This is a genomic window from Micromonospora sp. CPCC 206171 (assembly GCF_036906755.1).
In the GTDB taxonomy this organism is placed as follows: domain Bacteria; phylum Actinomycetota; class Actinomycetes; order Mycobacteriales; family Micromonosporaceae; genus Micromonospora; species Micromonospora purpureochromogenes.
In genome coordinates this window covers 1-54,586 of record NZ_JBAKHT010000011.1, presented here as the reverse complement: position 1 = coordinate 54,586, position 54,586 = coordinate 1, and the positions used below count along the sequence as shown (strand labels likewise).

At 74.5% G+C, this 54,586-nt stretch carries 59 protein-coding genes (1 of these 59 cut by a window edge); 36 read left to right on the top strand and 23 right to left on the bottom strand.

From position 1 onward, the window contains the following. Positions 1–431: the 3' portion of a mechanosensitive ion channel family protein gene (locus V6U89_RS15190; RefSeq protein WP_334571680.1), read on the top strand. 445 nt of this gene lie to the left of the window's left edge; only the last 431 of its 876 coding nucleotides appear in the window; its start codon lies beyond the left edge, outside the window; its stop codon occupies positions 429–431. A gap of 68 nt (positions 432–499) precedes the next feature. On the opposite strand, the gene V6U89_RS15185 is transcribed toward V6U89_RS15190, so the two are convergent. Beyond that, entirely contained in the window at positions 500–868 is a 369-nt protein-coding gene (locus tag V6U89_RS15185) for a DUF6401 family natural product biosynthesis protein (RefSeq protein ID WP_334571679.1), read from the bottom strand. Between the two features lie 166 nt (positions 869–1,034). Between V6U89_RS15185 and V6U89_RS15180 the strand changes: the two genes are divergently transcribed. Further along, positions 1,035–1,496 (top strand): hypothetical protein, encoded by a 462-nt coding sequence (locus V6U89_RS15180; RefSeq protein WP_334571678.1) that lies wholly within the window; start codon positions 1,035–1,037, stop codon positions 1,494–1,496. A gap of 64 nt (positions 1,497–1,560) precedes the next feature. Here the strand turns inward: V6U89_RS15180 and V6U89_RS15175 are convergent, their stop codons facing one another. Next, positions 1,561–1,773 carry a hypothetical protein gene (locus V6U89_RS15175; protein ID WP_334571677.1) on the bottom strand — a complete coding sequence of 71 codons (213 nt, stop codon included), beginning with the start codon at positions 1,771–1,773 and terminating at the stop codon, positions 1,561–1,563. Between the two features lie 162 nt (positions 1,774–1,935). Here V6U89_RS15175 and V6U89_RS15170 point away from each other — a divergent pair, with 162 nt between their 5' ends. Continuing rightward, positions 1,936–3,150, top strand: a complete 1,215-nt coding sequence (locus tag V6U89_RS15170; protein WP_334571676.1) for an MFS transporter — start codon at positions 1,936–1,938, stop codon at positions 3,148–3,150. Positions 3,151–3,198: 48 nt separating this feature from the next. On the opposite strand, the gene V6U89_RS15165 is transcribed toward V6U89_RS15170, so the two are convergent. The 4 genes from V6U89_RS15165 to V6U89_RS15150 form a co-directional block, all read right to left on the bottom strand. After that, positions 3,199–3,459 (bottom strand): hypothetical protein, encoded by a 261-nt coding sequence (locus tag V6U89_RS15165; protein WP_334571873.1) that lies wholly within the window; start codon positions 3,457–3,459, stop codon positions 3,199–3,201. A gap of 115 nt (positions 3,460–3,574) precedes the next feature. Then, on the bottom strand, positions 3,575–4,036 hold the full coding sequence (locus tag V6U89_RS15160) for an SRPBCC family protein (protein ID WP_334571675.1): 462 nt from the start codon (positions 4,034–4,036) through the stop codon (positions 3,575–3,577). A 52-nt stretch (positions 4,037–4,088) separates the two neighbouring features. Then, positions 4,089–4,505, bottom strand: coding sequence for a DUF2795 domain-containing protein (locus V6U89_RS15155; RefSeq protein WP_154938983.1), 417 nt, complete (start codon positions 4,503–4,505; stop codon positions 4,089–4,091). Positions 4,506–4,563: 58 nt separating this feature from the next. Next, a complete protein-coding gene (locus V6U89_RS15150) occupies positions 4,564–5,547 on the bottom strand; it encodes a YihY/virulence factor BrkB family protein (RefSeq protein ID WP_334571674.1) in 984 nt (327 codons plus the stop codon). A 146-nt stretch (positions 5,548–5,693) separates the two neighbouring features. Between V6U89_RS15150 and V6U89_RS15145 the strand changes: the two genes are divergently transcribed. Beyond that, positions 5,694–6,116, top strand: a complete 423-nt coding sequence (locus V6U89_RS15145; RefSeq protein WP_334571672.1) for a ChaB family protein — start codon at positions 5,694–5,696, stop codon at positions 6,114–6,116. A gap of 60 nt (positions 6,117–6,176) precedes the next feature. Here the strand turns inward: V6U89_RS15145 and V6U89_RS15140 are convergent, their stop codons facing one another. Next, complete coding sequence (locus tag V6U89_RS15140) at positions 6,177–7,610, bottom strand: aldehyde dehydrogenase family protein (protein WP_334571671.1); 1,434 nt, start codon at positions 7,608–7,610, stop codon at positions 6,177–6,179. Between the two features lie 72 nt (positions 7,611–7,682). Here V6U89_RS15140 and V6U89_RS15135 point away from each other — a divergent pair, with 72 nt between their 5' ends. Continuing rightward, the gene (locus V6U89_RS15135; RefSeq protein ID WP_334571670.1) at positions 7,683–9,287 is read left to right on the top strand and encodes a phytoene desaturase family protein; all 1,605 of its coding nucleotides are present in this window, start codon (positions 7,683–7,685) and stop codon (positions 9,285–9,287) included. Between the two features lie 126 nt (positions 9,288–9,413). On the opposite strand, the gene V6U89_RS15130 is transcribed toward V6U89_RS15135, so the two are convergent. Next, on the bottom strand, positions 9,414–10,181 hold the full coding sequence (locus tag V6U89_RS15130) for a polyprenol monophosphomannose synthase (RefSeq protein ID WP_334571669.1): 768 nt from the start codon (positions 10,179–10,181) through the stop codon (positions 9,414–9,416). An 82-nt stretch (positions 10,182–10,263) separates the two neighbouring features. Beyond that, positions 10,264–10,704 (bottom strand): SRPBCC family protein, encoded by a 441-nt coding sequence (locus V6U89_RS15125; RefSeq protein ID WP_334571668.1) that lies wholly within the window; start codon positions 10,702–10,704, stop codon positions 10,264–10,266. 192 nt (positions 10,705–10,896) lie between these two features. Between V6U89_RS15125 and V6U89_RS15120 the strand changes: the two genes are divergently transcribed. Genes V6U89_RS15120 through V6U89_RS15085 form a run of 8 tightly spaced genes read left to right on the top strand, consistent with a single transcriptional unit; the run spans position 10,897 to position 19,585 of the window. Further along, positions 10,897–12,612: an HAD-IIIA family hydrolase gene (locus V6U89_RS15120; RefSeq protein WP_334571667.1), complete on the top strand. Its 1,716-nt coding sequence runs from the start codon at positions 10,897–10,899 to the stop codon at positions 12,610–12,612. Next, positions 12,609–13,583, top strand: a complete 975-nt coding sequence (locus V6U89_RS15115; protein ID WP_334571666.1) for a glycosyltransferase — start codon at positions 12,609–12,611, stop codon at positions 13,581–13,583. Before V6U89_RS15120 ends, V6U89_RS15115 begins: the two co-directional genes overlap by 4 nt. After that, positions 13,568–14,785, top strand: coding sequence for a glycosyltransferase (locus tag V6U89_RS15110; RefSeq protein ID WP_334571665.1), 1,218 nt, complete (start codon positions 13,568–13,570; stop codon positions 14,783–14,785). The genes V6U89_RS15115 and V6U89_RS15110 overlap by 16 nt, the downstream gene beginning before the upstream one ends. Further along, positions 14,785–15,477 carry a D-sedoheptulose-7-phosphate isomerase gene (locus V6U89_RS15105; protein WP_334571664.1) on the top strand — a complete coding sequence of 231 codons (693 nt, stop codon included), beginning with the start codon at positions 14,785–14,787 and terminating at the stop codon, positions 15,475–15,477. The genes V6U89_RS15110 and V6U89_RS15105 overlap by 1 nt, the downstream gene beginning before the upstream one ends. 11 nt (positions 15,478–15,488) lie before the next feature. Then, the gene (locus V6U89_RS15100) at positions 15,489–16,985 is read left to right on the top strand and encodes a PfkB family carbohydrate kinase (RefSeq protein WP_334571663.1); all 1,497 of its coding nucleotides are present in this window, start codon (positions 15,489–15,491) and stop codon (positions 16,983–16,985) included. Then, entirely contained in the window at positions 16,982–17,680 is a 699-nt protein-coding gene (locus tag V6U89_RS15095; protein WP_334571661.1) for an SDR family oxidoreductase, read from the top strand. Before V6U89_RS15100 ends, V6U89_RS15095 begins: the two co-directional genes overlap by 4 nt. After that, entirely contained in the window at positions 17,677–18,618 is a 942-nt protein-coding gene (locus tag V6U89_RS15090) for a glycosyltransferase family 9 protein (protein WP_334571660.1), read from the top strand. Before V6U89_RS15095 ends, V6U89_RS15090 begins: the two co-directional genes overlap by 4 nt. After that, positions 18,602–19,585 carry a DNA topoisomerase IB gene (locus V6U89_RS15085; protein WP_334571659.1) on the top strand — a complete coding sequence of 328 codons (984 nt, stop codon included), beginning with the start codon at positions 18,602–18,604 and terminating at the stop codon, positions 19,583–19,585. The genes V6U89_RS15090 and V6U89_RS15085 overlap by 17 nt, the downstream gene beginning before the upstream one ends. A gap of 198 nt (positions 19,586–19,783) precedes the next feature. Here V6U89_RS15085 and V6U89_RS15080 read toward each other — a convergent pair whose 3' ends face one another. The 5 genes from V6U89_RS15080 to V6U89_RS15060 form a co-directional block, all read right to left on the bottom strand. Next, positions 19,784–20,818 carry a helix-turn-helix domain-containing protein gene (locus V6U89_RS15080; RefSeq protein ID WP_334571658.1) on the bottom strand — a complete coding sequence of 345 codons (1,035 nt, stop codon included), beginning with the start codon at positions 20,816–20,818 and terminating at the stop codon, positions 19,784–19,786. Between the two features lie 124 nt (positions 20,819–20,942). Continuing rightward, positions 20,943–21,446 (bottom strand): hypothetical protein, encoded by a 504-nt coding sequence (locus tag V6U89_RS15075; protein ID WP_334571657.1) that lies wholly within the window; start codon positions 21,444–21,446, stop codon positions 20,943–20,945. A gap of 50 nt (positions 21,447–21,496) precedes the next feature. Continuing rightward, positions 21,497–23,128: a RecQ family ATP-dependent DNA helicase gene (locus V6U89_RS15070; RefSeq protein WP_334571656.1), complete on the bottom strand. Its 1,632-nt coding sequence runs from the start codon at positions 23,126–23,128 to the stop codon at positions 21,497–21,499. A 280-nt stretch (positions 23,129–23,408) separates the two neighbouring features. Next, positions 23,409–24,359: a TIGR03557 family F420-dependent LLM class oxidoreductase gene (locus V6U89_RS15065; RefSeq protein ID WP_334571654.1), complete on the bottom strand. Its 951-nt coding sequence runs from the start codon at positions 24,357–24,359 to the stop codon at positions 23,409–23,411. A 78-nt stretch (positions 24,360–24,437) separates the two neighbouring features. Further along, the gene (locus V6U89_RS15060; RefSeq protein WP_255541416.1) at positions 24,438–24,563 is read right to left on the bottom strand and encodes a hypothetical protein; all 126 of its coding nucleotides are present in this window, start codon (positions 24,561–24,563) and stop codon (positions 24,438–24,440) included. Positions 24,564–24,704: 141 nt separating this feature from the next. On the opposite strand from V6U89_RS15060, the gene V6U89_RS15055 reads away from it, so the two are divergent. Then, the gene (locus V6U89_RS15055; protein ID WP_334571652.1) at positions 24,705–26,189 is read left to right on the top strand and encodes a glycoside hydrolase family 3 protein; all 1,485 of its coding nucleotides are present in this window, start codon (positions 24,705–24,707) and stop codon (positions 26,187–26,189) included. Positions 26,190–26,250: 61 nt separating this feature from the next. Here the strand turns inward: V6U89_RS15055 and V6U89_RS15050 are convergent, their stop codons facing one another. Both V6U89_RS15050 and V6U89_RS15045 read right to left on the bottom strand, forming a co-directional pair. Next, positions 26,251–26,538: a GNAT family N-acetyltransferase gene (locus tag V6U89_RS15050; protein ID WP_179804228.1), complete on the bottom strand. Its 288-nt coding sequence runs from the start codon at positions 26,536–26,538 to the stop codon at positions 26,251–26,253. Further along, positions 26,535–27,761, bottom strand: a complete 1,227-nt coding sequence (locus V6U89_RS15045) for a cysteine desulfurase-like protein (protein WP_334571650.1) — start codon at positions 27,759–27,761, stop codon at positions 26,535–26,537. The genes V6U89_RS15050 and V6U89_RS15045 overlap by 4 nt, the downstream gene beginning before the upstream one ends. A gap of 84 nt (positions 27,762–27,845) precedes the next feature. Between V6U89_RS15045 and V6U89_RS15040 the strand changes: the two genes are divergently transcribed. The 7 genes from V6U89_RS15040 to V6U89_RS15010 all read left to right on the top strand — a co-directional run bounded on the left by V6U89_RS15040 (position 27,846) and on the right by V6U89_RS15010 (position 32,081). Continuing rightward, complete coding sequence (locus tag V6U89_RS15040) at positions 27,846–28,211, top strand: hypothetical protein (protein WP_334571649.1); 366 nt, start codon at positions 27,846–27,848, stop codon at positions 28,209–28,211. Between the two features lie 62 nt (positions 28,212–28,273). Continuing rightward, complete coding sequence (locus tag V6U89_RS15035; RefSeq protein WP_334571648.1) at positions 28,274–29,095, top strand: DUF1206 domain-containing protein; 822 nt, start codon at positions 28,274–28,276, stop codon at positions 29,093–29,095. A 68-nt stretch (positions 29,096–29,163) separates the two neighbouring features. Continuing rightward, a complete protein-coding gene (locus V6U89_RS15030) occupies positions 29,164–30,360 on the top strand; it encodes a mechanosensitive ion channel family protein (protein WP_334571647.1) in 1,197 nt (398 codons plus the stop codon). A 185-nt stretch (positions 30,361–30,545) separates the two neighbouring features. Then, complete coding sequence (locus V6U89_RS15025; RefSeq protein WP_334571645.1) at positions 30,546–30,980, top strand: phage holin family protein; 435 nt, start codon at positions 30,546–30,548, stop codon at positions 30,978–30,980. Next, positions 30,977–31,318: a DUF3618 domain-containing protein gene (locus V6U89_RS15020; RefSeq protein WP_334571644.1), complete on the top strand. Its 342-nt coding sequence runs from the start codon at positions 30,977–30,979 to the stop codon at positions 31,316–31,318. The genes V6U89_RS15025 and V6U89_RS15020 overlap by 4 nt, the downstream gene beginning before the upstream one ends. Continuing rightward, on the top strand, positions 31,315–31,587 hold the full coding sequence (locus V6U89_RS15015; RefSeq protein WP_154938246.1) for a DUF4235 domain-containing protein: 273 nt from the start codon (positions 31,315–31,317) through the stop codon (positions 31,585–31,587). Before V6U89_RS15020 ends, V6U89_RS15015 begins: the two co-directional genes overlap by 4 nt. A 290-nt stretch (positions 31,588–31,877) precedes the next feature. Beyond that, positions 31,878–32,081 (top strand): cold-shock protein, encoded by a 204-nt coding sequence (locus V6U89_RS15010; protein WP_007075740.1) that lies wholly within the window; start codon positions 31,878–31,880, stop codon positions 32,079–32,081. Between the two features lie 148 nt (positions 32,082–32,229). Here V6U89_RS15010 and V6U89_RS15005 read toward each other — a convergent pair whose 3' ends face one another. Together V6U89_RS15005 and V6U89_RS15000 are read right to left on the bottom strand one after the other, a co-directional pair. Next, positions 32,230–32,424, bottom strand: coding sequence for a hypothetical protein (locus V6U89_RS15005; protein WP_334571643.1), 195 nt, complete (start codon positions 32,422–32,424; stop codon positions 32,230–32,232). Positions 32,425–32,512: 88 nt separating this feature from the next. Then, the gene (locus V6U89_RS15000) at positions 32,513–33,496 is read right to left on the bottom strand and encodes an aldo/keto reductase (protein WP_334571642.1); all 984 of its coding nucleotides are present in this window, start codon (positions 33,494–33,496) and stop codon (positions 32,513–32,515) included. Between the two features lie 85 nt (positions 33,497–33,581). Between V6U89_RS15000 and V6U89_RS14995 the strand changes: the two genes are divergently transcribed. Further along, positions 33,582–34,376, top strand: a complete 795-nt coding sequence (locus V6U89_RS14995) for a trans-aconitate 2-methyltransferase (RefSeq protein ID WP_334571640.1) — start codon at positions 33,582–33,584, stop codon at positions 34,374–34,376. Beyond that, entirely contained in the window at positions 34,373–35,398 is a 1,026-nt protein-coding gene (locus V6U89_RS14990; RefSeq protein WP_334571639.1) for an adenosine deaminase, read from the top strand. Before V6U89_RS14995 ends, V6U89_RS14990 begins: the two co-directional genes overlap by 4 nt. Positions 35,399–35,672: 274 nt before the next feature. On the opposite strand, the gene V6U89_RS14985 is transcribed toward V6U89_RS14990, so the two are convergent. Both V6U89_RS14985 and V6U89_RS14980 read right to left on the bottom strand, forming a co-directional pair. Beyond that, positions 35,673–37,076 (bottom strand): HAMP domain-containing sensor histidine kinase, encoded by a 1,404-nt coding sequence (locus V6U89_RS14985; RefSeq protein WP_334571638.1) that lies wholly within the window; start codon positions 37,074–37,076, stop codon positions 35,673–35,675. 29 nt (positions 37,077–37,105) lie between these two features. Continuing rightward, a complete protein-coding gene (locus V6U89_RS14980; protein WP_088962822.1) occupies positions 37,106–37,795 on the bottom strand; it encodes a response regulator transcription factor in 690 nt (229 codons plus the stop codon). A 73-nt stretch (positions 37,796–37,868) separates the two neighbouring features. On the opposite strand from V6U89_RS14980, the gene V6U89_RS14975 reads away from it, so the two are divergent. Continuing rightward, positions 37,869–38,789: an ADP-ribosylglycohydrolase family protein gene (locus V6U89_RS14975; protein ID WP_334571636.1), complete on the top strand. Its 921-nt coding sequence runs from the start codon at positions 37,869–37,871 to the stop codon at positions 38,787–38,789. 2 nt (positions 38,790–38,791) lie between these two features. Here the strand turns inward: V6U89_RS14975 and V6U89_RS14970 are convergent, their stop codons facing one another. Further along, on the bottom strand, positions 38,792–39,649 hold the full coding sequence (locus V6U89_RS14970) for a DUF1775 domain-containing protein (RefSeq protein WP_334571635.1): 858 nt from the start codon (positions 39,647–39,649) through the stop codon (positions 38,792–38,794). Between the two features lie 211 nt (positions 39,650–39,860). Here V6U89_RS14970 and thrS point away from each other — a divergent pair, with 211 nt between their 5' ends. The 3 genes from thrS (at position 39,861) to V6U89_RS14955 (ending at position 43,289) form a co-directional block, all read left to right on the top strand. Next, positions 39,861–41,867, top strand: coding sequence for a threonine--tRNA ligase (gene thrS, locus V6U89_RS14965; RefSeq protein ID WP_334571634.1), 2,007 nt, complete (start codon positions 39,861–39,863; stop codon positions 41,865–41,867). Between the two features lie 173 nt (positions 41,868–42,040). Continuing rightward, the gene (locus tag V6U89_RS14960; protein ID WP_442933928.1) at positions 42,041–42,607 is read left to right on the top strand and encodes an HIT family protein; all 567 of its coding nucleotides are present in this window, start codon (positions 42,041–42,043) and stop codon (positions 42,605–42,607) included. Between the two features lie 49 nt (positions 42,608–42,656). Then, on the top strand, positions 42,657–43,289 hold the full coding sequence (locus V6U89_RS14955; protein ID WP_334571633.1) for a CG0192-related protein: 633 nt from the start codon (positions 42,657–42,659) through the stop codon (positions 43,287–43,289). 159 nt (positions 43,290–43,448) lie between these two features. Here V6U89_RS14955 and V6U89_RS14950 read toward each other — a convergent pair whose 3' ends face one another. After that, positions 43,449–43,958, bottom strand: coding sequence for a hypothetical protein (locus tag V6U89_RS14950; protein WP_334571632.1), 510 nt, complete (start codon positions 43,956–43,958; stop codon positions 43,449–43,451). A gap of 67 nt (positions 43,959–44,025) precedes the next feature. Here V6U89_RS14950 and V6U89_RS14945 point away from each other — a divergent pair, with 67 nt between their 5' ends. Continuing rightward, positions 44,026–45,084 (top strand): aldo/keto reductase, encoded by a 1,059-nt coding sequence (locus tag V6U89_RS14945; RefSeq protein ID WP_334571631.1) that lies wholly within the window; start codon positions 44,026–44,028, stop codon positions 45,082–45,084. 279 nt (positions 45,085–45,363) lie between these two features. Here the strand turns inward: V6U89_RS14945 and V6U89_RS14940 are convergent, their stop codons facing one another. Continuing rightward, a complete protein-coding gene (locus V6U89_RS14940; protein WP_334571630.1) occupies positions 45,364–47,526 on the bottom strand; it encodes an elongation factor G-like protein EF-G2 in 2,163 nt (720 codons plus the stop codon). A gap of 253 nt (positions 47,527–47,779) precedes the next feature. On the opposite strand from V6U89_RS14940, the gene pgsA reads away from it, so the two are divergent. The 8 genes from pgsA (at position 47,780) to V6U89_RS14900 (ending at position 54,450) form a co-directional block, all read left to right on the top strand. Further along, positions 47,780–48,400 (top strand): phosphatidylinositol phosphate synthase, encoded by a 621-nt coding sequence (gene pgsA / locus V6U89_RS14935; RefSeq protein ID WP_334571629.1) that lies wholly within the window; start codon positions 47,780–47,782, stop codon positions 48,398–48,400. After that, positions 48,397–49,335: a phosphatidylinositol mannoside acyltransferase gene (locus V6U89_RS14930; protein WP_334571628.1), complete on the top strand. Its 939-nt coding sequence runs from the start codon at positions 48,397–48,399 to the stop codon at positions 49,333–49,335. Before pgsA ends, V6U89_RS14930 begins: the two co-directional genes overlap by 4 nt. Before the next feature lie 16 nt (positions 49,336–49,351). Beyond that, positions 49,352–50,521 carry a glycosyltransferase family 4 protein gene (locus V6U89_RS14925; protein WP_334571627.1) on the top strand — a complete coding sequence of 390 codons (1,170 nt, stop codon included), beginning with the start codon at positions 49,352–49,354 and terminating at the stop codon, positions 50,519–50,521. 17 nt (positions 50,522–50,538) lie between these two features. After that, positions 50,539–51,033: a hypothetical protein gene (locus V6U89_RS14920; protein WP_211364372.1), complete on the top strand. Its 495-nt coding sequence runs from the start codon at positions 50,539–50,541 to the stop codon at positions 51,031–51,033. Between the two features lie 186 nt (positions 51,034–51,219). Further along, positions 51,220–52,137 carry a pyridoxal 5'-phosphate synthase lyase subunit PdxS gene (pdxS, locus tag V6U89_RS14915; protein ID WP_334571625.1) on the top strand — a complete coding sequence of 306 codons (918 nt, stop codon included), beginning with the start codon at positions 51,220–51,222 and terminating at the stop codon, positions 52,135–52,137. A 38-nt stretch (positions 52,138–52,175) separates the two neighbouring features. Further along, on the top strand, positions 52,176–52,781 hold the full coding sequence (pdxT, locus tag V6U89_RS14910) for a pyridoxal 5'-phosphate synthase glutaminase subunit PdxT (RefSeq protein ID WP_334571623.1): 606 nt from the start codon (positions 52,176–52,178) through the stop codon (positions 52,779–52,781). 296 nt (positions 52,782–53,077) lie between these two features. Continuing rightward, on the top strand, positions 53,078–53,830 hold the full coding sequence (locus tag V6U89_RS14905; RefSeq protein WP_088962808.1) for a YebC/PmpR family DNA-binding transcriptional regulator: 753 nt from the start codon (positions 53,078–53,080) through the stop codon (positions 53,828–53,830). A 5-nt stretch (positions 53,831–53,835) separates the two neighbouring features. Then, positions 53,836–54,450, top strand: a complete 615-nt coding sequence (locus tag V6U89_RS14900; protein WP_334571621.1) for a DUF402 domain-containing protein — start codon at positions 53,836–53,838, stop codon at positions 54,448–54,450. Positions 54,451–54,586 lie beyond the last annotated feature (136 nt).

Here is a 54,586-nt window from a genome sequence, read left to right as displayed (position 1 = left end):
GCGGCCTCTCGTACGGCCGGATCCTCGGCGACCTGACGGCGGTCTTCATCCTGGCGCTCGGCATCATCGCCGCGCTGAACCAGGTGGGCGTCGCCACCACGGTGACCACGCCGGTGCTGATCGCGGTGCTCGCCACGGTGGCCGGCATCCTGATCGTCGGCGTCGGCGGTGGTCTGGTGAAGCCGATGCAGAGCCGCTGGGACCGCTGGCTGGACCGGATGGCCGAGGAGTCGCGAGCCATCCAGGTGCACCGCCAGGCCCAGACGGCCGGGCGGGGCGACATGAACCGGCAGATGGCCGACCGGGGCGGCGAGCGCGTCGCACCCATGGCGAGCGCCGAGGAGGCCAGGGCGGCGGCCGGGGGCCGGGGGACGTACCAGTCCGGCAACGTGGGCGAGGAGACCCAGCAGTTCCGCCGTCCGGGGACCTGAGTCGGCGGCGTACCGGTGGAGGGGGTCCGTGCGTGGCGCGGACGCCCCTCCGTCGTGTCCGGAGCGGGTCAGGCCGCTTCGAGGTGGCGCGGGTCGAGCGTGCGGGCCAGCGCGCAGACCGCCAGCAGGCGGATGCGCAGCCAGTCCGGCTCGGTCCAGTCCACGGCGCCGGTGGGCGGGGTCAGGCCGTGCTCCAGCGCGGCCGCCCGGAGCCCGTCGGCGTACCCGACCAGCGCCGCCGGGGTCAGCGGGCGCCGGTCCCCGTCGAGGCTGTCGCGTACCGCGGCCGCGTGCTGGTCGACCATCGCGAGCAGGCCGGGGTTGGCGGCCGCCGCGGCGAGGCCGGAGGCGCCGACCGAGGCGCTGAGCAGGGCGAGGGCGGACCGCGCAGCGTTCGCGGCGGTCCGGGTCGCGACCTGGGAGTACGGCAGACGCATGGGGACCGAGGTTAGTCACCCGGCGGCCCGGGTGGCCTCGGCCGCTCGGTCGGTCCCGGGTCCTCTTCCGGTCGGCCGCCCTCCTCCGCCGGGATTGACCCGGCGCAGGGCGGGCAGAAGGAGAAACGCGCGCGAACGGGCGCAGCCGGCACCTTGGGGGGACGGAATGGGACAGCACGACGACGGCCCGGACCGGCAGCACCGCCGGCCGGACGGGGTGACCGACGAGACGGTGGCCGCGCTGGGCAAGCTCAGCGAGGCGCTGGAGACGGTGGAGCGGGCGCGCGGGCACCTCTACTCGCTGCACCAGTTGATCGGGCACGCCGACCTGATGCTCGACGACGCGGTCGCGCAGTTGCGGGCCGCCGGCCACGAGGACCTCGCGGAGCGGGTCCGCACCGAGCTGCTCGGCCGCAACGTGATCGCCGGTCGGTGGACGTTCCAGATCGTCGAGGACTTCGACGACAACTACTACGCGGTCTTCCGCGAGCTGGACCGCGCCGCCCGGGACCAGCTGGTGGACGGCCGCCGCCACCTCTACGAGGCGGAGATGAAGGAACGGCGGCGGACCCGGGGCCGACCCGGGCACGAGGCCCGCCCCGCCGAGCCCGGCCCACCCGGGAACTGAGGGCGCCCGGAGGTCAGGCGTCAGGCTTCCCACCTGCCCCCGTCGCGGGGGAGCGACCCGGGTGTCAGTCGGCCGACGGCGCGTCGGCCGGCCGGCGACGGCTGGTGTCGTCGGCGAGGATGACGGTCGCCACCATGAGCGCGACGCAGAGGCTGAACAGCCAGGAGTCGTCGGCGACCAGCTTGGCCGAGACCGGGGCCTGGAGCGCGGCGAGGAGGAAGCCGAGCCAGGCCAGACGCCGCTGACGTGGGGTGAGGATGCCGGAGCCCTGTTGCATCCCGAAAGTCTGACGCGGCACCCCCCGGTTGCCGTCACCCGATCGGCCGATTCTGGATGGGCTGTCCGCATTCCTGCCCGTCCGGGCGTTGTTTTTTGCCGGTTCGGAGGAAGCCGCCGCCGGCTGTCGGTGTTCTCGGCGGATACGGCAGGATGGCCCCCCGTGTCCGTCACCCCGCCCCGCGCCTCGCTGCTCCTGCTCGCCTACCTCGCCTTCGTCAGCCTCGGCCTGCCCGACGGGCTGATCGGGGTCGGCTGGCCGTCGATCCGCGCGGACCTCGGCGTACCGACCGAGGCGGTCGGGCTGGTGCTCACCGCGGGCACCGTCGGGTATCTGACCTCCAGCGTGCTCGCCGGCTTCACCCTCGCCCGACTCGGCGTCGGTCGGCTGCTGGCCGGCAGCACGGTGCTGGCCAGCCTGGCGCTCACCGGGTACGCCTCGACGCCGGAGCTGGCCCTGATGATCGGCTGCGCGCTGGTCCTCGGGCTCGGCTCGGGCGCCGTCGACTCCGGGCTCAACGCGTACGCGGCCGGGGCGTTCGGGCCTCGGCACATGACCTGGATGCACGCCTGCTTCGGCCTCGGGGTGGCGCTCGGCCCGCTGATCATGACCGGCGCGCTCGGCGCCGGGCTGAGCTGGCGCTGGGGCTACGGGCTCGTCGCCGCGGCCCAGCTCGCCCTGGCCGCCGCCTTCGCGCTGACCGTACGGGCCTGGCGGGGCCGGCCGGCGCACCCGGCCGTACCCGTCGTGGCCGGCACCGGGCCGGTGCCGGTACGCGAGACGCTGCGGCTGCCCGCGGTCTGGCTGGGCGCGCTCGCCTTCATGCTCTACGTGGCGATTGAGATCAGCGCCGGGCTCTGGGCGTTCCTGCTGCTCACCGAGGGGCGCCACCTGTCGGCGACCACCGCCGGCCTCTGCGTCTCCGGCTACTGGGGGAGCCTCTTCGTGGGGCGGGTCGTGCAGGGCGTGGTCGCCGAGCGCCTCGGCGTCGGTCGGGTGCTGCGGGGCAGCCTGCTCGGCATGACGGCCGGCGCCCTGCTGATCGCGCTGCCCGCTCCGGCCTGGGTGGCGGTGGCCGGCCTGGTCCTGGTGGGCTTCGCCGCCGCGCCGGTCTACCCGCTGCTCACCCTCGCCACCCCGGAGCGGGTCGGCGCGGCGCACGCGGACCGCGCCATCGGCGTCCAGATCGGGACCGCCGGGCTCGGCGCGGCGCTGATCCCCGGCGGGCTCGGGGTGCTGTTCGGGCACACGTCGGTGGCGTTGCTGGGGCCGGCGCTGACGGTGCTTTCGGTGCTGCTGCTGCTCCTGCACGCCATGGCCGAGCGCCGGTCGGTGGCCGTTACCGGGCGCCGGTCGGTGGCCGCCGTCACCGGTTGAGGGACGGGCCCGCCCCCGGGCGGGTCCCGCCCGAGGGCGTCTCGTGGCTCAGAGGGTGTCGGGGCCGGTCCGGCCGGTCGTCGACGGCCGGTACGCGCGCTCCGAGTCGGTCATCTCCCGCCGCTCGGCCGCCCCGGCACCCCGGTCCACCGCCTCGGGGCCGTGCCCGAAGGCGGCCTCCTCGCCGGCGTCGTTGCCGGTGACGTCGTCGGCCTGCCCGTCGATGGTCGACCGGGCGATCGCCCGGTCCAGTTCCCTCAGCGGGGTCTTCTGCTCGTCCCGCCACACCCTGTCGTCGTTCTCCGTCATCCCCTTGGCGTACCCGGGGTGGATGATCGCAAACGGCCGGCGGGCGGGCCCGGACGCGGCGATGGCCGCCGGATCACCGGCGGCCATCGGATGCGTGAGTACCCGGGGGAACGCCTCACGGCTGCGGGCGGTCCACCTTGCCCCGCCAGGCGCCGGTCTCCTGACCGCGGCGCTCGATGAACTGCTTGAACCGCTCCAGGTCGCCCTTGGCGCGCCGGTCCACCACACCCAGCTTGTCGCCGGCCTTCTCCACCACGCCGTGCGGCTCGAAGTCCATCTGCAGGGTGACCCGCGTCTTGCCCTCGTCGAGCCGGTGGAAGGTGACCACGCCGGCCTGCTGGGTGCCGCCGGTCGACTTCCAGGCCACCCGCTCGTCGGGGAGTTGCTCGGTGATCTCGGCGTCGAACTCACGCTTGACCCCGGCGATCTCGACGGTCCAGTGGGTCATCGTGTCCGTCAGCTGCCGGACCTCCTGCACCCCCTCCATGAAGTGGGGGAACTCCTCGAACTGGGTCCACTGGTCGTACGCGGTGCGGATCGGGACGGAGACGTCCACGTGCTCGGTAACGCCGCTCATGAAGATTCCTCCTCTGGCCGCCGGTGTTCGATCGGATCGTGGGCCGATCCGGTCACCAGCGGGTCGTCTCGTTCTTGTGACCGAGTGCGGCCCACACCTCGGAAACGGTGCGGTACCGCGTACCGTCGGGCAGCCGCTCCAGCTCCTCGATGAGGTCGGCGGGCGCCTGGTTCTCGCGGGCGTTGGCGATCAGCTTCTCGCGGTCGCCCGGCAGGGCCGTCATCGTGATGAACCGCCCGAGCCGGCTGCGGTCCTCGACGTCCCGAGAGCTCATGCCCTTCGGGGCGCCGCTGCGCAGCTCACCCGCCGGCGCCGTGGTGGCACCCGGCTGGTCCTCGCCGGCCGGCTCGGGCTCGCGGAACTCCTCGGCGCGCGAGCCCCCGGTGCCCGGACCCTGGACCAGGCCGGCGACCTCCTGGCTCATCTGCTCGTCGAGCCTCGGTCCGTGCTTGCTGCTGCCACGTTCCAGTTCCATGCTGTGGTGCTACCCCTGGCGGCCCCCGGGAAACGCCGAACCCGGCACGCGGTCACGAATCGGCGGGGGCCTTCGGAGGCAGGACCGGCTCGCCCGGATCCTCCGCCCCGGCCTGGAGCACCCGGCCCCGTTGCAGCTCGGCGTTGATCTGCACGCCGAACATCAGCGCGCAGTTGGACAGGTAGAGCCAGACCAGGAAGGCGATGACCGCGCCCAGGCTGCCGTACGTCACGTCGTAGGAGCCGAAGTTCGCGACGTACAGGCCGAAACCGGCGGAGGCGACGATCCAGGAGAGCAGGGCCACCGCCCCGCCCGGGGTCAGCCAGCGGAACCTCGGCTGCCGGACGTTCGGGGCGATCCAGAACAGCAGGGACAGCAGCGTCATCATCACCAGCGCCAGCACCGGCCACTTGGCCACGCTCCACACCGTGCGGGCCAACCCGCCGGCGCCCAGCAGGTCGCCCACCGCGTCGGTCACCGGCCCGCTGACGATCAGGCCGAGCGCCACCACGGCGAGCAGGACCAGCGACACGGCCGCCAGGCCGATCTGCATCGGGCGCAACCGGTAGAACGGCCGCCCCTCCTCGACCCCGTAGATCGCGTTGGAGGCCCGGGTGAACGCGCCGATGAACCCGGACGCCGACCAGAGCGCGCCGAGCAGACCGAAGCTGAGCAGCACCTTCGCCCCGCTCTGCTGGTCGACCACGGTGCGCACCACCGACACGAAACCGTCGTTGGCGACCACGGAGCCGGCGCCGATGTCGCGGGCCAGCCCCAGCACCGTGTCGACGGTGCGCTCGCCGTCGGAGACCAGGCCGACGAGGGCGACCACCACCACGGTGGCGGGGAAGAGCGCGAGTACGCCGTAGTAGGTCAGCGCCGCCGCCCAGTCCGCGCAGTTGTCCTTGACGAAGTTGCGCCCGCTGCGCACCAGCGCCCCGCGCCAGGTGGACCAGCTCAGCTGGCGTACCCGGCGGGGGACCCGCAGGCCGTCCCGGCCACCGGCGACCGCGGTCGGCTCCGTCGTCGCTGCCATCTCCCGCTCCCGTCTCCGCCGGCGCACCCGCACCCGCTGGCCCCGCCGGTACCCGGTGCCGGAAATCGACAAACCCGGCGGGTGAGTTTGCCGATGAGGGCCCGGGGAACCGTCCATACGCAGACATCGACGCGGAGGAGGACGAGATGCCCGGGCGCGAGGTACTGCCCAGCACGCTGCGGCGCTCCCCGGACAAGGCGAAGCGCACCTGGGAGAAGACGCACGACTCGGCGGTGGAGACGTACGGCGAGGGCGAGCGGGCGCACCGCACCGCGTTCGCCGCGGTCAAGCACGAGTTCGAGAAGGTCGGCGACCACTGGGAGCCGAAGGGACGCAAGGGACCCAGCGACCGCCAGGCGCAGGGTGGCGGACCGGCCCGACGGGCTCCCACGGCGGGCGGCGTGGACGCCAACGCCAAGAAGGAGCACCTGATGGAGGTGGCCAAGAAGCTGGACGTACCCGGCCGGTCCCGGATGACCAAGCCGGAACTGGTCAAGGCGATCCAGAAGGCGAACCTTCGGCAGACCACGGAGGCCCGCGAGAAGTCCAAGGCCCGCGGCGGTCGCTGAGCGGGGGGTACGACGCACGGGAGCCCGGGACCGCGCGGTCCCGGGCTCCCGCGTTCCCGCTCACCAGTGGCCGCCGCCCGGGGCCTCCAGGTGCACCGTCTTCACCGTGCTGAACTCGTCGAGCAGCTCCGGGCCGTACCCGAACCCCTGGCCGCTGCCGCGGCGCGGCTGCGCGGCGCCGCCTGGCGCCCCGCCGAACACCGCGTTCACCTTGACGGTGCCCACCGGCAGCTCCCGCCAGGCCCGCTGCGCGTGGCTCATCGAGGCGGTGAGCACCGTGCCGGCCAGCCCGTACGGGGAGTCGGCGGCGCAGCGCAACGCCTCGCTGAACGAGTCCACCACCACCACGGGCGCCACCGGCCCGAACGTCTCCTCGCGGACCAGCGTCATCTCGTGCCGGCAATCGGCGACCACCGTCGCCGGGTAGAACGCCCCCGGCCCCTCCGGCAGCACACCCCCGGTGCGCAGCGTCGCCCCCTCGGCCACCGCCGCGGTCACCTGGCCGTGCACGTGGTCGCGGTGCCGCCGGTCCACCAGCGGGCCCAGCCCGGTCGCCGGGTCCCGGCCCGGGCCGACCCGCAGCGCCTCCGCCCGCTCGACCAGCGCGTCGACGAAGTCCTCCGCCACGTCCCGGTGCACGTAGATCCGCTCCACCGCGACGCAGATCTGGCCGGCGTTGGCGAACGAACCGATCGCCGCCTGCCCGGCCGCCCAGACCGGGTCCACTCCGGCGTCGACGATCAGCGGGTCGCTGCCGCCGTTCTCCAGCAGCGCCTTCGCGCGCGTGCGGGCGCAGGCCGCCGCGATGGCCCGGCCGGTGGCGGTGGAGCCGACGTGGGCCACCACGTCCACCTCCTGCGCGGCCAGCGCCGCGCCCACCTCGCCGCCGCCGGTCAGCAGCGACAGCACCCCGGCCGGCAGCGCGCCGTCGAGGATCCGGGCCAGCAGCCAGCCGGTGGCCGGGGTCCGCTCGCTCGGCTTGTACAGCACCACGTTGCCGGTCACCAGGGCCGCGCCGAGCAGCCCGCAGGAGACCGCCACCGGGTCGTTCCACGGGGTGATCGCGGCGACCACCCCGCGCGGCTCCGGCGCCATGAAGTCGATGGCGTGCGCGCCGCCGTGCAGCGTCCGCCCGCCCCGCACCGGGCCCAACTCGGCGTACTGTCGCAGCGTGCCGATGCCCGCCTCCACGCCGCCCCGGGCGTCGGCGAGTGGCTTGCCCATCTCCGCCGTCGTCGCCTCGGCCAGTTCGTCCGCCGCCGCGGCCAGCGCGTCCGCGGCCCGGTGCAGCGCCGCCGCCCGCTCCGCCGGGGCCGTCGCCGCCCAATCCGCCGCCGCGCCCCGGGCCGCCTCGACCGCCTTGGCCACCTCGTCCGCCGTCGCCACCGGTACGGTGCTGACCGGCGTGCCGTCCGCGGGATCGTGCACGACCAGTTCACCGCCCGCGCCGCCCGCGCCCCACACTCCACCGATGAGCTGTTCAACCCTGTACATGCGGCAGTGGATGCCCCGGTCCCGGCAAGGCAAACGCGTTTCGCCCGGTTGCTGGCCGGGTAGGCGGATCGGATGACCGGGACCGGCATCGAGACCGCGGACGCCGTCGTCATCGGCGCCGGGCACAACGGACTGGTGGCCGCCAACCTGCTCGCCGACGCCGGTTGGGACGTGCTGGTCCTGGAGGCCACCGGCGCCCCCGGCGGGGCGGTCCGCTCGGCCGAGGTGACCGCCCCCGGCTACCTGAGCGACCTCTACAGCTCCTTCTACCCCCTCGGGTACGCCTCGCCGGTGCTGCGCCGGCTGCGCCTCGACGCGTACGGGCTGGCCTGGACGCACGCCCCCGACGTGCTGGCGCACGTGCTGCCGGACGGCCGGGCGGCGGTGCTGAACCGCGACCCCGACCGCAGCGCCGCGTCGATGGAGGCGTTCGCGCCCGGCGACGGGCAGCGCTGGCTCGACACGTACGACGACTGGCGGGCGATCTCCCGTCCCCTGGTGAACGCGCTGTTCACCCCCTTCCCGCCGGTCCGCGACGGGCTGGAGCTGCTGGGCCGGCTGCGCACCGCCGGGGCGCTGCGGCTGGCCCGCCGGCTGGTGCTGCCGAGCCGGCAGTTCGGCCGCGAGGTGTTCCGGGGCGAGGGCGCGCCCGCGCTGATGGCCAGTTGCGCCCTGCACACCGACCTGTCGCCCGACGACGCCGGCTCGGGCATCTACGGCTGGCTGCTCGCCATGCTCGGTCAGGAGGTCGGCTGGCCGGTGCCGGTGGGCGGCGCGCAGCGGATCACCGACGCGCTGGTGGCGCGGCTGATCGCCAAGGGCGGCCGGATCACCTACTCCGCCCGGGTGGACCGGGTGCTCATCGCCCGGGGCCGGGCGATGGGCGTACGGATCGAGGGCGGCGCCACCTGGCGGGCCCGTCGGGCGGTGCTTGCCGACGTGCCCGCGCCGGCGCTCTACCTGGACCTGGTCGGCGCGGCCTGGCTGCCGCCCCGGCTGGTCGAGGACCTCGACCACTTTCGCTGGGACGGGTCGACGGTCAAGGTCGACTGGGCGCTGGACGGGCCGATGCCGTGGACCAACCCGCAGGTCGCCGGGGCGGGCACCGTGCACCTGGCCACGGATGTCGACGGGCTCACCCGCTACGCGGCGGACCTGGCCTGCGGGCAGCTGCCGGAGGACCCGTTCCTGCTGGTCGGCCAGATGACCACCGCCGACGCGACCCGGTCACCGGCCGGCACGGAGTCGCTCTGGTCGTACACCCACGTGCCGTTCCGGCGGGACTGGCGGGCCGAGGACGTGGCCGCACACGTGGACCGGATGGAGGCGGTGCTGGAGCGCCACGCCCCCGGCTTCAAGGGGCTCGTCCGGGGCCGCTTCGTGGCCGGCCCCGCCGACCTGGAGGAGCGCAACCCGAGCCTGGTCGGCGGCGCGGTGGGTGGCGGCACGGCCGCCGCGTACCAGCAGCTCTTCCTGCGCCCGGTGCCCGGCCTGGGCCGGCCGGACACCCCGGTCGACCGGCTCTACCTGGCCAGCGCCTCGGCAAACCCCGGCGGCGGGGTGCACGGCGCCCCGGGCGCGAACGCGGCGGAGGCGGCGCTGAGCCGCAACCGCGCCCTCACCGGCGGCCTGTACGCCCGGGCGATCGGCGCCGCCCACCGCGCGGTCTACCGCTGACCCGGCGCGGCTTTCCGGAGACAAGCGACCTGCCCGAGCGGCATTCGCATGCCCCTCGGACAGGTCGCGCACGACGTGTCCGCCGCACCCGTCACGCCGCGTGGCGGTCCGGGTGCGCCGGGTGGATCAGCGCTCCAGGTTGCGGTGCCGGGTACGCAGCTTGAACGGCATCAGCGCGCTCTCCACCTTGGTGGCGGTGGTCATCTTCGAGTCGCCGTCGCGGCGCTCCTCGAAGCGGATCGGCACCTCCAGGATGGTGTGCCCCAGCTTGGTGGCGAGGTAGTGCATCTCGACCTGGAAGCTGTACCCGTTGGACTGCACCCGCTCCAGGCCGATGTCGCGCAGCGCGTCCGCCTGCCAGATCTTGAAGCCGGCGGTGAGGTCGCGGATCCGCACCCGCAGCAGGGTGTGCACGTAGAGATTCGCCCAGCCGCTGAGCGCGCGGCGGTACAGCGGCCAGTTCTCGTCCAGTTCGCCACCGGGCACGTACCGGGAGCCGATCACCACGCCGGCCTGGGTGGAGAGCAGCGCGCCGAGCATGCCGGGCAGCGCCTCCGGCGGGTGGGACAGGTCGGCGTCCATCTGCGCCACGTAGTCGGCGCCGCCGTCGAGCGCCCGGCCGATCCCGTCGACGTACGCCCGGCCTAGGCCCTCCTTGCCGGCCCGGTGCACGACCTGGATCCGGTCGGGGTGCTCGATGGCCAGCTTGTCGGCCACCTCGCCGGTGCCGTCCGGGGAGTTGTCGTCCGCCACCAGCACCTTGAGGCCGGGCAGCGGCAGGGCAAGGAGCCGCTCGACCAGCACCGGGAGGTTGCCCGCCTCGTTGTAGGTGGGGACCACGACGGTCAGGCGTGCTTCCCGCCAGGGCGAGGGCAGCTCCACGGGTTCGATCATGACGGACATCCTCTGGTTGCCGACGGTTTTCCCCCAAAGGGTAGCCAGTGCCCCGTCGGGCCCCGTCGAGGCTCCCCGCCCCTCAGCTCTCCGCGGCCTCGTCCGCCTTCTGACGGGTGGCGATGTCGGAGAGCCGCCGCAGGGTCTCCTTGTTGCGCTGGTGCAGGACCAGGTCGTTGAGCTTGTTGCGGATCCAGCGCAGCGGCCCGGCGGCGAAGTCCTCGCCGATCCGCACCCGGGTGGCGTCGGCGCCGACCGGTTCCAGGGTGAACACCACGATCGCCTCACCCGCCGGCCAGAGCCCGGCCTTGATGACCATCTTGTGCGGCGGCTCGCAGGCCAGCACGGTCGAGGAGTCCTGCAACGAGAGCGGCCACGGCCCGGCCTTGTGGTGCAGTTGGCTGCCCACCCGCGGCCAGCTGTCGTCGACGTCCCGCACGTGCACGGTCCCGACCACCCAGTCGCTGTACGTCCACCCGTCCGCCAGCACGTCGAACACCTGCTGCGGGGGAGCGTCGATCACTTTCTCCACAATCGCCACTGGCGTCCAGTACCCCGCCGGTGACCGGGGCTAACCGTTGAGTCGGACCGGGCGTTAGCTTCTCCGGGGCGACGGGTAAGGCCGGGTCGGCGACCGCTGCGCGGCCGGACGGCGACGAGCCGTACCGCCGGGTAGATGATGTTTACTCCCCGGGGCTCCGGGAACCCGCCGCCCGTGCGACGGGACCAGAGGGAGCCGGATCAGCGCAGGTCAGGCCGGGTCGACCCGGCCGTCGACCGGGCCGTGATCCGGCCGGTCCTGTTCGACGCGGTGCTGCTGGACCGGGACGGCACCCTGGTCGAGGACGTGCCGTACAACGGTGACCCGGAGAAGGTGCGGCCGATGCCGGGCGCGCGGGCGGCGCTGGACCGGCTGCGCGCGGCCGGCCTGCGCCTCGGCGTGGTGACCAACCAGTCCGGGCTGGCCAAGGGGTTGTTCACCGCCGCGCAGATGCGGGCGGTGCACGCCCGGATCGAGGCCCTGCTCGGCCCGTTCGACACCTGGCAGGTCTGCCCGCACGACGACGGCGACGACTGCGCCTGCCGCAAACCCGCCCCCGGCCTGGTCCACCGGGCCGCCGCCGCGCTGGGCACCACGCCCGCCCGGTGCGTGCTGGTCGGGGACATCGGCCGGGACCTGACCGCCGCGCTCGCCGCCGGCGCCACCGGCGTCCTGGTGCCCACCCCGGTCACCCGGCCCGAGGAGGTGGCCGCCGCCCCGCACGTCGCCCGCGACCTGCCGGCGGCCATCGAGGAGATCCTGCGGCGGCAGGCCGCGCTGCGTCCCAGCGCGCCCCGCCGGGCCGGCACCGTGCTGGTCGTCCGCAGCGACTCGGCCGGCGACGTGCTGGTCACCGGCCCCGCCGTCCGCGCCGTCGCCGCCGGCGCCGACCGGGTCGTCCTGCTGCACGGGCCACGCGGCCGGCACGCCGCCGCCCTGCTGCCCGGCGTCGACGAACTCGTCGAATGGCCGCTGCCCTGGATCGACGGCGACCCCGCCCCGGTCGACCCGGACGACATCCGCCGGCTCACCGACCGCCTCGCCGCAGTGCGCGCCGACGAGGCGGTGGTCTTCACCTCCTTCCACCAGTCACCGCTCCCGCTCGCGCTGCTGCTGCGGATGGCCGGCGTGCCCCGGGTCAGCGCGATCAGCGACGACTACCCGGGTGCGCTGCTCGACGTCCGGCACCGGGTGCCCGACGGGCTGCCCGAGCCCGAGCGGGCGCTCGCGCTGGCCGCGGCCGCCGGCTTCCCGCTCCCGGCCGCCGACGACCCGGCGCTGCGCATCCGCACCGACCGCCTGCCGCCCGCGCCGGCCCGCCTCGGCCGCCCCGGCTACGTGGTGCTGCACCCCGGTTCGGCGGTGCCGACCCGGGCCTGCCCACCCGACCTGGCCGCCCGGATCGTCCGGGTGCTCACCGCGGCCGGTCACCGGGTGGCGGTCACCGGCGGCCCGGACGAGACGGAGCTGACCGCCCGGGTGGCCGGCGACACCGGCGTCGACCTGGGCGGGTCGACCGGTCTGGCGGAACTCGCCGCCGTGCTGGCCGACGCCGGGGCGCTGGTGGTCGGCAACACCGGCCCGGCGCACCTGGCCGCCGCGCTGGGCGTGCCGGTGGTGAGCCTCTTCGCCCCCACCGTCCCGTTCGGACAGTGGGGGCCGTACCGGGTGCCGACCGTGCGCCTGGGCGACGCCGCCGCGCCCTGCCGGGACACCCGGGCCACCCGCTGCCCGGTGCCCGGCCACCCCTGCCTGTCCAACGTCGAGCCAGGCCACGTCCTGGCGGCGGTACGCCTGCTCGGGGTACCCGCCGACGCGCCCCCGCCCGGCGCGGCGCCGGCCACCGTCGGCATCGATCCGGTGATCGCCGGCGGCGGGAGCGCCCGATGAACATCCTGGTGTGGCACGTGCATGGCTCCTGGACCACCTCGTTCGTGCACGGCAAGCACCGCTACCTGGTGCCGGTCACCCCCGACCGCGGCCCGTACGGGCTGGGTCGGGCCCGCACCTATGCCTGGCCGGACAGCGCGGTGGAGGTCACGCCGCAGCAGTTGCGCCGGGAGGAGGTCGACGTGGTGCTGCTGCAACGGCCCGAGGAGATGGACCTGGCCTGCGACTGGCTGGGTCGGCGGGCCGGCCGGGACCTGCCGGCGATCTACGTCGAGCACAACACCCCGAAGGGGGACGTGCCCAACACCCGCCACCCGATGGCGGACCGGGACGACCTGCTGCTCACCCACGTCACCCACTTCAACGAACTGTTCTGGGACAACGGCGGCACCCGCACCACAGTGGTCGAGCACGGGGTGGTCCCGCCGGCGGTGCGGTGGACCGGCGAACTGGACCGGCTCGCCGTCGTCATCAACGAGCCGGTACGCCGCTGGCGGGTCACCGGCACCGACCTGCTGTCCCGCTTCGCCGAGATCGCCCCGCTGGACGTGTTCGGCATGAAGGTCGCCGGGCTCGCGGAACACCTCGGCCTCCCCGCCGACCGGCTGGCCAGCCACGACGACGTGCCGCAGCACCGGATGCACGCCGAGCTGGCGCGGCGGCGGGCGTACCTGCACCTGTGCCGGTGGACGTCGCTGGGGCTGAGCCTGATCGAGGCCATGACGATGGGCATGCCGGTCGTCGCGCTGGCCACCACCGAGGCCGTCGAGGCCGTGCCGCCCGGGGCCGGCGCCCTCTCCACCCGGGTGGAGGCGCTGCTGGAGGCGGCGGGGCGGTTCGTCACGCAACCCGCCGAGGCCCGCCGCGCCGGTGCCGAGGCGCGCACCGCCGCCCGGGCCCGCTACGGCCTGGACCGTTTCCTCGCCGACTGGGACCGCCTGCTGGAGGAGGAAGTATGCGCATCGCGATGATCTCCGAGCACGCCAGCCCGCTCGCCATCCTGGGCGGTGAGGATGCCGGTGGGCAGAACACCCACGTCGCGGAGCTCTCCGCCGCGCTGGCGGCCGCCGGGCACGACGTCCGGGTCTACACCCGACGCGACGCGGTCGACCTGCCGGTCACCGTCCGCGCCCCGGACGGGTACGACGTGGTGCACGTGCCGGCCGGCCCGGCCGAGCCGTTGGCCAAGGACGCGCTGCTGCCGCACATGAAGGAGTTCAGCCGCTGGCTGGTGGAACGGTGGCGCGGCGGCGACTGGGTGCCCGAGGTGATCCACGCGCACTTCTGGATGAGCGGGCTCGCCGCGCTGACCGCCGGCCGGCAGACCGGGGTGCCGGTGGTGCAGACGTACCACGCGCTCGGCACGGTCAAGCGGCGCTACCAGGGCGTGCAGGACACCAGCCCGGCGCGGCGGATCGCGTACGAGCGGGAGCTGGGCCGCGCGGTCGACCGGGTGGTCGCCCAGTGCCAGGACGAGGTGGGCGAGCTGGTCCGCCTCGGCGTCCCGCGCTCGCGGATGACCGTCGTGCCGTCCGGGGTCAACCTCGCCAGCTTCGCCCCGCTCGGCCCGGCCGCCGACCGGGAGCCCGACCGGCCCCGGATCCTCACCGTCGGGCGGCTGGTGGAACGCAAGGGCTTCCAGACGGTGATCCGGGCGATGGCCCTGGTGCCCGACGCCGAGTGCGTGGTCGTGGGCGGCCCGCCGGCCGGCCTGCTGGAGACCGACCCGTACGCCCGCCGGCTGCGCGCCCTCGCCACCACCTGCGGGGTGGCCGACCGGGTCAAGCTGGTCGGCGCGGTGCCCCGGGAGGAGATGGGACGCTGGTACCGCTCCGCCGACGTGCTGGTCGCCGCCCCCTGGTACGAGCCGTTCGGGCTCACCCCGCTGGAGGCGATGGCCTGCGGCGTGCCCGTGGTCGGCACCGCCGTGGGCGGGATCAAGGACACCGTGGTCGACGGGGTGACCGGAGACCTGGTCCCGGCCCGGGACCCGCAGGCCCTGGGCACGGCGATCCAGCGCCTGCTCGACGACCGGATCCGCCGCTTCGGGTACGCCACCGCGGCGCTGCAACGGGCCCGGCGCAGCTACTCCTGGTCGACCACCGCCGAGCGGCTGGCCGAGCTGTACGGCGAGGTGGCCGCCGTGCGCCGGCCGACCCGGGTGGTCGCCTGATGACCACGGCCACCGAAGGGCTGCTGGAGGCGCACCTGACCCTGCTGGCCGAGGCGCTGCTGCCGTACCGGTCCTCCGAGCAGCAGCTCGCCCGCTGGGGCACCGAGTTGGCCGCCACGCTGGCCGGTGGGGGCCGGCTGCTGGTCGCCGGCAACGGCGGCAGCGCGGCCGAGGCCCAGCACCTCACCGCCGAACTGGTCGGCAAGCTCCGCGACGACCGGCAGCCGCTGTCGGCGATCGCGCTGCACGCGGAGACCTCCGCGATGACCGCGATCGGCAACGACTACGGCTACGACGAGGTCTTCGCCCGCCAGGTCCGCGCGCACGGCCGGGAGAACGACATCCTGCTGCTGATGTCCACCAGCGGCGCCAGCGCCAACCTGCTGGCCGCCGCCGGGGCCGGCCGGGAGGTCGGGCTGCGCTGCTGGGCGTTCACCGGACCGGCGCCCAACCCGCTCGCCGACGCCTGCCACGAGACGCTCGCCATCGCCTCGCCGGAGAGCCAGGTGGTGCAGGAGCTGCACCTGGTCTCCACCCACGTGCTCTGCGAGTACGTCGACCGGGCCCTGCCGGCGGCGCTGGCGGTGGCCGGGACGGCCGGCCCGGCCACCGTCGAGCGGCCCACCGCGCCGGTGCGCACCGGCGTCGAGGTGGTGCTCGACGGCGGCGACCGGCGGGTGGAGGCGGGATGAGGAGGCCGGCCGTGCGGGGACCCCTGGTGGTCATCGGTGACACCCTGCTGGACCGCGACGTCGAGGGCGTGGTGAACCGGCTCTGCCCCGACTCGCCCGTACCGGTGCTCGACGAGACGACGTACGCCGACCGCCCCGGCGGCGCCGGCCTGGCCGCGGTCTTCGCCGCCACCCAGGGCGCCGGCGAGGTGGCGCTGGTGACGGCGCTCGCCGACGACGCCGGCGGCGCCCGGCTCAGCTGCCTGCTCAGCGCCGCCGGCGTGCAGGTGTACGCGCTGCCGCTGCCCGGCGCCACCGCGGAGAAGATCCGGCTGCGGGCCCGCGGCCGGGTGCTGCTGCGCCACGACCGGGGTGGGTCGGCCGCCGATCCCGGGCCGCCGAGCGAGGCGGTGCTCCGGCTGATCGCCGAGGCGTCCGCCGTGCTGGTCAGCGACTACGGCCGGGGCGTCGCCCGGCAGCCCGCGCTGCGCGCGGCGCTCGCCGCGACCCGCGCGCCGGTGGTCTGGGACCCGCACCCGCGCGGACCGGCGGCGGTGCCCGGGGTCACCCTGGCCACCCCGAACGAGGCGGAGGTACGCGACCTGACCGAGGTACCGCCGGGCTCGTCCCGGCTGGCCACCGCCTCCCGGGGCGCGCAGGGGCTGCGTGAGCGGTGGCGGGCCGGCGCGGTGGCGGTGACGCTGGGCGGTGACGGCGCGTTGCTCTGTCACGCCGGCGCCACCCCGCTGGTGGTCGCCGCCCCGGTCAACGCCGAGGGGGACACCTGCGGGGCCGGGGACCGGTTCGCCTCGGCGGCCAGCCTCGCGCTGGCCCGGGGCGCGCTGGTCTCCGAGGCGGTGCAGGAGGCGGTGGCGGAGGCGTCGGCGTACGTGGCCGGCGGGGGAGTGGCGGCCGCGCTGCCGCCCGAGGTCCGCGCCGCCGCGCCGGCGCCGCTGGGCGGCGGTGGGGAGCGGATCGGGGCCGCCGCGGCCGGCGCGGTGGTGGCCGAGGTACGCGCCGCCGGCGGCACCGTGGTCGCCACCGGTGGCTGCTTCGACCTGCTGCACGCCGGGCACGTGGCGACCCTGCAGGCCGCCCGGCAGCTCGGCGACTGCCTGATCGTCTGCCTCAACTCCGACGCCAGCGTCGCCGGGCTGAAGGGGCCGGAGCGCCCGGTCGTGCCGCAGGGCGACCGCAGCCGGCTGCTCGCGGCGCTGAGCTGCGTCGACGCGGTGCTGGTCTTCGACGAGTCCACGCCGGACGCGGTGCTGAGCTGGCTGCGCCCGGACATCTGGGTCAAGGGCGGCGACTACGCCACCGGCGGCGGCGACCCGGCGAGCCTGCCGGAGGCCGAGGCGCTGCGCCGCTGGGGCGGGCACTCGGTGGTGGTGCCCTACCTGGACGGACGCTCCACCACCGACATGATCGCGGCGGCCCGCGGCGAGCGCCCCGGTGCGTACCGGGCCGCACCCACCGGCGCCGTCAGGGCAGCCGGTGCGCAGCGTCCGACGGCGGAGGGAGCGCGATGAGCAGTGCACCGGGTGCCGGCCCGACCGTCCTGGTCACCGGCGGATCGAGCGGGCTCGGCGCGGCGGTGGTCACCGCGGTGGCCCGGGCCGGCGGGCGGCCGCTGGTGCTGGACCGGCAGCGCCCCGGTGACGGGGTGCCCTGGGTCGAGTGCGACCTGGCCGACACCCGGTCCGCCGAGGAGGCCACCCGGGAGTTGGCCGAGCGCTCCGGCGGACTCGACGCGGTGGTCACCGCGGCCGGGATGGACGTGCCCGGCAAGCTCGCCGACGTGCCCCGGGAGACCTGGGAGCGGATCGTCGCGGTCGATCTGCTCGGCACGGTGGCGGTGGTCCGCGCGGCGCTGCCGTACCTGGAAGCGTCCCGGGGCGGGATCGTCACGGTGGCCTCCACCCTCGGGGTGAAGGCGGTCAGCGACGCCACCGCGTACTGCGCGGCCAAGTTCGGGGTGGTCGGCTTCACCCGCGCGCTCGCCGCCGAACTCGCCGGCCGGGTGAACGTGACCCTGCTGATCCCCGGCGGGATGCGCACCGCCTTCTTCGACGAGCGCGACCCGCAGTACCGGCCCGGCCCGGACGCCAAGCTCAACGCGCCGGGCGACACCGCCGCCGCGGTGATGTTCGCCCTCTCCCAGCCGCCCGGCTGCGCGATACGCGAGATGGTGGTCTGCGCCGAGCAGGAGACCTCGTACCCGTGATCCTCGTGCTCCGCGCCCTCGGCGTGGGCGACCTGGCCACAGCCGTACCGGCGCTGCGCGCGCTGCGGGCCGCGTACCCCGACCGGGAGCTGGCGCTGGCGGCGCCGGCCTGGCTCGGGCCGCTGGTCGACCTGGTCGGCGGCGTCGACCGGCTGCTGCCCACCGACGGCCTGGGCGCCCCGCCGTGGCCGCCCCCGCCCGTCGCGGTCAACCTGCACGGGCGCGGGCCCGACTCGCACCGGATGCTGGCCGGCGCGGGCCGGCTGCTGGCGTTCCGCTGCCCGGAGGCCGGCCACCCGGACGGCCCGCGATGGCGCGCCGGTGAGCACGAGGTGCACCGCTGGTGCCGCCTGCTGGCCTGGTACGGCATCCCCGCCGACGCCGGCGACCTCGCGCTGCGCCGGCCGGCGGCGGACCGGACGCCGACCGGGGTCACCGTCGTCCACCCGGGCAGCAAGATCCCCGAGAAGCGCTGGCCGGCGGCGCGCTTCGCCGCGCTGGCCCGGGTCCTCGCCGAGCGCGGCCACCGGGTGGTGGTGACCGGCTCGGCCGACGAGCGGGAGCTGGCGCACCGGGTGGCCGCCGGGGCGGGGCTGCCCGACCCCGCCGTCCTGGCCGGCCGGACCGACCTGGGCGAGCTGGCCGCGCTGGTCGCCCACGCCCGCCTGCTGGTCAGCGGCGACACCGGCGTCGGCCACCTCGCCACCGCCTACGCCACCCCGTCCGTGCTGCTCTTCGGCCCGGTCCCGCCGGCCGAGTGGGGTCCGCCGCGGGACCGGCCCCGGCACCGGGTGCTGTGGATCGGCGCACGGGATTGGCCCGACCGGCCCGGGGTAGGAAGCCAGCCGACGTTGGCGGCCCTGCCCGTGGACCGGGTGCTGGCCGCCGTGGAAGAGGCCGAAGAGGCGGTGCGGGTCTCCGGTGCGACTGCGGCGTAGTGATCCGGGCCGGGCGGGGTACGGGCGCCGTCGGGCCGGCAAGGGCTGGGTGTTCCTCGACCCCCGCGGCGAGCCGGTCCGCGACCCCGAGGAACTGTCCCGGCTGCGCGAGCTGGTCATCCCGCCCGCCTGGCAGGACGTCTGGATCTCGCCGTACCCAAACGGGCACATCCAGGCGACCGGCGTCGACGCGGCCGGCCGCAAGCAGTACCTCTACCACCCGGAGTGGCGGCGCAGGCGCGACGAGGCGAAGTTCGACCACGTGCTGGAGGTCGCGCACCGGTTGCCGGTGCTGCGCGCGCGGATCGCCGACGACCTGGGCCGGCGGGGCCTGAACCGGGACCGGGTGCTGGCCACCGTCGCCCGGCTGCTCGACATGGGGATGTTCCGGGTCGGCAACGACCAGTACGCGGTCGGCGAGGACGCCACCTTCGGGGTCTCCACCCTGCGCCCCGAGCACGCCCGCTCCCGGGGCGGATGCGTGGTCTTCGAGTTCCCCGCCAAGGGCGGCATCGAGCAGGTCCGCCGGATCGAGGACACGGAGCTGTGCCAGGTGCTGACCAACCTGCGCCGACGGCGGCGGTCGGAGGACCGTCTCTTCGGCTACTGGGACGGGCGGCAGTGGCGCGACGTACGCAGCGACGAGGTCAACGAGTACCTGCGCGACGCCAGCGGCGGCGAGATGACCGCCAAGGACTTCCGCACCTGGCACGCGACGGTGCTCGCGGCGACCGAGCTGGCCACCGTGGGCGTGCAGCGGTCCGCCACCGCCCGGAAGAAGGCGGTCGCCGGGGTGATGAAGGAGGTCGCCGAGCTGCTGGGCAACACCCCCACGGTGGCCCGGACGTCCTACGTGGACCCGCGGGTGGTCGACCTCTACCACGACGGGGTGGTGGCGCCGGTCCGGCCGGACACCCCGAAGCCGGAGGCCGAGCGGACGGTCCTGGAGTTGCTGGAGGACGCCTGACCGGCCCCGTCGTCGGTCCTGGGGGGAAGAGCGACGGGGCCGGAATCGGTGTGGCCGGGTGGCCGGGTGGCCGGGTGGCCGGGTGGCGGGCGGTCCGTGCGGTACCGGGGCGGCCGCCCGTGACAAGGAGGTCACGGGCGCCACCACGGTCCCCCGTTACCGGTGGCCGGCACGGGCCTGCCGACCGCCGATCCGGATTCAGTATGTCGACGTCGAGTTGACGACGGATGCCGCGTCGTTGACGATCCGTGCCTGTTCCCGCCGGGCCGCGCGGTACCCCTGCGGGGTCTCGCCGTAGGCGGCGCGGAAGGCACGGCTGAAGACCGCCTTGTCGCCGAAGCCCCAGCGGGCGGCGACGGCCTGGATCGCCCGGTGCGCCTGCGCCGGGTCGGCGAGGTCACGGCGGCACCGGTCCAGGCGCAGGTCGCGCACGTACGACGCCACCGTGGTCTCCTCCGCCTCGAAGAGCCGGTGCAGGGTCCGGACGGAGACGTGGTGCGCGTCGGCGATCGTCTGCGGGCTCAGCGTGGCGTCACCCAGGTGCCGCTGGATGTAGCCGCGCACCTGCGCGAGCAGCGCCCGACGGCGTACCTCCCGGGGCACCGCGTCCTCGGCGACCAGGTGCCGGCCGAGCATGGTGGCGATCAGGTCGAGCGCGGTCGTGCCGAGCCGGTCGGCGTCCGCCGCGTGGTACTGCTCCGGATGACCGGCGATCTGCACCAGGTACTGGGCCAGCAGGGCGCCCACCCCCTCGGTGCCGGACATCCGGCCGGCGAGCAGGGGAGCCAGCCGGTCGGGGGGCAGCGGCAGCGCGCCGTACGGGATCAGGGCCACCACGGAGCTGGCGTGCTGCTGTCCGCCCTGCGCGCCCTCGTGGCTGACCTGGTGGGGGCGTGACCCGTCGTAGAAGGTGAACTCCCTCGGCCCGATCACGCTCTGCCGGCCGGCCTGCCCGGACGAGCCGGTGCCGGTGGTGGTCAGGGCGAGCAGGAAGTAGTCCACCTCGGTCTGCCGGGCCAGCTTGGCGGTCCGCACGGCGTCCAGTGAGGGGTAGCGGTAGTTCACCAGCTGGATCGGGCCGAGGGGGATGATCTCGGCGCGGGCGGCGAAGTCGTCGGCGTGCGCGGACCGCATCCGCAGTGGCGACGCGGTGCGGGCGACGAGGTCCAGCCACATCCCGAACCGCTCGCGCGGCGGCAGCGCCTCCGTGTCGATGACGTTCCGGTCCAGCATCTTGCCCGCCTCCGTGGTTCCGCGTGTGTCCCGCCCATTGTCGATGACGGCTCGGCCGGCGGAAGAGCGCGGAGACGACGGATCCGCGCGACCGGGTGGGCGCGCGGATCCGAGGCGGGGCCGATCAGTCGTTGAGCACGTGCGAGAGCCGGTCGCGGAAGCGCCGCTCCGAGTCGCTGACCTGGTCGCCGCCGAGGCCGAGGAGGCCGCCGGTGGGGGCGGCGCCGACCACCTGCTCGGCGATCTCCACCAACCAGTGCTTGTACGCCCCGGCCTCGCCCTCGTCCACCCTGGCGGCCAGCAGCGCCGACGCCTGGCCGGCCCGGGCCAGCACGTCGTCGATCAGGGCCTGCGGGTCGGCCGGCTCGATGACCGGCAGTTCCTCGCCGGCCTCCGGGTCGCCCACCCGGGACACGATCTCCCCGGCGACCGCCGCGACCAGCGGGTTGGCCGACTCGCGGCCGGCGGAGATGGTCTCCAGCCCGGCGGCGTTCTCCGCGCGGGTGCGCCGGCCGCCGTCGTGCTCCGCGGCGCTGGCCGCGGTCAGGACCGCCTGCGGCAGGCCGACCAGCAGCCCCCACTCCTCGTCGGAGAACCCGAACCCGGTGTACGCCGGCTGTTCGATCACGACTGAGCCCCTCTCGTTTCGTTGCGTCTGTGCCCGGTGCCCCGGTCAGGCTAGTCCTGCGTCAGCAGGCCCTGCTCCGACACCACGGGCACGGACAGCGTCTTGTAGCCGACCTCGTCGAAGAGCACCGTCATCCGGTCCTCCTCGTAGTTGAGCACCAGTCCCGCCCCCCACTCGGGGTGGCGCACCTGGCTGTGCACCGGGAACGGCCCGACCGCGCCGTCGTCGGCGACGCTGGTGCCGGCGTGGCAGTTGTCGCAGTGCCCGCAGACCTCCGACATCTGCTCGCCGAAGTACGCCAGCAGCGTCTGGCCCCGGCAGGCGGTGGTCTCGGCGAAGGCGCGCATCATGTCGGTGCGGGACCTGGTCACGGTCTGCTGCCGCTCCGCCTCGGCCAGCGCCGCGGCGGCGGCCTCCACCGGCCTGGGGGAGTAGCGGGGGGCGCCGATCTTCTGCCGGGCCCGCGGCTCGGCGGCGCCGATCTGCTCCAGCAGGGACAGGTACTGGCCGAGCTTGCGCGGACCCAGTCCGGTCACCTCGCGCAGCTCCTTCTTGGTCCGGGCCTCCTTGCGCAGCAGCGCGGCCAGGTCGCGCAGCTCGGTGGAGTCCGGCAGTCCGCCGCTGAAGTAGCGTTGCAGCCCGACGTCCTCGGCGCGCCAGAGCAGCAGCACCCGGGCCGGCGCGCCGTCCCGGCCGGCGCGACCGATCTCCTGGAAGTAGCTGTCCGGCGAGTCGGGCAGCGCCATGTGCACCACCCAGGCGATGTTCGGCTTGTCGATGCCCATGCCGAACGCCGAGGTCGCCACCATGATCGGCACCTGGTCGGCGAGGAACGCATCGTGCAGCTCGTGCCGGGCGCCGGTGGCCATCCCGCCGTGGTAGTACTGCGACGGGAAGCCGGCGTCGGTCAACCGCTGGGCCAGCTCCTCGGCGGCCCGCCGGGTCGGCACGTAGATGATGCCGGGGCGCTGGTCGTCGCGCAGCAGCGCCACCAGCCGCCGCCACCGGTAGTCGTCGGTGGGGCAGTGCGCGACCTCCAGGAAGAGGTTGGGCCGGTCCAGTCCGGAGACCACCACCTCCGGGTCGCGCAGCCGCAGCCGGGCGATGATGTCGTCGCGCACCGGGGGTGAGGCGGTGGCGGTCAGGGCCACCACCGGCGGCCGGCCGATGCCCTCGATCAGGTGGCCCAGTGCCAGGTAGTCGGGGCGGAAGTCGTGCCCCCAGGCCGAGATGCAGTGCGCCTCGTCGATCGCCACCAGTGCCGGCTTCAGCGCCCTGACCTCGGCCATCCGGTCGGGGTTGCTGAGCTGCTCCGGGGTGATGAAGAGGAACTCGGCCCGGCCGTCGCGGATCTCCTCGATCGCCTGGGCCTGTTGGGCCGGGGACTCGTCGGAGCTGATCCGTACCGCCCGCAGTTCGGGGCGCTGCCGTTCGTTGAGGGCGGCGATCTGGTCCTGCTGCAGCGCCAGCAGCGGGGAGATCACCACCGTCGGTCCGGGGATCAGGCTGGCCGGGATCTGGTAGATCGCCGACTTGCCGGCGCCGGTGGGCAGGACCACCAGGGCGTCGCGTCGTTTCATCACCGCGCGCATGGCGGCGAGTTGGTTGGGCCGCAGCGCGGTCCAGCCGAAGAGGCTCCGCGCCGCGCGGCGCAACGTCGTCGAGTGCATGGACAGCTTCATCGAGGGCCGGAGGTACCCGAGGAGATCAGCGCCGAAACCGCTGACACCGGCTGATCGGTCGGGAGAGCCGCAACGCCGCGCGGGCCACCCGCCGGGACACCGCCGCAGGCTCCGGCGCTGCCCGGCGGCCTGCTGCGCGGGCCCGTCCCGTCTTGAGCGTGATACCCGACGGGTATCACGATGACTCTGAGGTATCACGCTCGTCGGGGTGTCGGGCCGGGCGCCGGGCACCGTCCGTGGGCGCGACGAGCCGCGAAACGCCGCTGGCCAGGCCAGGCTGTCAGCGCAGGCGGGGCAGCACCGCGCGCTGGTAGAGGTCGAACAGGCCCTGGGTGTGCGGGCCGGTGTTGGCCACGTAGACCTCGTCGAAGCCGGCCTTGGCGTACTGGTCGATCATCTGCAGGTGCGCGTCGGCGCTGTTGCCGCAGACGAACGACTCCTTCAACATCTCCGGCTTGACCAGTTGGGCGGCCTGCTCGAAGTGGCGCGGGGAGGGCAGCACCTGGGACAGCTCGCCGGGCAGCCCGGCGTTCGGCCACTTCTCGTACGCCAGCCGCGCGCCCTCCTCCTCGCTGTCGGCGTACGCCGCCTTGAAGCCGGCCTGGCAGGGCTTGTCGCCGCCGCCGCTCTCCCGGAACCGGCGGACCATGTCGGCGTCGGGCATGACGCTGATGTAGCCGTCGCCGATCCGGGCGGCCAGGTCGATCGCCTTGGGGCCGAAGCCGGAGACGTAGACCGGCGGGGGCGCGTCGGGCAGGGTGTAGATCCGGGCGTGCTCGACGGTGTAGTGCTTGCCGTGGTGGTTGACGAACTCGCCGCGCCACAGCGCGCGCATCACCTCGACCGCCTCTGCCAGCATCTCCAGCCGGACGTCGGTCTGCGGCCAGGCGTCGCCGAGGATGTGCTCGTTGAGCGCCTCGCCGGAGCCGACGCCGAGCACGAAGCGCCCCGAGTGCAGGACCGCGCTGGTGGCCGCGGCCTGGGCGAGCACCGCCGGGTGGATGCGGACGGTCGGGCAGGTCACCGCGGTGGTGACGGGCAGCGAGCAGACCTGGCTGAGCGCGCCGATGGTCGACCAGACGAAGGGGCTCTGCCCCTGCGCGTCCACCCACGGGTGGTAGTGGTCCGAGATCCACAGCGCCTCGAACCCGGCCCGTTCGGCGCCGCGCGCCTGCTCCAGCAGCTCCGCCGGGGCGAACTCCTCACTGGACAGGAAGTAACCGATCTTCATCTTTCCCCCTCGCCGTCGCCCGACGCCGGTCGCGCCGGGCCGACCAGGAGATGCCCTACCCCGGAGTCGGGGGATCAGTCAGCGGCGGCCGAACATGGCCCGGATGGCGGCGAGCAGCAGAAGGCCGCCGACCACCACGCCGAGCAGGCGCACGCCGGGGACGTCGGCCGGCGAGGTGGCGTCGGCGAGCGGCAGCAGATCCATTTCCGCACTGTCGCACGCCGTCCCCGAGGGCGCCAGCCCGTAACAGTAAGGTTTATTGACTATTTCGTTGCCCGGTGTGACCATGGCAGCACCGCGACGGCGACCGGCCGTCGGAAGACCACACGGGGGTACGGGGGCCGCATGAGCGAGCGCAACCTGGCGGGCCTGGCGGCCGCCGTCCTACAGCCCGGTTTCGTCGGCACCACCCCGCCCGGGTGGGTCTGCCGCTGGCTCGGCGAGGGGCTCGGCTCGGTGGTCCTGTTCGCCCGCAACGTCGTCGACCCCGGCCAGCTCGCCGCGCTCACCGCGACCCTGCGCGCCGAACGCCCGGACGTGCTGGTCGCCATCGACGAGGAGGCCGGCGACGTCACCCGGATCGAGTCGGCGCTGGGCAGCTCCCGCCCCGGCAACTTCGCCCTCGGGGCGGTCGACGACCCGGCGCTGACCGAGGAGGTGGCCCGGGACCTCGGCGCCGACCTCGCCGCGCTCGGCGTCACCCTCAACTACGCCCCGGACGCCGACGTCAACAACAACCCGGCCAACCCGGTGATCGGCGTCCGGTCCTTCGGCGCCGACCCACAGCTGGTCGCCCGGCACACCGCCGCCTGGGTACGCGGCCTCCAGTCCGCCGGCGTCGCCGCCTGCGCCAAGCACTTCCCCGGCCACGGCGACACCCGGGTCGACTCGCACCACGACCTGCCCCGCATCGGGGCCAGCCGGGCCCGTCTCGACGCCGGCGAGCTGGTCCCGTTCCGGGCCGCCGTGGCGGCCGGGGTGCAGGCCGTGATGACCGGGCACCTGCTCGTGCCCGCCCTCGACGAGGAACTGCCCGCCACCCTCAGCCCCCGCATCCTCGGCGACCTGCTCCGCGAGGAGCTGGGCTTCTCCGGCGTGGTGATCACCGACGCGGTGGAGATGCGGGCGGTCACCGACCGGTACGGCTTCGCCGGCGCCGCCGTGCGCGCCCTGGCCGCCGGGGCCGACGCGGTCTGCGTCGGCGGGGAACGGGCCGACGAGGACGCCGCCCGCCACCTGCGCGACGCCATCGTCGCCGCTGTCGTGGCCGGGGAACTGCCCGAGGAACGGCTCGCCGAGGCGGCCAAGCGGGTCGGTCAGCTCGCCGCCTGGACGGTGGCCGCCCGCGCCGACCGTCCGGCGCAGGGCGTGCCGGTCCACGACGGTTCGCCGGTCGGCCTGGCCGCCGCGCGCCGGGCGGTGCGGGTCAGCGGCGCCACCGCCGCCCTGCCGCTGGTCGCCGCCGCCCACGTGGTGGAGTTCTCCCCGCCGCGCAACATCGCCATCGGCCCGGAGACCCCCTGGGGCATCGCCGCCCCGCTGGCCGCGCTGCGACCCGGCACCACCACCGCCCGGTTCGCCGAGGTCGAGGTGCCGGCAGACCCGACGGCCGGGGCCGACGGCCGGCCGGTCGTGCTGGTCGTCCGCGACCTGCACCGGCACGACTGGATGCGGTCCGCCGTCGAGCGGGCCCTCGCCGCCCGGCCGGACGCGGTCGTGGTCGAGCTGGGCGTGCCCGAACTGGTCGTCGGCCGGGTGCACGTCGCCACCCACGGCGCCACCCGGGCCGGCGCGCAGGCGGTTGCGGAGCTGCTCGCCGGTCCCCGCTGACCACTCCACCCCGCCGCACCGCGCGACGATCATCGCCTGGTGCGGCGGGTCCCGATACCGGTCAGGCCGGCTCGAAGACCAGGTCGGCGTACTCGGGGTGCCGCTCGATGTACGCCCGCACGAACGGGCACTGCGGCACCAACCGGCCGCCCTGCTCGCGCACCTGGTCCAGGGTGGCCCGGACCAGTGCGGCGCCGACCCCCATGTCCTGGAACTCCGGGCGCACCTCGGTGTGGGTGAAGATCCGCACCTCGCCGCGCGGCAGGTACGCCGTGAAGCCGGCCAGCGCGTCGTCGACCAGGATCTCGAAGCGGTGCTTGGCGGGATTCTCCTCGACCAGGAAGCTCACCGGCCCATTGTCTCCCGCCGCCGGGCCAGGGTGTGCAGTTCGCTGAGCAACCGGTCCACCTCGTCGGCCGTGTTGTAGTGGTAGACGCTGGCCCGGACCGCGCCGCCGGTCTCCCGCAGCCCCATCGTCCGGAAGTACTCGTAGGCGTAGTAGTCGCCGGAGGAGAGGCAGAGCCGCGCCTCGCCCAGCGCCGCCGCCAGCCCCGCCGGCGACCAGCCGGCCAGCCGGAACGACACCGTCGGGCAGCGCCGCGCGGCGGCCCCGTACACGGTCACCGCGGGGTTGTCGGCCAGCCCGGCCAGCAGCCGGTCGAAGAGCGTCTCCTCGTACGCCTGGGCGGCGGCCAGCCCGGCCCGGACCCGCTCCCGCCGGTCGCCGGTGGCGGTCGGGTCCAGCCCGGCCAGGTGGGCCACCGCGGCGGCCACCCCGGCCAGCAGCGGGAAGCTCGGGGTGCCGGCCTCGAACCGGTCCGGCACCGCGTCGGAGGAGGGGATCAGCTTGGCCGGGCGCAGCGACTCCCAGCGGGCCGGGTCGGCCACCATCGCGGCCAGGTGCGGGCCGGACCACTTGTAGGCGCTGGTGACCAGGAAGTCCGCGCCGGTCGAGGCGAGATCGGTCGGGCCGTGCGGCACCGAGTGCACCCCGTCGACGCACACCAGCGCCCCGGCCGCGTGCGCGGTCTTGGCGATCGCCGCCACGTCCGGCATCGTGCCGACGGCGTTGCTGCCGGCGGTCACCGCGACCAGCCGGGTCCGCTCGCCGACCAGCTCGGCGTACTGGCCGGCGGGCAGCTCACCGGTGGCCGGGTCGAACTCCGCCCAGCGCACGGTCGCGCCGGCCGCCAGGGCCGCCTGCACCCAGGGCCGCACGTTCGCGTCGTGGTCCAGCCGGGAGACCACCACCTCGTCACCCGGCCGCCAGGTCTCGCCCAGGGTCCGGGCCAGGGTGTACGTCAGCGCGGTCGCGCTCGGCCCGAGCACCACCCCGCGCGGCGCCGCGCCGAGCAGGTCGGCCACCGCGGCGCGGGCGGCGTCGACCAGCTCCAGCGACCGGCGGCCGGGCCCGAAGGCGGGGGTGCGGTTGCCGAGCGCGGTGCCCATCGCCCCGCTGACCGCGTCGATCACCGACTGCGGGGTCTGGGTGCCGCCGGCACCGTCGAAGTGGGCGAAACCCTCGGTCAGGGCGGGGTAGGCGGCCCGGGTCCGGGCGAGGTCGAACGGCATGACCGGACCCTAACGCGCGGCCCCGGGGCGCCGGATGATCACGCGGGCGGGGCCGTCTCGCCGCCGTCTCGTACCCTTGGTCGCGTGACGACGCGATCCGCTACCTCCCCACTCACCCCCACCCGGCGCGTTGCCGGCCTCCTCGCCGGCCTGGCCCTCGGCGTGGCCGTGCTGACCGGCTGCAGCTCCGAGGGGGCCGACACCGACTGCGGCCTGGACGCCTGCACGGTCACCTTCGACCGGGGCGTCGACGCCAAGGCGAACATCCTCGGCGTCGAGGCGAAGCTGATCGGGGCCCAGGGCGACCAGGTCACCGTCGAGGTCGCCGGCGAGCAGCTCTCCCTCACCGTCGGCCAGCAGGCCACCGAGGTGGGCGGCTTCGCGGTCACCCTGGACAGCGTCACCGACCAGCAGGTCAAGATCCGCGTGGCGCGCAACACCAGCAGCTGACGGCGCCTGCGGCCGGCGCCGCGTCACGTTTGGCGATCTTCGCATTCGGAGATTGTGGCGCCATGTCTCTCACCCGGAACGCCGAAGCCACCGCCGCCCGCACCGCGGACAGCCGCTGGCTGGAACTCCTCGCCCGGGCCGGTTTCATCGGCTACGGGGTCGTGCACCTGCTGTTCGCCTGGCTCGCCCTGCAGATCGCCTTCGGCAAGCCCGGTGAGAACGGCGACCAGTCCGGTGCGCTGCGAACCATCGCCGCCCAGCCCCTGGGCAAGACGCTGGTCGTCCTGATCGCGGTCGGCCTGCTGGCCATGGCCATCTGGCAGGGCCTGGAAGCGGCCGTCGGGCACCGCGTCGAGCAGGGCAAAGAGCGCGTCTGGGAGCGGCTCGCCTCCGCCGGCCGGACGATCGTCTACCTCTACTTCGCCTGGACCGCCTTCAAGGTCTTCAAGGACGCCGGCTCCAACAGTGCCGACCAGCAGGAGGCGCTCACCGGCAAGCTGATGACCTCCGGCGGCGGCCGGCTGGTGGTCGGCCTGGCCGGGCTGGTGCTCGCCGCGATCGGCGTCGGTCTGGTGATCTACGGCCTGGTCAAGCGCTTCGAGAAGCACCTCAAGACCGGCGAGATGAGCCCGAAGGCCCACACCCTGGCCCGCCGGCTCGGCATCGCCGGCTACGTGGCCAAGGGCATCGCGTACGGCATCGCCGGCGTGCTGATCGTCGTCGCGGCGGTGAAGTACGACCCGGAGAAGGCCCGCGGCCTGGACGCCGCGCTGCGCACCCTGCGCGACCAGTCCTACGGCCAGGCGCTGCTGGTGCTGGTCGCCCTCGGCATCGCCGCCTTCGGCACGTTCTGCTTCCTCCAGTCCCGGTACCGCAGGGTCTGAGCTGGTCGATTCCGGAACCACCGGGCACCATAGGGCCTTTGCCCGAAGTCCGGCCGGAGGGAGAGAGCGTGCAGGACTACCTGGAGACGATCGCCGCCGCGGCTGCCGCGGCGGCGATCGCCCTGTTGCTGGTCGAGGTGGTGCACCGGGTGATCCGGCGGTTCGGCCGGGGCTCGCTGCTGATGACCGAGCTCACCGAGCACGCGCACCGCCCGTTCCGGGTGGCCGGCACCGTCCTCGCCGTCCAGTTCGCGGTCCGGTTCACCACCGGGTACGCCGTCGGCACGCCCTGGCGGCAGGTGGTGCTGCACGCCCTGGTGCTGGCCGTGGTCGCCGCCGTGGCCTGGCTGGTCGCCGCGCTGCTGGTCGCGATCGAGGACGCCGCCCTGGCCCGGTTCCGGGTGGACGTGCCGAACAACCGCCACGCCCGCCGGGTCCGCACCCAGGTGGTGCTGCTGCGCCGGCTGACCGTCGCGGTGATCGTGGTGCTGACGGTGGGCGTGATGCTGATGACCTTCCCCGCCGTACGCGGCATCGGCGCCGGCGTGCTCACCTCCGCCGGGGTGGTGGGTGTGGTCGCCGCGCTGGCCGCCCAGAGCCTGCTCGGCAACGTCATCGCCGGCCTCCAGCTCGCCTTCAGCGACGCGGTACGCCTCGACGACGTGGTCGTGGTCGAGGGGGAGTGGGGCCGGGTCGAGGAGCTGACCCTGAGCTACGTGGTGGTGCAGATCTGGGACGACCGCCGGCTGATCCTGCCCACCTCGTACTTCACCAGCAAGCCGTTCCAGAACTGGACCCGCACCGAGGCCGCCGTCCTCGGCACCGCCGAGTTCGAGGTGGACTGGGCGATCCCGGTGCAGGCGATGCGCGAGGAACTGCGCCGCCTGGTGGAGAGCACCGAGCTGTGGGACGGCCGGGTCTGCGTGCTCCAGGTGACCGACGCGACCGGCGGCGCGATCACCGTCCGGGCGCTGGTCAGCGCCGCCGACGCGGGCAGCCTCTGGGACCTGCGCTGCCTGGTCCGCGAGCACCTGGTCGGCTGGATCCGGGACCACCGCCCCACGGCCCTGCCCCGGTCCCGCACCGAGATCGGCGACGCCTCCGGCGCCCTGCCCTGGCAGTGGGCGCAGCCCCGCCGGCCGGTGCGCCGGCTGCAGGAGCCGGAGGTGCCGGACGACGCCCGCGTCTTCGGCGGCAGCCACGACGGCGACGCCCGCAGCGAGGCCTTCGTCGGCCCCGAGGAGCACGCCGACGCCCGCCGCTGAGCCACCCCTCCACCGCACCCGCCGACCGGCCCGCGCGCCGTCGGCGGGTGCTTCCTCGTAACGGCTTCCGCGTTTCGCCGGACGCTGCGGGTCCACCTGCGGTCAGATGTGGTTGGTCACTGCGCGCAGGATTGACGGGCGGCGACTCCGGGCATACAGCGCGGTGATGATGAAAGGAGGACAGCATGGCTGACGTCGCTAACCAACAGACGTCCCGGACCGGGACCGAGCCGTCCACCGCCGAACTGGTGCAGCGGGCCACGGAGCAGGTCTCCCGCCTCGTACGGGACGAGTTGGCGCTGGCCCGGGCGGAGTTGACCCGGAAGGGCAAGCACGCCGGGATCGGAATCGGTCTCTTCGGCGGGGGTGGGGCGCTGGCCTTCTACGGGCTGGGCGCGCTGGTCGTCACCGCGGTGCTGCTGCTGGACCTGGTCATGCCGGCGTGGCTGGCCGCCCTGATCGTGGCGGTGCTGCTCTTCCTGGTCGCCGGGGTGCTCGCCCTGGTGGGCAAGAAGCAGGTCAGCCAGGCGGTCCCCCCGGTACCGGCGTCGACGGTGCAGAGCCTCCGGGCGGACGTGGACGTCGTCACCGCCGCGGTGAAGGACAGGGGACGGGCATGACGGGCAACGGGACCGGCGACGCCGAGGCGCTCCGCGAGGAGATCCGGCGTACCCGGGTGGAGTTGGGCGAGACGATGGAGTTGTTGGCCGCCAGGGCCGACGTGAAGGCCCGGCTGCGGGAGTCCGCCGGCCAGGCGAAGGAGCGGATGCGCGAGCAGGCCGCGCAGACCGTCGCCCGGGTGCGCGGGCAGGCGGCGCAGAAGGCGGACGTGGCGCGGGCACAGGCGTCGGAGAAGGGTGCGGTGGTCCGGCGCAATCCGATGCCGTGGGCGACGGTGGCGGCCGGCGCCGTGGCGGCGATGGTCGTGCTGCTGATCGTCCGGGGGAGGCGTAGATGAGCAGGGGCATCGGCAGGGCCGCGTACAAGCCCGTCGGGGTGATGCTCGGGCTGGCCGCCGGTACGGTCGCCGGGGCGATCTTCCGGCAGGTCTGGACGATGACGGCCGGCGACGGCGAGGCCCCAAGCGCGACCGACGAGGACCGCGGCTGGGGCGAGATCCTGGCCGCGGCGGCGTTGCAGGGCGCCATCTTCGCCGTCGTCCGGGCCGCTGTGGACCGCGGCGGCGCGGTCGGCGTACGACGGCTGACCGGCCGCTGGCCGGACTGAGCCGCAGAGGTCGAAGGCCCCCCTTCCGCATCGACGGGTGGGGGGCCTTTCGCACGGCTGCGGGCACCCGCCCAGCGATCTTCGGCATCCGTCAGGTCACATGTCGGAGAATTTCGGTCCGGTAGGCTGTGCAGAGTTTTTGCGTACGTGGTTTGCTGGTCCCCGCTGTTGCGAGATGGCGTGGGTTGAGAGAAGTCCTCCTTCGTGGGGGCCGACTCAGGCGCCGCTGCTCGAAAACGGCCAATCGGCCGCACGGCGTGCTCGGCCGCCAGTTTTAGAAGGAGATACACATGGCGCAGGGAACCGTGAAGTGGTTCAACGCTGACAAGGGCTTCGGCTTCATCACCGTCGACGGCGGGGGTGCTGACGTGTTCGTCCACTTCTCGGCCATCCAGACCAGCGGCTACCGCACGCTGGAGGAGAACCAGCGGGTGGAGTTCGAGATCGCCCAGGGTCAGAAGGGTCCGCAGGCCGAGCAGGTCCGCCCCATCTGACCAGTGCCGGTCGGCAGCCGCCGGCCCGGGTGATCCGGCCCCCCGGATCGACGAGAAGCCCCGTGTCCTGCAGGGATGCGGGGCTTTCCGCGTGTCCGGGCCCGGTGCCTGCCCACCGCGCCCGTCGGGCGTCCGCCGCGCGGGTCGGTCAGGTGCGGCGGCGGGCCTTCAGGCCCCACCAGAGCACCACGAGTCCGATCAGGATCACCACCGGGCCGACCACCGCCCAGATCCGCTGGTCGGTCATCACGCTGCCGCCGACGTACCCGAGGCCCTGCACCGTCCACACCGCTCCGACCACCACGGCCAGCAGCCCGAGGGTGAGCGTCAGCCAGCCCCTCATCGGTTCCTCCTCACCCGCACCGGTGGTCCCGGCCTCCGGTCAGCATGCGGCCCGTCCGGCCGGTACGCGAGCACCGCCCCGGCGCGGCTCACCACCGGTCGTGCACCCGGGCGCGGACCAGCTCGTCGTAGACCGCCCGGACCGTGTCCCGCTCGGCGGCGGTCAGCGGCGGCAGGTCGGCCGCGACGGCGTTGCCCCGCGCCTGCGCGGCGTCGCGCGCGCCGGGGATGACCACGGTGACGCCCGGCTGGTCGATGATCCAGCGCAGCGCGAACTGGGCCATCGTGCGGTCCGTGCCGACCAGCGGGGCGAGCCGCCGCACGACCGCCAGGCCGAGGTCGTAGTCGACGCCGGAGAAGGTCTCGCCGACGTCGAAGCTCTCCCCGTGCCGGTTGTAGCTGCGGTGGTCGTCGGCGGCGAAGGTGGTGTGCTCGTCGTACCGGCCGGAGAGCAGGCCGCTGGCCAGCGGCACCCGGGCGACGACGCCCACCCCGGCCGCGGCGGCGGCCGGCAGCACCCGCTCCAGGGGCTTGAGCCGGACGGCGTTGAGGATGATCTGCACGCTGGCGACGCCGGGCCGGGCGATGGCGGTGAGCGCCTGGTCGCAGGTCTCCACGCTGACCCCGTACCCGGCGACGCGCTCCTCGGCGACCAGCGTGTCGAGGGCGTCGAAGACCCGGTCGTCGGCGAAGACGGCGGTGGGCGGGCAGTGCAGCTGGACCAGGTCCAGGGTGTCCGTGCCGAGGTTGGCCCGGGACCGGTCGGTCCAGGCCCGGAAGTTGTCCAGGGTGTAGGCCTCGGGTGTCTGCTCCACCCGGCGGCCCATCTTGGTGGCCACGGTCAGGCCGTGCCCGGGCCGCTCGCGCAGGAACCGCCCGATCAGCTGCTCGCTGCGTCCGTCGCCGTAGACGTCGGCGGTGTCCAGGAAGGTCACTCCGGAGTCCACGGCGGCGTCGAGCACGGCCAGGGCGTCGCTCTCGCTGACCCGGCCCCAGTCGGCGCCGAGCTGCCAGGCGCCGAGGCCGACCACACCCACCCGCCGGCCGAGCCGGTCGAAGCTGCGCTGTCCCACCGGAGGAAGCCTAGTGACCGCCTTGCCGGACCGCAGCGGGGGCCGTAGGGTCTTAGCAAGACGTACGTACGGTTTGGAGGCAGCGATGTGGGATCCGGCGACCTACCTGCGCTACGGCGACGAACGGTCCCGCCCGTTCCACGACCTCGTCGCCCGCGTCCCGGCCGACCGGCCGCGCGCCGTGGTCGACCTGGGTTGCGGGCCCGGCACCCTGACCGCCACCCTCGCCGCCCGCTGGCCGGCCGCCGAGATCCGCGGTCTCGACTCGTCCCCGGAGATGATCGACCGGGCCGCCGCCCTGGCCGCCCCGGTCGAGTTCAGCGTCAGTGACGTCCGGGACTGGCGGCCCGCACCCGACGTCGACGTGGTCGTCTGCAACGCCGTGCTCCAGTGGGTGCCGGAGCACCGGGAGCTGCTCGCCCGCTGGGCCCGCGAGCTGCCCGCCGGCGCCTGGCTGGCGTTCCAGGTGCCCGGCAACTTCGACGCGGCCTCGCACCGGGCGCTGCGCGAGGTGGCCCGCCGCGACCGCTGGGCGGCCATGCTGGCGCCGCTGCTGCGCGAGACCCCGGTCGACGACGCCGTCGACTACGCCGCCGCGCTGACCGGCTCCGGCTGCGCGGTCGACGCCTGGGAGACTGTCTACGTGCACCTGCTGCCGGCCGACCCGGCCGCCGACCACCCGGTGCTGGCCTGGATGGAGGGGACCGCGCTGCGACCGGTCCGGGCCGCGCTGGACGCCGCCGGCTGGGCGGACTTCCGGGCCGAGCTGGGGGTACGCCTCGCCGAGGCGTACCCGGTGCGGCAGGGTCAGGTGTACTTCCCGTTCCGCCGGATCTTCACCGTCGCCCGTACCGGCGCCCGCGCAGAGGAGAACCTGTGACCGACCTGCCCACCTTCATCGCCGGACTGCCCAAGGTGGAGCTGCACGTGCACCACGTCGGCTCCGCCTCGCCCCGCATCGTCGCCGAGCTGGCCGCCCGGCACGAGGGGCGCAGCCCGGTCCCGGCGGACCCGGCGGCGCTCGTCGACTACTTCGCGTTCCGCGACTTCGCCCACTTCATCGAGGTGTACCTCAGCGTCGTGGACCTGATCCGCGACCCGGAGGACGTCTGGATCCTCACCCACGAGGTGGCCCGCGAGCTGGCCCGCCAGCAGGTCCGGTACGCCGAGCTGACCATCACCCCGTACTCGCACGTGCGCCGGGGCATCCCCGCACCGGCGTTCTGCGAGGCGATCGAGGACGCCCGCAAGCGGGCCGAGGCGGACTTCGGCATCGCCCTGCGCTGGTGCTTCGACATCCCCGGCGAGGCCGGGCTGCCGGCGGCCGAGGAGACCCTGCGGATCGCCCTGGAGGAGCGGCCGGACGGGCTGATCAGCTTCGGTCTCGGCGGCCCCGAGATCGGGGTGCCCCGGCCGCAGTTCAAGCCGTACTTCGACCAGGCCCGGGCGGCCGGACTGCGCTCGGTGCCGCACGCGGGGGAGACCACCGGCCCGCAGACGGTCTGGGACGCCCTGCGCGACCTGGGCGCCGAGCGGATCGGGCACGGGATCTCCGCCGCCGAGGACCCGGAGCTGCTGGCGTACCTGGCCGAGCACCGGATCGCGTTGGAGGTCTGCCCGACCTCCAATGTCCGTACCCGGGCCGTGGCGCGGCTCGCGGAGCACCCGCTGCGGCGGCTGGTCGACGCCGGCGTGCTGGTCAGCATCAACTCCGACGACCCGCCGATGTTCGGCACCACCCTCAACGACGAGTACGCGGTGGCCGCCGGGCTGCTCGACGTCGGCCCCGAGGGGGTGGCCGCGCTGGCCCGGGACGCGGTGACCGCCTCGTTCCTCGAACCGGGCGAGAAGGCCCGGATCAGCGCCGAGATCGACGCCTGGTCGGCAGCCGGGACCCGCTGAGCCGCACGACCGTCGGTGAGGTGGGGCGCGCGGCGGGAGCGGGTGTGGGGGGACCGTGCCCCCGCCGCGCGCTCGGGCTCCACCGGCCGGCAGTTGTCAGGGGCGACAAGACCGGTGGAGCTGATGGGTTCTCCCTGATCCTGGCAGCGCCCGGCCGCACCGGCGACCGCGTTAACCCGGATCTAAGGAAGACTTGCGCCGCCCCACAACCAGCGCCCGTCCGCCTCGCCGCCGGCCCGCCCGGGTCGCCGGACCCGCTGCCGGTCGTGGTGGCTCAGTCGTCGGCGGCACGCTGCCGGGGCCACCGGCGCCCGCCGGTCTTCTGCTCCCGGGCTTCCCGGGCCATCCGGCCGACCAGCCCGAAGCGGTTGACCTGCCGGGGCGTCGCCTCCGGGTCGGCCAGCAGCATCACCACGCTGGCCCCGCCCAGCCGGGCCCGGTCGATGCTCACCGAACCGTTGGCCTGCAACGCCACCCGCTTGGCGATGTCCAGCCCCAGCCCGGTGGAGCCCTGGTCGCTGGCGCCCCGGCGCAGCGCCCGGTCCGGGTTGGCGATGCCGGGGCCGGCGTCGTCGATCCGGATCGCCACGTAGCCGTCGCGGCGGGAGACCGCCACCTCGAACGCCGTCCCCTGCGGGGTGTAGCGGAACACGTTGCCGATCACCGCGTCGAGCGCGGCGGCCAGCTCGGCGCGCGGCACCGGCGCGGGGATGCGCAGCTGGGCGCCGCTGACCCGGTGCGGCCGGTTCTGGTCGCCGGCCAGCGCCGCCCAGAACACCATCCGGTCCCGGACCACCTCGCTGACGTCGCACTCCGCCGGCCCGGCCTCGTGGGCCACCGCCTTGCGGGTGGTCTTGATCAGCACGTCGATCTCGCCCTCGAGGGTGACGATCGCCTGCCGGATGCGCCGGATCGTGCGCCGCCGGTCCAGCTCGGCCGGGGTGAACGAGCCGACGCTGGTGTCGTCGGAGTCCAGCCCCTCGGCGTCCAGCCGCAGCACCGTCAGCGGCGTCCGCAGCCGGTGCGACAGGTCCGCCACCAGCTCCCGTTCGTCGGTGCGGGAGGCGACCAGCCGGTCGGCCATCCGGTTGAACGCATACCCGGCCTCGGCCAGCTCCCGCGGGCCGCTCGGCTCGACGCGTACGCCCAGGTCGCCGTCGCCGACGGCCAGGGCCGCCTTGACCAGCCCCCGGGTGGAGTCGACCGCGCGGGCCGCGACCCGGTCGACCACGATCACGGCGGCGCCCACCAGGGCCACCGCGACGGCGGTCAGCAGCAGCCAGGTGCCCCGGGAGCCCTCGTCGAGGTCGGCCTCGGGAACGAACACCTCCACCACGGCCACCCGGCCGTCGAGCACCACCGGGTCCAGCCGGAGCACCCCGCCGGAGACGTCGGTGACCACCGACCGCTTCTCCGTACGGGCCCGTTGCAGGTCCGGCTCGGCGGCCCGGCCGGCCGTCTCGTCCCCGCCCAGCCCGTGCACGACCGGCCGGGTCGCCGGGTCGTCCCCGGTGGCCTCGACGGCCCGCCGTACGGCCGCCGGTTCGGTGCTGACCGCGAGGGCTCCGGTGACCAGCGCGCTGCGCCGGGCCGCGTCGGCCAGCGCCTCGTCGTGGACGTCGTCGCGCAGGCTCACCCCGAGCGGGATCAGGAACGCCAGCGCGACCAGCGCGCACATGCCGGCCGTGAGGTAGGCCAGCGCCAGCCTCAGTCCGGGGCCACCAGTCGGAAGCCCACCCCCCGCACGGTGCGCAGGTAGCGCGGCTTCGCCGCGGACTCGCCCATCTTTCGGCGTAGCCAGTACAGGTGAACGTCGATGGTCTGGTCCTCGCCGACCGACGGCTGCCGCCATACCTCCTCCAAGAGTTCCCGCCGGGACACTACCCGGCCGGGTCGTGCGGCGAGATACGCCAGCAGGTCGAATTCCTTGCGGGTCAGCGCCAGCGGCTCCCCGTCGAGCACCGCGCTGCGCTCGCCCACGTCCACCCGCAGGCCGCCCACCGTGTGCACCGCCGGCTGCACCGTCCGGCTGGCCCGGCCGACCCGGCGCAGCACGGTGGTGATCCGGGCGTCCAGGTGCGCGCCGGTGAACGGCTTCACCATGTAGTCGTCCGCGCCGGCCCGCAGCAGCCGGACCACCGACTGCTCGTCGTCGCGGGCGGTGGCGATGATGATCGGTACGTCGGTGATGCCGCGCAGCATCCGCAGCGCGTCCGAGCCGTCCAGGTCGGGCAGGCCGAGGTCGAGCACGACGAGGTCGGGGGTCTCGGCGGCGACCCGGCGCAGCGCGTCCAGCGCCGTGCCGACCGCGTGCACCGCGTGCCCCCGCTCGCTGAGTGAACGCAGCATCGCGCCGCGTACGACGTGGTCGTCTTCGACCAGGAGCACGGTGGCCACGTCAGCACCGTACTGCCCGTGGCAAGTTGATCGCGTTGCGGAGGGCCCGCGCACCGGGCAAGCTGGCACGACGATGACGTTCACCCTGTTTCCCGACACCCGGCTGGCCCTGGCCCGGGACAGTCTCACCGGTCTCTCCGTCGGCGACGCCCTCGGATCGCAGTTCTTCGTACCGGGCCGGCACCCGGACGACATGGCAGCCGGCCGGCTGCCCCCGCCGCCCTGGCAGTGGACCGACGACACCGAGATGGCCTGCTCGGTCGTCGCTGAACTCGCCGAGCACGGCGGCATCGACCGGGACCGGCTGGCGCTCGCCTTCGCCGAGCGCTGCGAGCCGTACCGGGGATACGGGCCGGGCGCGGTGACCATCCTGCGCCTGATCCGCACCGGTACGCCCTGGCCGGTGGCCGCCGCGTCGGCGTTCGACGGGCAGGGTTCCTGCGGCAACGGCGCGGCGATGCGGGTCGGGCCGCTGGGCGCCTGGTTCGCCGACTCCACCACCCGGGCGGCGGCGCAGGCCCGCGCCTCCGCCGAGGTCACCCACGCCCACCCGGAGGGGATCGCCGGCGCGGTCGCGGTGGCCGTGGCCGCCGCGCTCGCCGCCCGGGCCCGCCTGGACGGCGACCGCCCCGACCCGGCCCGGCTGCTCGCGGCGGTCGCCACCGCGCTGGACCCGGCCGCCGAGGTGCACCGCCGGGTACGCCGCGCCGTCGGACTGCTCGGCAGAGGGCTGCCGGAGGCCGTCGAGGCGCTCGGTAACGGCTCCCGGGTGACGGCCCAGGACACGGTGGCCTTCACTCTCTGGGTCGCCGCCACCCACCTCGACGACTATCCGGCGGCGATCCGGGCCTGCGTCGAGGCGGGCGGGGACGTCGACACCACCGCCGCGATCGTCGGCGCGATCGTCGCCGCCCACACCGGGGTCGGTACGCCGAGCGGGGTGCCCGACGGCTGGCTGGCGGCGCGGGAGCCGCTGCCGGACTGGGCGCGCTGAACTCAGCGCGAACCCACCGGCTCGCCCCGCACGCCGGCGGTCGAGCGGTCGCCCTCGGGCTGCTCGTCCGTCGACGGCTCGCCGTCGGGCTGGTCGCCCTCGACGTCGTCCGCCGGCTCGGCCCGGTGCCGGGCCCGGCTCACCGCCCAGCCGACCAGGGCGCCACCGCCCAGGCCGATCAGCAGACCACCGCCGAGCAGCACGTCCGCGCTCGGTCCGTCGTCCTCCGCGCCCGGGTCGGCCGCCGCCTGGTCCCCGCCGTCGGCCGGCGCGGCGTCCGGGCCGCCGTGGCCGTGTCCGGTCGCCGCCCCGGGGGCCGCCGGAAGCAGGGCCAGGGTCGGGGCCGGGTGTGCGCCACCGGCCGGGTCGGCCCAGCGCACCACCGTGCCGTCGGAGTACGTCTGCACCACCTCGAAGCTCATCCGGTCGGTCTGCGGCAGCGGGCCCATCGCCAGGGCGAGCCGGGCGGGGCCGGGCTGCGGTTTGCCGGCGGCCCGGGTCCAGACCACCGCGGCGGTCACCGTGGTCACCGAGGGCGCGTGGATGCCGGCGACCGGGGCGTCCAGGTTCCGGGAGGTGATCAGGGGCGCCCAGCCGTCCACCGACAACGGGTAGACCTCCCCGATCGGGGCGTCCGGGGGCAACTTGACCTCGATCTTCTCGGTGCGCGCGCCGGGCCGCTCCTCCGGCACCACGAAGGTCAGCTCCACCGCGTCGCCCTGGCTCGCCTGCGTCGGCGTGGTCGTCACGTCCGCCGCCAGCGCCGCGCCCGGCCAGGCCAGCGCCCCGGCGACCGCGGCGGTCAGCACGAGACCCGCCCGCCGGCCGCCGTTGCGGGTGATCGCCATCTGTGCCCCCATCCGTCTCCACGCGGCCGGCTCCGGTTTCCGGCCACACCGGGTAGTTCGGATCCCGGGTCGGAAAGGTTCAATCCGCGCCGGCCCGATCTGCGCGGCGGGCGGGGACACGCGGGCCCATCCTTTCCCGACGACCGGGCGGAAACGGGCGACCGATAGCATCGCAGGAGCCGGAACCGGCAGCATCCGTACCGTCTGCAGTTGAGGAGTCACCGTGTCCGCACCCCGTACCCCCGTCGTGGCCGACCCCGTCGTCGTCGCCGCCGGGACGACGGCGGCCGACGCGGTGGCCGCGGCCGGGCTGCCGATGGCCGGGCCGAAGGCGATCGTGGTGGTCCGCGACCCGCAGGGCGTGCTGCGCGACCTGGACTGGAAGCCGGCCGAGGAGACCAGCGTCGAGCCGGTCACCCTCGACTCGCCGGACGGGCTCAACGTGCTGCGCCACTCGACGGCGCACGTGCTCGCCCAGGCCGTGCAGGACGTCTTCCCGGAGGCCAAGCTCGGCATCGGCCCGCCCATCGAGAACGGCTTCTACTACGACTTCGCCGTCGACAAGCCGTTCCAGCCGGACGACCTGAGCAAGCTCGAGAAGCGCATGCAGGAGATCGTCAAGTCCGGCCAGCGGTTCCGCCGTCGCCGCTTCAACAGCCTCGACGAGGCGAAGGCCGAGCTGGCCGCCGAGCCGTTCAAGCTGGAGCTGATCGACGTCAAGGGGGAGGGGCTGGACTCCTCCGAGGTGATGGAGGTGGGCGGCGGCGAGCTGACCATCTACGACAACCTCGCCGCGAACGAGGACAAGGTCTGCTGGTCCGACCTGTGCCGGGGGCCGCACCTGCCCACCACCCGGCTGATCGGCGCGTTCAAGCTGATGCGCTCGGCCGCCGCGTACTGGCGGGGGTCGGAGAAGAACCCGCAGCTGCAGCGGGTGTACGGCACCGCGTGGCCGACCCGGGACGAGCTGAAGGCGTACCTGAAGCTGCTGGAGGAGGCCGCCCGGCGCGACCACCGCAAGCTCGGCGCGGACCTCGACCTGTTCAGCTTCCCCGATGAGATCGGCTCGGGCCTGGCGGTCTTCCACCCCAAGGGCGGCATCATCCGCCGGGAGATGGAGAACTACTCGCGCCGCCGGCACGAGGCGGCCGGGTACGAGTTCGTCAACACCCCGCACATCACCAAGGCGCACCTGTTCGAGACCTCGGGACACCTGCCCTACTACGCCGAGACGATGTTCCCGCCCATGCAGCTGGAGGGCGCGGACTACTACCTCAAGGCGATGAACTGCCCGATGCACAACCTGATCTTCCGGGCGCGCGGGCGGTCCTACCGCGAGCTGCCGCTGCGGCTGTTCGAGTTCGGCACGGTCTACCGGTACGAGAAGTCCGGCGTGGTGCACGGCCTGACCCGGGTACGCGGCCTGACCCAGGACGACTCGCACATCTACTGCACCCGCGAGCAGATGCCCGGCGAGCTGTCCACCCTGCTGTCGTTCGTGCTCGACCTGCTGCGCGACTACGGCCTGGACGACTTCTACCTGGAGCTGTCCACCCGCGACGACTCACCCAAGTTCATCGGGTCGGACGAGGACTGGGCGGAGGCGACCGAGGCGCTGCGCACCGCTGCCGAGTCGTCCGGGCTGGACCTGGTGCCCGACCCGGGCGGCGCGGCCTTCTACGGCCCGAAGATCTCGGTACAGGCCAAGGACGCCATCGGCCGGACCTGGCAGATGTCCACCATCCAGGTCGACTTCAACCAGCCGGAGCGGTTCGGCCTGGAGTACCAGGCGGCGGACGGCAGCCGGCAGCGGCCGGTGATGATCCACCGAGCCCTCTTCGGCTCGATCGAGCGGTTCTTCGGCGTGCTCACCGAGCACTACGCGGGCGCGTTCCCGGCCTGGCTGGCCCCGGTGCAGGTGGTCGGCATCCCGATCCGGGAGGACCACACCGACTACCTGCACGGCTTCGTCGCGGCGCTGCGCGCCGAGGGGATCCGCGCCCAGGTCGACGCGGGTGACGACCGGATGCAGAAGAAGATCCGCACCGCCCAGCAGCAGAAGATCCCGTTCATGGTGATCGCCGGCGACGACGACGTGGCCGCCGGCACCGTCTCCTTCCGCTACCGGGACGGCTCCCAGCGCAACGGCGTCCCGATGGCCGAGGCCGTCACCCACGTGCTGGACGTGGTCACCTCCCGCTCCAACTCCGGCCCCTCCGCCAAGAGCTGACCCCGCCGGAGCCCACCCACCCCCCTGAAGAGCCGCGCACTTTCCGAGAAAGAGTGGCCATTCCGCGCCGGATGGCCACTCTTTCTCGGAACGAGCGCGAGGGGGAGGGCGGCCGGGTTCGGGCGGGGCGGTGGGGACGGGTGGGTCCGGTGCGGTGACCGTAGGATCGGCGTGTGACTGGGGCGGCGCGGCACTCTGACGACGGCACGGACATCGGCGACACCGGCCTGGCGGACGGACTGGAGCGGCTCTGGACGCCGCACCGGATGACCTACATCTCCGGCGAGGACCGTCCCGAGGGCGGCTACGAGAAGCCCACCGGCTGCCCGTTCTGCCTGGCCCCCGGCCTGCCCGAGGGGGAGAGCCTGGTCGTGGCGCGCGGGCAGCACGTCTTCGCGGTGCTCAACCTCTACCCGTACAACCCGGGGCACCTGCTGGTCTGCCCGTACCGGCACGTGGCCGACTACACCGACCTGGACCCGGCGGAGACCATCGAACTGGGCGTGTACACCCAGACCGCGATGCGGGTGGTCCGCACGGTCAGCAACGCGCACGGGTTCAACCTCGGCATGAACCAGGGCGGCGTCGCCGGCGCCGGCATCGCCGCCCACCTGCACCAGCACGTGGTGCCGCGCTGGGGCGGCGACGCCAACTTCATGCCGGTGATCGGCCGGACGAAGGTCCTGCCGCAGCTGCTGGCCGACACCCGCGACCTGTTCGCCAAGGCCTGGCCGGCCTGACCCCACGCCGGGCCGGCTCGCGCGTCCGGCCGGGCATAGGATCTTGCGCATGGCCCTGCTGCACCGCGCCACGCTGCGCCCCACGAAGCTGGAACTGCTCGCCGAGTGGCTGCCGGGCCGAGGCTGGTACGCCGGACCGGCCGGCGTCGAGGTGGTGCGCGTCGCGGGCTACCGGTTCGACGACCCGGCCGGAGAGGTCGGCATCGAGACCCTGCTCGTCCGGGCCGGTGACGGGCCGGTCCACCAGGTCCCGCTCACCTACCGGGGCGCGCCGCTGGAGGGCGCCGACGACCGGCTGGTCGGGACCACCGCGCACTCGGTGCTCGGCCGGCGCTGGGTCTACGACGCCTGCGGCGACCCGGTCTACGCCGCTGCGCTGGCCGCCGCGATCCTCACCGGTTCCGGCCAGGCCGAGGAGTACATCGAGGTCGACGGCGGGCAGGAGCGGCGGGCGCCGACGATGGCCGTCGACAGCAGCGGGGCCGACGACGCCGAACTGCCCGAGGTGGGTACGCCCCGCCGGGTGGTGGACGCCGACCCGACGCTGATCGTCACCGACACCGTCGAGCTGACGGTCGTCCGCCGCCTCGACCACGGCACCTCGCCGGCCGGTGCCGTGCTGACCGGCACCTGGGAGGGCCAGCCGACCCCGCTCCCGCTCGCCTCCGCGCTCCGGCGCTGACGGCTGCCGCGCGTCTCCGCGTTCGGACGTTGACGGCTGCTGCTCGCCTCCGCGCTCCGGCGCTGACGGCTGACCTGTCCGCCCCAGCGCTGACGGCCGCCGGCGGCTCGCCGGGCCGTACCGCCATTCGGTGCGCGGCGGTTGGCGGTTGTCGCGCGGTCAGCGTCCGCTTGCGGTGGCCTCCGCGGCGTCCGCGGAGATCCGCGCGACGAGCTCCGGCCAGCTCTCCACCCGCCGCACTCCGGCCAGCTGGGCCCGGTGCGCGGCCACCTCGTCCTCCCGGGGCCGCATCAGGTACCGGTGCGGCACCGTGTCGAGGTAGCCCAGCACCTCCAGCCGGTCGTCGACGAAGTGGGTCAGCCCCAGCTGCGCGGCGATCGGCCCCTTCTCCGGCCGGGTACGGCAGAAGCGGAGCCGCTCCGGGCCGATCCCGGTGCGGGCGTGGAAGTCGTGGTGGGCCAGCCAGTCCCGGGTCCGCCGCTCGGTCGGCTCGGCGCACTTCGACACCACGTACACCTCGTCGAAGAGCGGGACCAGCGCGGCCAGCGCCTCGAACACCCCGTCCAGCGGGGGTGTCCGCAGGTAGTTGTCGCCGAAGAACGAGGTGTCCTCGGTCCCGTCGCTCAGCTCGATGATCACACCGCCGACGTCCACGCCCAGCCGTCCCATGCGATCGATCCTGCACGACAGGTGACGTTCCCGCCCGTCTGTCGGGTGGAGGTGGCAGGATGCGGCGATGGCAGTGACGACGCGGACGTTGGGCCGCAGCGGCATCGAGGTCAGCGCCCTCGGCATGGGGTGCTGGGCGATCGGTGGCCCCTGGGCCGAGGGCGCCCGGCCGCTGGGCTGGGGCAGGGTCGACGACGAGGAGTCGGTCCGGGCCGTCCGCCGGGCGCTGGACCTCGGCGTGACCCTCTTCGACACCGCCGACACGTACGGGGCCGGGCACGGCGAGCGGGTCCTCGGCCGGGCGCTCGCCGGCCGGCGGGACGAGGCCGTGATCGCCACCAAGTGGGGCTACACCTTCGACGAGCAGGCTCGCCAGGCCACCGGGGAGGACCCGTCCCCGGCGTATCTGCGCCGGGCGGTCACCGATTCGCTGCGCCGGCTGGACACCGACCGGATCGACCTCTACCAGCTGCACCTGGGCGACCTGCCGCTGCCCCGGGTGGAGGCGCTGCTCGGCACGCTGGAGGACCTGGTCGCCGAGGGGTTCGTCCGCGCGTACGGCTGGAGCACCGACCGGGCCGACCGGGCGGCGGCCTTCGCCGAGGCGGCCCCGCACGCCACTGCCGTGCAGCACACCCTCTCCGTGCTCCGGGACACCCCGGTGATGCTGGCCGTCTGCGACAAGCACGACCTGGCCAGCGTCAACCGGAGCCCGCTCGGGATGGGGCTGCTGACCGGCAAGTACACGGCGACGTCCACGCTGCCCCGCGACGACGTACGCGGCGCCGCCCCGACCTGGCTGGAGTGGTTCCGCGGCGGGCGTCCGGCGCCGGAGTGGCTGCGCCGGGTCGCGGCGGTACGTGGCGCGCTCACCGCGGACGGGCGCACCCTCAGCCAGGGCGCGCTGGGCTGGATCTGGGCCCGCAGCGCCCGCACGGTGCCGATCCCCGGCTGCCGCACGGTCGTCCAGGTCGAGGAGAACGCCGCCGCCCTGCGCCTCGGCCCGCTCGCCCCGGACCACTTCGCCGAGGTGGAACGGCAGCTCGCCGCCCTGCGCACCGCCGCCCTGCGCGACGCCGACCGCCCCCACTGGCCGATGCCGCCCACCCCCACCGCCCGCCCCTGACCCACCACGCCCGGCCCGGCCCCAAGGCCCCGGCGCCGCACACTTTCAGAAAAGAGTGCCCATCCCGCGGGCAGGTGCGCAGCCGGTCAGGGCCCTGGCTGGGACGGTCGGGCGCGGCGCGGCGCGGCCGGCGCGACGCGCCCGGGCGCGTGCCGGGCGACGCGTGCAAGATCCGGGCGGACATTCAGAGAAAGCGTGGCTATCCAGCGGGGAATAGGCACTCTTTCTCTGAAAGTGCGCGGCTGAGGGGGCGCGGGCTCAGGGGGCGGGGCGGGTGGGTCAGGTGCGGGTGGTGTGTTCCTTGCGGGCCTGGTCCGCCAGGTGGGCGGGCATGGGGTCGTAGCGGGCGAAGTCGCGGGTGAAGGTGCCCGTGCCGTGGGTCATCGAGCGGAGTTCGACCGCGTAGCGGAGCAGTTCGGTGGCGGGCACCTCGGCGCGGACCAGGGTGCGCCCGTCGGCGTCCGGATCGGGCTCGGTGCCGAGCACCCGGCCGCGCCGGCCGGACAGGTCACCCATCACCGCGCCGACCGAGCCGTCGGGTACCCGGATGACCACCTCGTCCACCGGCTCCAGCAGCGCCGGCTGCCCCTTCTCGGCGGCGTCCCGCAGCGCCAGCGCGCCGGCGGTCTGGAAGGCCGCGTCGGAGGAGTCGACACTGTGCGCCTTGCCGTCGACGAGGGTGACCCGCAGGTCCACCACCGGGTAGCCGGCCACCAGGCCGCGTTCCATCTGCGCCCGCACACCCTTCTCCACCGACGGGATGTAGTTGTGCGGGACCGCCCCGCCGACCACCCGGTCGACGAACTCGAAGCCTTCGCCGCGCGGCAGCGGCTCCACCTCGATGTCGCAGACGGCGTACTGGCCGTGGCCGCCGGACTGCTTGACGTGCCGGCCGTGGCCCCGGCCCCCGACGGTCAGCGTCTCGCGCAGCGCCACCCGTACCGGCTCGGTCTCCAGCTCGACGCCGCCGCTGCGCAGCCGGTCGAGGACCACGTCGGCGTGCGCCTCGCCCATGCACCAGAGCACCAGCTGGTGGGTCTCCGGGTTGCGCTCCAGGCGCAGCGTCGGGTCACCGGCGACCAGCCGGCCCAGGTTGCGGGCCAGAGCGTCCTCGTCGGCCCGGCTCTTCGCCACGATCGCCACCGGCAGCAGCGGCTCGGGCATCGCCCAGGGGGCGACGAGCAGCGGGTCCTCCTTGGCGGAGATGGTGTCGCCGGTCTCCGCGCTGCCCGACTTGGTGATCGCGCAGAGGTCGCCGGCCACGCAGGTGGTCACCTCGCGCAGCGCCGCGCCCAGCGGGGTGTAGATGTGCCCCACCCGCTCGTCGGCGTCGTGGTCGGGGTGCCCGCGTTCGGCCATGCCGTGCCCGGAGACGTGCACCACCTGGTCGGGGCGGAGCGTGCCGGAGAAGACCCGTACCAGCGAGACCCGGCCGACGTGCCGGTCGACGGTCGTCTTGACCACCTCGGCGACCAGCGGGCCGTCCGGGTCGCAGCTCAGCGGCGGCCGGGGCGAGCCGTCCACGCCGGTGACCGCGGGCACCTCGTGCTCCAGCGGGGACGGGAAGGCGGCGACCAGGCCGTCCAGCAGCACGTCCAGGCCCACGCCGGACTCCGCGCAGACCGGCACCACCGGGTAGAAGTGACCCCGCGCCACCGCCTTCTCCAGGTCGGTGATCAGCACCTCGGTGTCGATCTCCTCGCCGCCGAGGTAGCGGTCCATCAGGGTCTCGTCCTCGCTCTCGGCGATGACCCCCTCGATGAGCTCGTTGCGGGACTCCAGGATCGCCGGCAGGTGCTCCGGGTCCGGCTCGCGCACGGCGGCGGGCAGCCCGGCGGAGTAGTCGAAGACCCGGCGGGTGATCAGGCCCATCAGGCCGGCCACCGACACGCCGTCGTCGCCGAGCATCGGCAGGTAGAGCGGGAGCACGTTGTCGCCGAACACCCGCTGGCACAGCGCCACCGCCTCGTCGAAGTCGGCGCGCGGGTGGTCCAGCCGGGAGACCGCGACGGCCCGCGGCATGTCCACCGCGGCGCACTCCTCCCACAGCGCGGCCGTGGCCATGTCCATCCCGTCGGCCGCGGAGACCACGAACAGCGCGGCGTCGGCGGCCCGCAGGCCGGCCCGCAGCTCGCCGACGAAGTCGCCGTACCCCGGGGTGTCCAGCAGGTTGACCTTGACGCCCTGGTGCATCAGCGGCGCGCAGGCCAGGCTCACCGAGCGCTGCTGGCGTACCGCCGCCGGGTCGTGGTCGCAGACGGTGGTGCCGTCGGTGACGCTGCCGGCCCGGCCGATCGTGCCGCTGGCCGCGAGCAGCGCCTCGACCAGGGTCGTCTTGCCCGCCCCGGAGTGCCCGACGAGCACCACGTTGCGAACCCTGCCGGGCTCGGTCACCACCGGCGCCGCGCCGGTGACACCCTTCTCCTGGTTCTTCTGCGCCATCGCGGCGCACCTCCCTCAGCCGTGGTTGGTGGCGACCGCCGCACGCGACGGGGAAGCGGGCCCGGGCGGGTGCCGCGGCGATATCCTCCGGTGCTCTCCTGGACGACGGGTGATCAGCCGGGTGGGCCGGTGAGCTGGCTCACCCCCCACACCCGATCTCACACCCGTTACCGACCCGACACAAGCCTTCGCCACGCGGGTCGGACGACCGGCTGTGTCGCCGACCGCTGCCGGCCGTTATCGTGGGACCGCCATGGCGAAGATCTTCCAAGTGACGGCCCGCGCGGGGATGACCCGTGTCGTGGAGCCGGTCGCGCGCGGCCTGCTCCGCGCCGGCGTGTCCCCCAACGCGGTCACCGTGACCGGCACCCTCGGCGTGCTCGTCGGCGCCCTCGGCTTCGGCGCCCGCGGTGACCTGGTCGCCGGTGCCCTCATCGTGACGTTCTTCGCGCTCACCGACCTGCTCGACGGGACGATGGCCCGGATGAGCGGCGGCGCCACCCGGTTCGGGGCGTTCCTCGACTCGAGCATGGACCGGATCGCCGACAGCGCCGTCTTCGGCGCGGTGGCGTACTGGCTGGCCACCGAGCACGAGTACTCCGGGGTGGCCGCGGCGCTGCTCTGCCTGGCCGCCGGCAGCCTGGTCTCCTACGTCAAGGCCCGCGCCGAGGGGCTCGGCATGACCGGCAACGTGGGCATCGCCGAGCGCACCGAGCGGCTGCTGATCGTCGGGGTGGGCGGCCTGCTCACCGGGCTCGGCGTGGACCCCGCCCTGGAGGTCGCGCTCTGGCTGCTCGCCGCCGTCTCGATCTTCACGGTGGGGCAGCGGATGGCGCACGTGTACCGGCAGGCCCAGCTGGTCGGCAAGGAGTGAACCTCACCGAGCTCGGCTACGTCGCCGGCTGGCGCCTGGCCCGCGCGCTGCCCCGGCCCGTGGTGGCTGCGGCCTTCCGGGCGGGCGCGGACCGCGCCCACCGCCGAGGCGGCCCGGCTACGGTCCGACTGCGCGCCAACCTGCGCCGGGTGGTCGGCCCCGACCTGCCCGAGGCGGAGCTGGACGCGCTGGTCCGGCGCGGGATGCGCTCGTACGCCCGGTACTGGATGGAGGCGTTCCGGCTGCCGGCGCTGAGCCGTGCCCAGATCCTCGCCGGGTTCCGGCTGGACCCGGCCGGGGCGGACCTGCTCGCCGCCGACGTGGCCGCCGGCCGGGGCGCGGTGGTCGCCCTGCCGCACGGCGGCAACTGGGACGCCGCGGGGGCCTGGGTCGCCGCCACCGGCTGGCCGATCACCACCGTCGCCGAGCGGCTCAAACCCGAGGCGGTCTACGAGCGGTTCCTCGCCTTCCGGCAGGGCCTGGGCATGGAGATCCTGCCCACCCACGGCGGCGACCGGCCCGCCTTCGACGTGCTGGTGGACCGGGTCCGCGCCGGCACGGTGGTGCCGCTGCTGGCCGACCGGGACCTCTCCGCCCGAGGGGTGGAGGTCGAGTTCTTCGGCGGCCGGACCCGGATGCCGGCCGGCCCCGCGCTGCTGGCGGTCCGCACCGGCGCCCCGCTCTACGTCGCGTCGATGTGGTACGAATCGGACGCCGCCTGCGCCTCGCTGGAGGGTCCGCTGCCGCTGCCGGACCCGGACTCGGCGCCGTTGGACCAGCGGGTCCGGTTGCTGACCCAACGCATTGCCGACGCTCTGGCGGCGGGCATCGCCCGGCATCCGGAAGACTGGCACATGTTGCAGCGGATGTGGCTGGACCAGCGGAGCACGGACAGCGGCGCGACACCACCTGCGCCGGTCACCGGCCAGGCCTGACGGGAAGGGCGCCTACGTGCGGATCGGCATCGTGTGCCCGTACTCCTTCGACGTACCCGGTGGGGTGCAGAACCACGTCATGGACCTCGCCGAGGCGCTGATCGGGCTCGGTCACGAGGTGAGCGTGCTCGCCCCGGCCGACGAGGAGTCGCCGCTGCCGCCGTACGTGGTCTCGGCGGGGCGCGCCGTGCCGCTGCCGTACAACGGGTCGGTGGCCCGGATCGCGTTCGGCCCGGTCTCCACCGCCCGGGTGCGCCGCTGGCTGACCCGGGGCGACTTCGACGTGCTGCACGTGCACGAGCCGCTGACGCTGAGCCTGTCGATGCTGGCGGTGCTCTCCGCGCGCGGACCGGTGGTGGCGACCTTCCACACCGCAATGACCCGGTCCCGGGTGCTCTCCGCCGCGCAGGGCGTCCTGCAGATCGTGCTGGAGCGGATCACCGCCCGGATCGCGGTCAGCGCCCTCGCGCGCAAGGTCCAGGTCGAGCACATGGACGGCGGCGCGGTGGAGATCCCCAACGGGGTGGCGGTGGCCAAGTTCGCCGGCGTCGAGCCGCTCCCCGGCTGGCCGGGGGAGTGCGCGCCGGGCACCGGCGGCACGCTCGGCTTCCTCGGCCGCTTCACCGAGGCCCGCAAGGGGTTCCCGATCCTGCGCGACGCCTTCGTCGCGCTGGCGCCGCACCGGCCCGGCCTGCGCCTGCTGGTGGCCGGCCCGGGTGACCCGGACGACCTGTTCGGGCGGTTCCCGGCCGAGCTGCGCGACCGGGTGACGTTCCTCGGCATGGTGCCCGAGCAGGAGAAGGCCCGGATGCTGCGCAGCGTGCACCTCTACGTCGCCCCGAACACCGGCGGGGAGTCCTTCGGGATGATCCTCACCGAGGCGCTGGCCGCCGGCACCACGGTGGTCGCCAGCGACCTCGACGCGTTCCGCCGGGTGCTCGACGGCGGGCGGGCCGGCCGGCTCTTCCCGACCGGGGACGCGGCCGCGCTGCGTACCGCCCTGGCCGACCTGCTCGACGACCCGCAGGGCCGGGCCGCCCTGACCGCCTGCGGCGACCAGGTGGTGGCGCACTACGACTGGCCGGTGATCGCCCGCCGGGTCCTGGAGGTCTACGCCGCGGCCATCGAGGCCACCGACGGCCGGGTCATCGACCAGGAATGGGTGGGGCTGGGCGGGGCGGTGTGAGCACTACGATGCCGCACATGTGGTGGGTGGTGGGCGCGACGGTGGTCGTCGCGCTGGTGGCGGCGTACCTGGTCTGGACGGCCGGCCGGGTCGAGCGGCTGCAGTCCCGGGCGGAGTCGGCGGCCCGGGCCCTCGACGCGCACCTGCTGCGCCGGGCGGCCGCGGCCGCGGTGCTGGCCGAGCGACGCTACGGCGTCGAGCTGTACGCGGCGGCGCGGATCGCGCTGGACGCCCCGCCGGAGGAGCGGGAGGCCGCCGAGAACGACCTCACCCGGCAGTTGCGTACGGTGCGGCTGGACCCGGCCGACCCGGTCTGCGAGGCGGTCATCGCCGCCAGCCGGCGGCTGGCGCTGGCCCGGCAGGTGCACACCGACCTGGTCCGCGACGCCCGGGCGGCGCGCAGCCGGCCGTTGGTGCGGCTGTGCCGGATGGGACGCCGGCACCCGTGGCCCCGCTACTTCGACGTCGACGACCCGACGCTCGTGGTCGCCGCCGAGGCTCCCGCGAGCTGACGTCGGTTTTCGGTGCCGGTGGTGCCGACTGCCCGGTTTCGTGGCGCTGCGGGCGGCTGTCCGGTTCTGCGTGACGGCAGCCACAGTGCAGGCCACCGGGGGTCTGATTGGCTGTCGGACCGGCGTTGAACCCGCCGTAGCATCAGCCGTAGCCACCCCCCGAGCAGGTCCGAGGAGCGATAACCCGTGCCCGAAACCACCTCCCAGAACGCTGGCGCCACCTCCCTCGTCGGCACCGCCCGCGTCAAGCGCGGCATGGCCGAGATGCTCAAGGGCGGCGTGATCATGGACGTGGTCACCCCCGAGCAGGCCAAGATCGCCGAGGACGCCGGCGCCGTCGCCGTGATGGCGCTGGAGCGCGTGCCCGCCGACATCCGCGCCCAGGGCGGGGTGTCCCGGATGAGCGACCCGGACATGATCGACGGCATCATCAACGCCGTCTCCATCCCGGTCATGGCCAAGGCTCGGATCGGCCACTTCGTCGAGGCGCAGATCCTGCAGTCCCTCGGTGTCGACTACGTCGACGAGTCCGAGGTGCTCACCCCGGCCGACTACGCCAACCACATCGACAAGTGGGCCTTCACCGTCCCCTTCGTCTGCGGCGCGACCAACCTCGGCGAGGCGCTGCGCCGGATCACCGAGGGCGCGGCGATGATCCGCTCCAAGGGTGAGGCCGGCACCGGCGACGTCTCCAACGCCACCATGCACATGCGCAGGATCCGGCAGGAGATCGCCCGGCTCAGCTCGCTGCCGGCCGACGAGCTGTTCGTCGCCGCCAAGGAGCTCCAGGCCCCGTACGAGCTGGTCAAGGAGGTCGCCGAGACCGGCAAGCTGCCGGTGGTGCTCTTCACCGCCGGTGGTATCGCCACCCCGGCCGACGCCGCGATGATGATGCAGCTCGGCGCCGAGGGTGTCTTCGTCGGCTCCGGCATCTTCAAGTCCGGCAACCCCGCCCAGCGCGCCGCCGCGATCGTCAAGGCCACCACCTTCCACGACGACCCGGACGTGCTGGCCAAGGTCTCCCGCGGCCTCGGCGAGGCGATGGTCGGCATCAACGTCGACGAGATCCCGCAGCCGCACCGGCTGGCCGAGCGCGGCTGGTGACCCCGGCGGGGTCGGGAAACGACGAGAGGACGGTGCGCATGGGCGAGACGCCGATCATCGGTGTGCTCGCGCTGCAGGGTGACGTCCGCGAGCACGTCGCGGCCCTGGCCGGCGCCGGCGCGGAGGCCCGCCCGGTACGCCGTCCGGCCGAGCTGGACGCGGTCGACGGGCTGGTCATCCCCGGCGGCGAGTCCACCACGATCAGCAAGCTGGCCGACATCTTCGAGATGCGCGAGCCGATCGACAAGCGGATCGCCGGTGGGATGCCGGTCTACGGGTCCTGCGCCGGCATGATCATGCTGGCCACCGAGGTCCTGGACGGCCGGCCCGACCAGCGCGGCTTCGCCGGCATCGAGATGACGGTGCGGCGCAACGCGTTCGGCCGGCAGGTCGACTCGTTCGAGGCGCCGGTGGAGATCGCCGGGGTCGAGGGCGAGCCGTTCCACGCGGTCTTCATCCGGGCCCCGTGGGTGGAGCGGGTGGGCGACGGCGTCGAGGTGCTCGGCCGGGTCAGCGAGGGCCCGGCCGCCGAGCGGATCGTCGCGGTCCGGCAGGGCAACCTGCTGGCCACCTCGTTCCACCCGGAGCTCACCGGCGACCTGCGGCTGCACCGCTACTTCGTGGACCTGGTCCGCGCCGCCTGAGCGGACACGCGAGGGGCCCTTCCGGATCGGAAGGGCCCCTCGCGCGTACCGGGCGGGCATGTTTTCCGCTCCGCGCCGGTTGCATTCTTCATGGCCCGGGTGCCCCCGACGCCGCCCGGACGGGTGCCGGGTGTGACAAGCCGGGGCACGACCTCGGTAGGATTGCCGCGGTTCGGCAGGGCCATCGCCCGCCGCAGCCCTCCACGCGGAGCCGACCGGCCGTCCTGTCGCCGGTTGCGGGGTGGAGTCGGCGCGGGCTGTCGACGCAGGCGTGGAATGACAGACGGAGGTACGAGATGTCCGGCCACTCAAAGTGGGCGACCACCAAGCACAAGAAGGCCGTCATCGACGCCAAGCGCGGCAAGATGTTCGCCAAGCTGATCAAGAACGTCGAGGTCGCGGCGCGTACCGGTGGCGGCGACCCGGCCGGTAACCCGACGCTCTACGACGCCATCCAGAAGGCCAAGAAGAACTCGGTACCGAACGACAACATCGACCGCGCGGTCAAGCGGGGCTCCGGCCTGGAGGCCGGCGGCGCCGACTGGCAGACGATCATGTACGAGGGCTACGGCCCGAACGGCGTGGCGATGCTCATCGAGTGCCTGACCGACAACCGCAACCGGGCCGCCACCGAGGTCCGCACCGCGCTGACCCGCAACGGCGGCTCGCTCGCCGACGCCGGCTCGGTGTCGTACATGTTCTCCCGCAAGGGCGTCGTGATCGTCCCCAAGGCCGGCACGACCGAGGACGACATCATGATGGCCGTGCTCGACGCGGGCGCGGAGGAGGTCAACGACCTCGGTGAGGCGTACGAGGTGGTCTCCGAGCCGACCGACCTGATTCCGGTCCGCACCGCCCTGCAGGACGCCGGGATCGAGTACGAGTCGGCCGAGTCCTCGCTCATCCCCAGCGTCAACGTGCCGCTGGACGCCGACGGCGCGCGCAAGGTCTTCAAGCTGATCGACGTGCTCGAGGACTGCGACGACGTGCAGAACGTCTACGCCAACTTCGACGTCTCCGACGACGTCCTGGCCGCGGTCGACGCCTGATCCCGGTGACCGGACGGCGATTCCCGCCGGGCGACGTGGTCGTCCGGCGGGAGGTGCTGCGCGGCGAGGTCTGGTTCGGCTGCCCGACCATCTGCGTCGAGGACTCCGCCGACCTGCTCGCGCTCTACCTGCCGCCGGGGGCCGAGTTCGGCTTCCCGGAGGGCGGCACCTTCCCGTGTGGACGGCACCCCTGGCAGACCGCCGGCCACACGGCCTGGTCCGGACACGGCAAGCTGATGCTCCAGCGCCCGGGTGAGGCGCACTCGGTGGACGTCTTCTGGGCCGGCGAGGAGCGTGCCTTCGCCGGTTGGTACTTCAACCTCCAGGACCCGTTCCGGCGTACCCCGATCGGGGTGGACACCCTCGACCACGAGCTGGACCTGTGGTGGCCGGCGGGCGCCGACCGGTACGTCTGGAAGGACGTCGAGATGTTCGCCCAGCGCCTCACGGAGGGGCGCTACCCGGGCATGGCCGACGACATCCGCGCCGAGGGGGACCGGATCGCCGCCCTGCTCGACGCCGGCCGGCGCTGGTGGGACGAGGGCTGGGCGCACTGGCGGCCGGACCCGTCCTGGGACGGGCCCCGCCTGCCGGCCGGCTGGGACACCGTTCCCTGCTGACAGCGGCGGGCGAAACTCGGCTGACTGTGAGCATGGCGGGGTCGGCTCAGTGGTGGTGAGCTGATAGCTGGCAGTAGCGGGCGTGACCCATCGTCTGACTGGCCTTTGTGCCTTCGGCCGGACTTGTCCGCCTGCT

Coding starts and splice junctions, on each gene's coding strand:
- V6U89_RS15115 (WP_334571666.1), top strand. CDS start 12,609: ATGAACATCCTGGTGTGGCACGTGCATGGCTCCTGGACCACCTCGTTC.
- V6U89_RS15015 (WP_154938246.1), top strand. CDS start 31,315: ATGAGCAGGGGCATCGGCAGGGCCGCGTACAAGCCCGTCGGGGTGATG.
- V6U89_RS15105 (WP_334571664.1), top strand. CDS start 14,785: ATGACCACGGCCACCGAAGGGCTGCTGGAGGCGCACCTGACCCTGCTG.
- V6U89_RS15005 (WP_334571643.1), bottom strand. CDS start 32,424: ATGAGGGGCTGGCTGACGCTCACCCTCGGGCTGCTGGCCGTGGTGGTC.
- V6U89_RS15140 (WP_334571671.1), bottom strand. CDS start 7,610: ATGTACAGGGTTGAACAGCTCATCGGTGGAGTGTGGGGCGCGGGCGGC.
- V6U89_RS15095 (WP_334571661.1), top strand. CDS start 16,982: ATGAGCAGTGCACCGGGTGCCGGCCCGACCGTCCTGGTCACCGGCGGA.
- V6U89_RS14945 (WP_334571631.1), top strand. CDS start 44,026: ATGGCAGTGACGACGCGGACGTTGGGCCGCAGCGGCATCGAGGTCAGC.
- V6U89_RS14955 (WP_334571633.1), top strand. CDS start 42,657: ATGGCCCTGCTGCACCGCGCCACGCTGCGCCCCACGAAGCTGGAACTG.
- V6U89_RS15080 (WP_334571658.1), bottom strand. CDS start 20,818: ATGCTGGACCGGAACGTCATCGACACGGAGGCGCTGCCGCCGCGCGAG.
- V6U89_RS14975 (WP_334571636.1), top strand. CDS start 37,869: ATGACGTTCACCCTGTTTCCCGACACCCGGCTGGCCCTGGCCCGGGAC.
- V6U89_RS15070 (WP_334571656.1), bottom strand. CDS start 23,128: ATGAAGCTGTCCATGCACTCGACGACGTTGCGCCGCGCGGCGCGGAGC.
- V6U89_RS14920 (WP_211364372.1), top strand. CDS start 50,539: ATGTGGTGGGTGGTGGGCGCGACGGTGGTCGTCGCGCTGGTGGCGGCG.
- V6U89_RS15055 (WP_334571652.1), top strand. CDS start 24,705: ATGAGCGAGCGCAACCTGGCGGGCCTGGCGGCCGCCGTCCTACAGCCC.
- V6U89_RS14985 (WP_334571638.1), bottom strand. CDS start 37,076: ATGTGCGCGCTGGTCGCGCTGGCGTTCCTGATCCCGCTCGGGGTGAGC.
- V6U89_RS14995 (WP_334571640.1), top strand. CDS start 33,582: ATGTGGGATCCGGCGACCTACCTGCGCTACGGCGACGAACGGTCCCGC.
- pdxT (WP_334571623.1), top strand. CDS start 52,176: ATGGGCGAGACGCCGATCATCGGTGTGCTCGCGCTGCAGGGTGACGTC.
- V6U89_RS15165 (WP_334571873.1), bottom strand. CDS start 3,459: ATGACGGAGAACGACGACAGGGTGTGGCGGGACGAGCAGAAGACCCCG.
- V6U89_RS15130 (WP_334571669.1), bottom strand. CDS start 10,181: ATGATCGAACCCGTGGAGCTGCCCTCGCCCTGGCGGGAAGCACGCCTG.
- V6U89_RS14950 (WP_334571632.1), bottom strand. CDS start 43,958: ATGGGACGGCTGGGCGTGGACGTCGGCGGTGTGATCATCGAGCTGAGC.
- V6U89_RS15150 (WP_334571674.1), bottom strand. CDS start 5,547: ATGGCAGCGACGACGGAGCCGACCGCGGTCGCCGGTGGCCGGGACGGC.
- V6U89_RS14940 (WP_334571630.1), bottom strand. CDS start 47,526: ATGGCGCAGAAGAACCAGGAGAAGGGTGTCACCGGCGCGGCGCCGGTG.
- V6U89_RS15035 (WP_334571648.1), top strand. CDS start 28,274: ATGTCTCTCACCCGGAACGCCGAAGCCACCGCCGCCCGCACCGCGGAC.
- V6U89_RS15010 (WP_007075740.1), top strand. CDS start 31,878: ATGGCGCAGGGAACCGTGAAGTGGTTCAACGCTGACAAGGGCTTCGGC.
- V6U89_RS15175 (WP_334571677.1), bottom strand. CDS start 1,773: ATGCAACAGGGCTCCGGCATCCTCACCCCACGTCAGCGGCGTCTGGCC.
- V6U89_RS15020 (WP_334571644.1), top strand. CDS start 30,977: ATGACGGGCAACGGGACCGGCGACGCCGAGGCGCTCCGCGAGGAGATC.
- pgsA (WP_334571629.1), top strand. CDS start 47,780: ATGGCGAAGATCTTCCAAGTGACGGCCCGCGCGGGGATGACCCGTGTC.
- V6U89_RS15185 (WP_334571679.1), bottom strand. CDS start 868: ATGCGTCTGCCGTACTCCCAGGTCGCGACCCGGACCGCCGCGAACGCT.
- V6U89_RS15135 (WP_334571670.1), top strand. CDS start 7,683: ATGACCGGGACCGGCATCGAGACCGCGGACGCCGTCGTCATCGGCGCC.
- V6U89_RS14905 (WP_088962808.1), top strand. CDS start 53,078: ATGTCCGGCCACTCAAAGTGGGCGACCACCAAGCACAAGAAGGCCGTC.
- V6U89_RS15025 (WP_334571645.1), top strand. CDS start 30,546: ATGGCTGACGTCGCTAACCAACAGACGTCCCGGACCGGGACCGAGCCG.
- V6U89_RS15110 (WP_334571665.1), top strand. CDS start 13,568: ATGCGCATCGCGATGATCTCCGAGCACGCCAGCCCGCTCGCCATCCTG.
- V6U89_RS15060 (WP_255541416.1), bottom strand. CDS start 24,563: ATGGATCTGCTGCCGCTCGCCGACGCCACCTCGCCGGCCGACGTCCCC.
- V6U89_RS15145 (WP_334571672.1), top strand. CDS start 5,694: ATGCCCGGGCGCGAGGTACTGCCCAGCACGCTGCGGCGCTCCCCGGAC.
- V6U89_RS15045 (WP_334571650.1), bottom strand. CDS start 27,761: ATGCCGTTCGACCTCGCCCGGACCCGGGCCGCCTACCCCGCCCTGACC.
- V6U89_RS14970 (WP_334571635.1), bottom strand. CDS start 39,649: ATGGGGGCACAGATGGCGATCACCCGCAACGGCGGCCGGCGGGCGGGT.
- V6U89_RS15160 (WP_334571675.1), bottom strand. CDS start 4,036: ATGAGCGGCGTTACCGAGCACGTGGACGTCTCCGTCCCGATCCGCACC.
- V6U89_RS15180 (WP_334571678.1), top strand. CDS start 1,035: ATGGGACAGCACGACGACGGCCCGGACCGGCAGCACCGCCGGCCGGAC.
- V6U89_RS15065 (WP_334571654.1), bottom strand. CDS start 24,359: ATGAAGATCGGTTACTTCCTGTCCAGTGAGGAGTTCGCCCCGGCGGAG.